The organism is Butyricicoccus sp. AM32-19 (assembly GCF_003480365.1).
GTDB lineage: Bacteria > Bacillota > Clostridia > Oscillospirales > Butyricicoccaceae > Agathobaculum > Agathobaculum butyriciproducens.
Window position 1 is genome coordinate 1 of the sequence record NZ_QUIX01000017.1, and the last position, 57,671, is coordinate 57,671.

Sequence of the window (57,671 nt, forward strand, 5' to 3'; positions counted from 1 at the left end):
ACAACGCCAATTTTCAAAATGCCCATTGGAATTCTCTCCTTTTATATAAGGTGATTCTATTATAAACCACTTGCGGGTGTGCTTCAAGGGTGCAGCGTATTTTTCAGCGCACCGCCCAATTTTGGGGCTTCTGTTTGGTGAAAAATAGCAAAGCGGAGCGCAAAAAAATCGTGCAAAATATCCGTGCATTGTGCTAAAATAGAAAATGCACAGGAAAATGCAACACATTGCACGTTGGTGTCTAAAATGCGGTGAAACGCTTGTGCGCTTTACTGCACTATGATAAAATATGAACGTATTGTGGCAAAAATGTGTCTTTTAGGGATAAAAGAGGATACATGGATGCCTGAAAAGGAGAATATCTTATGAAGGTAACTGCACAGTGGATCGCAGAGCAGTGCGGCGTATCGCGTGGAACAGTGGACCGAGTTGTAAACGGCCGACCGAATGTAGCGCCGGAGGTGCGGGAGCGCGTGCAGAAAATAATCAGCGAATACGGCTACAAAACGCCGTCGCAGCGGCAGGCCGCCCGTGCGGGACACGGCGCGTTCCGCATCGGCGTGATTCTGCCGAGCTGGGATGCGTTTTTCATCCGCCGGATGCGCGAGGGCATTCGCGTGGCTGTACACAACCGCGGATTAAATGATATAAATGTGCTGGTGGAGGAGCTGAAAAACCGCTCGCACCGTGCGTATTTCGAGGCCATCGGACGCATGGAGGAGCGCGGCATTGACGGTCTCATTGTCACCGCGCCGGACACGGTAGCGATGAGTGAGGAGATCGACCGGCTGGTCGCAATCGGCATTCCGGTCGTTACCTGCGACTCGGATGTGCGGCAGAGCCGCCGCCTGTATCATATCGGACAGAACATGGTCAAATCCGGTCGGATTGCAGCCGGACTGCTTGCACCGTACGTTGAGGGACAGGATGTGCTCGTCGTTACCGGCAACCGTGAATTCACGGCGCACGGACTGCGTGTGCGCGGCTTCCTTGACCGTCTGCACGAGATTTTTGACGATAATGTAAACGTCAACGTCATCGAGAGCGTCGAGCAGTATGAGCTGACCTACGACGGCGTACTGCAGCAGGTGCGGCAGAACCCGCGTCTGCGCGGTATTTATATGGCAAATGAGTCCGTGCGCGGCTGTATGGACGCGCTCGAGCGCGCAAAGCCCAATCGGCGGATTCATGTTGTCTGTCATGACCTGACGCCGCATGCGCGCCAGTATTTGGAGGACGGACGGCTGGATTTCATCGTCGATCAGGATTTTTCGGCGCAGACGACGCGCGCAATCGAAGTGCTGGCGCATACACTGCGTACCGGAGAGTCGCCGCGGCAGAGCATCGAATACATTCACACTAGCATTATCACACGGGAATTGTTGTGAGAAAGGAGCCTATATGAAAGCAAACTGGAAGCGCACACTGCTGTCTCTGGTGTTGTGCGCCGGATTTGTATGGCCTGCAGGCGCGGTAAGCACCGGGCAACCGGCGGCATCGCAGACCGGGATGAGCACCACGCAGAGCAAACCGGCGGCTTATACCGTCAAGAAAATGGGTTTGCTGGGCGTCAAGCGCACCGTAGAGAGCGACAATAACACGGTGAAAATGCTGAACAAAACGGCAGCTTCGCTGGACAGCAGTTCGTATATGTCGGGTTCGGCGTCCGGTGCGACCGGCGAGAGCGAGATGGAAATCTACGCTGCGCTGATTGAGAATATGAAAAAGGCCATGGATGGACTGGATAAGACCAGTGATCTTTATAAGACCTATGCGGCACAGTTAAAGGTATTAGAGGATTACCAGACCAGCCTGAACCAGAACGCCGTCAGCGGCATGCAGCAGGCAATGGCCATGCTGTCCCAGCTGGATGACGCGGCGTACACGCTGCGCAAGCAGGCGAAGAACGTCTCCGGTCAGCTGGCGCTCGGTGCACAGACCATGCTGATTACCATTAAAAATCTGGGCTACACCAAGGAAAACCTGCAGGTGACGCTCACGCAGCTGGACCGAAATCTGGCTGTGCTGAAAACGCAGAGAAAACTCGGCATGATTGGGCAGCTGCAGCTTGACACGGTGCAGAATCAGCGCGACAAGCTGGCGCAGTCCATCGACACGCTGGAGACCACCCGCGAAAACCTCGGTTCGAGCGTTGCGCTCATGTGCGGTCTGGACGCGAACACCATCGTGATGCCGGCCGACTTTGAAACGCTGTACGAGGGCAATCTGGATAAGATGTCCTATAATAAGGATTTGGAGCTGGCACAGAAGAACAGCTTTCTCATCTGGCAGAAGCAGGACGCTGTGCGCAGCGCATACAATTCGTACGACAAGAACATCAGCGGTACCGCCGAGGCGGTCAAGTCCGCTGAGGACGCACTGGCGGCGGCCAGGGAGTCGGTAGTGGCTGCCTTCGACAGCACCTACAAGACCGTCAAGGACTGCCGGACGACTCTGGCAGCCAAGCGAACCGCGCAGTCGCAGGCGGAGCTTGACCTGAAAACCGCGACCGTGAAGTACAGGAAGGGCATCATTTCCAAGCTGGCGTATCAGCAGGCGCAGGATGCCGTAACGACCGCAAAGCTGAATGTGGAAAGCGCGTATCTGTCGCTGTATACCGCATATAACCAGTACGAATGGGCCAAGGAAGGCGTACTTATCACCACCGCAGCCGCATAAGAGAGGAGTATATATTATAATGAAACGAACCATTGCAGCCGGTCTTTCCGCCGCTCTGCTGTGCGGCATGGTCGTACCGGCGTTTGCTGCCGATACCAAGACCGCGACGAACACCACCGGCACCACCCAGACCCAGCCGACGGCGCCGGTCAAGCTGACGTTTGACAAGCTGGAGGAGACCGTCCGCCGGAACAACGTCACCATCAAGGCGAACAACAACACCGTGCTCAGCGCGGAAAAGACCGATGTAGGCGATCGGTACATCGAAAGCTATTTCCAGCTTTCTGAGCAGATTTCGTCCTACCAGAAGCAGATCAAGGAACTGCAGAAAACGCTGAAGGAACTGGGAACCGACGAGGCGAACGCCGGTCTGCGCAAGACGCTTGAGAGCCAGATTTCCATCCTGCAGCGCAATCTGGCAGCCGCCGAAGCATCGTACAAGAACCTCGACGACGACGAGGACGACGCCGAGGAGGATCAGGAGAAAACGGTTGATCACACCCGCCGTCAGATGCAGAATGCAGCCGATGAGATCTGCCTGAGTGCGGAAAACACGTACATTTCTCTGCGCGGCATGAAGTATACGCTCAACCAGACCAACCGCAGCATTCAGCAGCTTGACCGCAACATTGCGACTGTGCAGAAGCAGGTAAAGCTGGGCATGACCGGTGTAAACACGCTCAAGAGCCTGCAGGCACAGCGAGAGAGCGCCGTTGCCGGCAAGGCTTCGCTGACCACGCAGGTAGAGGCGCTGACCAACACGCTCGCTATCCAGTGCGGCTATACCACCGGTACACAGATCGAAACGAGCGATCTTCCGGTCGTAACCGCCGAGCAGGTCACCTCCATTGATTATAACAAGGATCTTGCCGAGGCGCTCAAGAACAGCTACGCGATCTACTCCAAGGAGTACGCAATGCAGACCGCATCCGATGATTACGAGAACAATAAGACCAACACGCTGTATGCTTATCAGGCAGCCAAGATCGACCGCGATGCACAGAAGGAGAGCACGACCGCTTCTTTCCGCAAGCTGTATACCGACCTGCAGGAGAAGCAGACCGCACTTGCTGCGGCGGATGCCGATCTCGCACAGGCGAAAAAGACGTTTACGGTAAGCCAGGTGCAGTACACGCGCGGCATGATCTCCAAGATGGCGTACACAGATGCGCTTGATACCTTCACCACCGCACAGGAGACCGAGGTTGCAGCGCGTATCGATCTGCTGACCGCCTACAACACCTATCAGTGGGCAAAACGCGGTGTAATTACGGCAACAACTTGATAAGCTGACCGTTTTTGCGAATATAGCAGATATGTATAATGAATTGGAGGACCCCGATGAGCAATAGCAAACGAATCCTTGCGGCGCTGCTGGCCGGTGCGATGGTACTGTGTGCAGGCTGCGGCAAGGAAGAGGAAACCGAGGAGGAAAGCTCAAACAGCACTGCGGTTGAGGTAACCGATGTTACCTCGGGCGCGATGAGCTCGGAGTATACGCTGAACGGCAAGATTGCCGCCGTCAATGAGGTGCAGGTGTTCCCACTGCTGGCAGGTCAGGTGCAGACGCTGAACGTCAGCGAAGGCGACACCGTATCCAAGGGTCAGACCCTGTTTACGGTGGATACCTCGACGGTTACTTCGACGATGAGCTCGCTGCAGCAATCCTACAGCGCTACCAAGACCGCGACCGACCGTGCGATCGAATCCGCGAAGATCGGTGTGGAGCAGGCGGAGCTTGCCGTCAGCAACACCGAGGCGCTGCTCGAAGCGGGTGCGGCTGCCGAGCAGGATCTGACCAAGGCAAAGCAGGCGCTGACGCAGGCGCAGGCCGGTGTCGCGCAGGCTGAGGCGCAGCAGTCCGCGTCTCTGGCGCAGATTCAGGCGTCCATGGATCAGATCAATAAGCAGGCAAGCCTTGGCACGGTAACTGCTCCGTGCTCGGGTACGGTTACGGCTGTAAACGTAGACCGCGGCGGCATGGCATCCTCGGCGCAGCCGAGCGTGGTTATTGCCGAGAACGGTGCGGTTGAGGTGCAGGTTTCTGTTGCTGAGGACGTATTCACCGGCATCAAGGTCGGCGATACCGCAAGCGTCACGGTTTCCGCTGTCTCCAAGGAGCCGATGAACGGTACGGTCAGCACGCTGCCGGCGGCTGCCAATGCACAGACCAATCTGTATGACGTTTCGGTTTCTCTGCCGTCCGGCACCAAGCCACCGATCGGCGCGTTTGCTACCGTCACCTTCTATACCGACCGCCGCGCAAGCACGATTTCTGTGCCGACCGAGTCCATCCTGACCGGCAACAACAACGAGCAGTATGTGTTCACCGTAAATGCGGACGGCACTGCCGCAACCCGCGTTACCGTCACCACCGGACTGGTTACCAAGGATTCGACCGAGATCGTTTCCGGCCTCAAGGCAGGTGACCGGGTTGTTACCAAGGGTCAGTCCTATCTGTCGGACGGTGCAGCCGTGCATGTCGTCACCTCGGACGCCGCAGACGGCGGGGAGGGCTAAGCGCGCATGAAATTCGCACAAACCTTTATCAAACACCATGTAATGACCATCCTGCTGTACATACTGGTCGTTGTGTTTGGTTTTTACAGCTTCCAGAACCTGCCGCTGGCGCTCATGCCGTCCATGGAGGTTCCGGCAGCGGTTGTTTACGCTACTTACCCGGGTGCCGGTCCGGAGGATATCGAGCAGCAGGTAACCAAAAAACTCGAGGGTGCGGTAGCGGGTCTGTCCGGTCTGGATACGCTCCAGTCCACCTCGTCCGAGAATATGGCTATGCTGGTCATCCGGTTTACGAATGATACCGATATGGATCAGGCAATGACCGACCTGCGCGATAAGGTTGCACAGGTAAAGAGCCAGCTGCCGGATGACGCATCCGACCCGACCGTTATGTCGATTGATATTGACTCCATGCCGGTCGTTTCGGTGGCGCTGCGCGGCAACGATCTGGCTTCTCTGCAGTCCATCGCCGAGGACGAGATTCAGCCGGCGCTCGAGCGTCTGGACGGCGTAGCGTCTGTTGATATTTCGGGCGGCTACGAGCAGGAGATCGCAGTCCACACGGACGCCTCCCGCCTGAAGGGCTACAACCTGACCATTTCGTCCATCGGTCAGCAGCTCGGCGCGGACAACATCGCCATTCCGGGCGGCGATCTGGATAACGGTTCGCAGACGCTGGCTGTCCGTACGGACGGTGAGTATTCGTCCATTGATGATGTTAAGAACGCTCTGATCTCGCTTCCGGCAGGCGGCACGGTCCGTCTGAGTCAGATCGCGGATGTTTCCATGCAGCCCAAGGATCAGGACGCCATCTCCAAGGTTGACGGTGAGGAATGTATCATCCTGTCGGTCAACAAGCAGTCCGGCTCCAATACGGCGCAGATTGCCGAGCTGGCCAAGGCCGAGTTTGACTCCCTGCTTAAGAGCAACGATTCCCTGCAGTGGAATATCGTTATGGATCAGTCCGACTATATCAACATGACGGTTGATAACGCTATTCAGAACATCTGGATGGGCGTGCTGTTCGCCGCGATCGTGCTGTTCCTTTTCCTGCGCGACTTCGGCGCGACCATGGCTGTTACCATCGCAATGCCGTGCTGTATCCTGTTTACGTTCCTGATTATGAACGTGCTGGGCATTACGCTGAACATGATGTCGCTCGGCGGTATCACGCTCGGCGTAGGTATGATCGTGGATAACTCCATCGTTGTTCTGGAGAACATATTCACCTATCGAGCGGACGGCTACGACCGTCTGGAGGCCTGCACCAAGGGCACCGGCGAGGTCATCGGTGCAGTTATCGCCTCCACGCTGACCACGGTCGCCGTATTCCTGCCGATCGCACTTTCCGGCGGCATGGCCGGCATGATGTTCAAGGAATTCTGTATCACCATCGTAGCGCTGCTGCTCAGCTCGCTGATCATTTCCATCACGCTCGTGCCGCTGCTGTGCTATTTCCTGCTCGGCGGCACCAAGCAGCAGAGCATCAAGCCGCAGGGATCGGGCGCAACGCCGATCACCGAAAAGCCGCTGTCGCGTGCATACCGCAGTTCGCTGAATTTCCTGATCACCCACCGCTGGGCAGGCATCGCGCTGACCGTTGTCATCTGTATTGTCAGCGTGCTCAGCGTCAGCCAGGCGGGCATGGAGCTCATCCCGGAGATGGATGAGGGTCAGGTGAGTGTTACGGTTTCCATGCCGAACGGTTCGACTATGGAGGACACTGCCGCCATCGAGGACCGCATTGCGGCCATCGCAGTTGATACCATCCCGGAGCTGGAGCAGATCTACTACTCGACCGGTTCTTCGACCTCGATCATGTCCTCGTCCTCGGGCGCAAGCGTTACCATTTCGCTGGTAGATCTCGATCAGCGTGACCGCTCGTCAGCGGATATCGCCAAGCAGCTGCGCCGTGACCTGCAGGATATTGCAGGCTGTGAACTGACGGTTTCGACCAGCAGCACCATGTCGATGTCCACGGATTCGGACATCAGCGTTGAGCTGACCGGCGATGACTACGACCAGCTGGCTGAGACGGCAGACGATCTGGCAAACCAGATCAGCGCCCTGTCGGATGCCATCAATGTTGAGTCCTCGGCAGGTGAGCAGACCCCGCGTGTTGCTGTTAAGATCAACCGCGAGAATGCGTCTCGCTTCGGTCTGAATGCGGCCACCATTGGCGGTCTGGTTCGTGGAGAGCTGACCGGCTCGACCGCAACCACGCTCCGCATGAACGGTGAGGAATACGACGTTACCGTTGCCGGCGACGAGGATGTAGCAACCAGTCTGGACGCACTGCGCTCCATGCAGATTCCGACCATGACCGGCGGCACCGTACCGCTGTCCATGGTGGCGGATGTCTACACCGAGCTCAGCCCGCAGTCCATCGTGCGCAAGAACCAGAAGGAGACCGTTACCATCACCGGTGAAAGCGAATCCGGTGACAGCAATGCCATTAAGGCAGCCGTTGACGACATTGTTGCCAAGTACGAGCTGCCGGACGGCGTAGAGGTCGGCGAAGGCGATACCGCTGCTTCGCAGATCGCGGAGACCACCGGTACGCTGATGCTGGCCCTTGCGGTGGCAATCCTGCTGGTATATTTCATTCTGGCAACGCAGTTCAACTCGTTCTCGCTGCCGATTGCAATCATGCTGATCCTGCCGATCGGTCTGCTCGGCTCGATGATCCTGCTGTGGCCGACCGGAAATCATGTTTCCATGGTCGCACTGCTCGGTGTTATCATTCTGGCCGGTACAGTCGTCAACTCGTCCATCGTGCTGATCGACTATACCCTGCAGCGCCGTCAGCGCGGTGAGGATAAGAATACGGCTATCCTGAACGCATGTCCGCGCCGTGTCCGTCCGGTGCTGATGACCGCTATGACCACTATCCTCGGCCTTGTGCCGATGGTATGCTCGAGCGGCGAAGGCTCCGAGATGATGAAGCCGATGGGTGTTGTTATGATGACCGGTATGGTTATCTCCACCATTGCAACGCTGTTCATCACTCCGGTTTACTATTCGCTGACCGACAGCGTCGCTGCCCGCCTTTCCGGCCTGTTTAAGAAAATCAAGCTGCCGAAGTTTAACTTCCATAAGAAAAATCCGCAGCAGTAAGCAAAAAGGGAACCGATTTCGGTTCCCTTTTTGAATTGAGAATGGATAATGGAGGATGGAGAATGAATGGCGGGCAAAATGGGTACCGCAGTTGTCCAATGTCTGTACAGTCTACCCCGTAGGGGAGCACAGTGTGCTCCCGCACCCATTTAACGATGACTTGGGCGAACACGGTTCGCCCCTGCGGGTATGCGTGTGCAAATGAATTTACAAACGACGTATTGATTCAACCGCCGCGATAATTTTCCATTCTTCATTCTCAATTTTCAATTCCGATATTCCCTTGCATATCGCACAAGTGAAGTCTATAATATTTGTATAAATTGCAGATAGGAGCGAACAATATGGCTTCGGATAAAACAAATGTAATGCGTGTGCTCGAGCAGCACAAGATCGCCTATAAGCCGCACGAATACCCGCACGGCAAGGACGCCGTAGACGGTGTTTCGGTTGCGGAACTGCTCGGTCAGAACCCCGATCAGGTCTTCAAGACGCTGGTTGCACGAGGCAAATCGGGCGGCTTTCATGTATTCGTTATTCCGGTCGCAAAGGAGCTTGACCTGAAAAAAGCAGCCAAGGCGGCAGGCGAAAAGTCGGTCGAGATGGTGCATGTCAAGGAGCTGTTGGGCCTTACCGGCTATGTACGCGGCGGCTGCTCGCCGGTGGGCATGAAGAAGGCGTTCCCGACCGTGTTTGACGAGAGCGTGAACAATGTCCCGACTGTGATGGTCTCTGCGGGCAAGATCGGCTTCCAGATCGAATGTGCACCGGCGGATCTCATCAAGCTGACACGCGCCGCGACCGCGCATATCACGACGGATTAAGTCTGCGGCTTCAGCAGCCCTGCCGCATCCGGAAACAGCGCGAACACGTTCTGCACGCCGCAGCCCGCCAGCTGTGCCAGCTTGGCTGCCAGCGTGGAATCATCGTCGTACAGGACAAAGTGTGCCTGTCCGTCTGCATTCATGTAGGTGAAGTATTTCGCGCACAGCTCGCGCGAAAAGAACGGCTGTGCGCCGGTCTGCGCGAGCAGCGCGGCTCTTGCTGCGGCACTGAGTGAAATGCCGTTCGGCGTGGGTGATGGCAGGGTGAAATCCTGCGAAACCGGCTGCAGAAACGCGGCAATCCGCGCAGCGCTGTAAATGCCCTGCAGGGAGGAAATGTACTCGGTCAGACTGCCGCCCGAAATCGCGGTGGAGACCGTGAGTATCGCGTGCGACAGCGTGCGTCCGCACTCGAGCGGCACATACAGTGGAATATCCGCATCGTACAGTGCTTCGTCGAATGCGGCCAGCAGGCGGCGGTTCAGCGGCGTGTCGTGCTCAAAATCCGCGAATACGCCGGGCGCTTCCGTGCGCCGCGCCTCGAAAACCAGATCGGCAGCAATGCGCTCGGCGCTGCAGAAGTTGATAGCCTGCGGCGGGTCGGTCACGCCGAGCAGGCAGTGCCGCTGCACCGCGGACACCTTGAGCCGCTGCAGCGCCCCGGACTGCGAAATGCCAAGACAAAGCTGCAAAACCGGCATGCCGAGCAAAGCGGCTTTCGTTGTGTCGCGTCCGGTACATACCAGAATAAGGTTTTTTGTGTAGACCATAATCGTCAACTCCTTGATGATAGAAATACGTTGGAACGGCCCGCGGTCCGTTCCTTCTGTCGGCAAAACTGTAGTTTTGCAACAGCTTCTTTTCTGGACTTTTTGAATAAATTCCATTACACTATATGTAGCATTACGCTAAATTAGAATACGGGTATTAACAGGAGTGTATGAATGAGCAAACTGATTCCCGATTATGTATTTGATTCGATTTACGATATTACGCCGGAGGTGCTGACTGCCCACGGCGTACGCGGCGTGCTGGTCGATCTGGACGGCACAATGGCATCCCACAAGGCCGCTCTGCCGCCCGATACGCTGCACACCTTCGTTGACCGGCTGAAAAACGCCGGTATTGCCGTACTGGTGTTCTCCAACAACCATCCCGAGCGGGTAGGAAAGTTCTGCGAGCCGCTTGGTGTGGGCTATATCAGCCATGCCGGAAAGCCGTTTTCGCGCGGCTTCCGCAAGGCGGCAAACCGGCTTGGCCTGTCCATGCGCGAGATTGCCGTCATCGGCGACCAGATTTTCACCGACGTGTTCGGCGGCAACCGCGCGGGCGCGCTGACCTGCTATGTCGAAACACTCGACCGCCGGTTCTTCTGGATCAATGTGCGCTATCAGCTTGAGCGCGGTTTTATCGCGCGCGGACGGCGCAGAATGGAGGCGAGAGCACATCATGGCTGAGCCGAAATTCGGTCCTGCGGGCAACTCGGAGTCGTTTGCCGCCGCAGGCTTCAAGAAAAGCGAGGATGCGCCTGCATGGCTCGAACAGATGGGACTGACCGCGTTTGAGTATCAGTGCGGACGCGGCGTGCGCTGCGGCGAGGAGACCGCCCTCAAAATTGGTGCGGCAGCCGAGCAGCACGGCATTCAGATGAGCATTCATGCGCCGTATTTCATCAATCTCTCGTCCGAGGAGAGCGAGCGCATGGAGAAAAACGTCGGCTATGTGCTGGAGACCGCGCGGCTGGCCGTGCCGCTTGGCGCAACGCGCATGGTCGTGCACTGCGGCGGTCAGGGCAAGCTGACCCGTGACCGCGCTATGCGCAACTCGCACGAAAACGTAAAAAATATTCTGCGTGCGCTGGAGGAGGCCCACCTGACCGGCTGCACGGTCTGTCTGGAAACCATGGGCAAAAAGAGCGTGCTCGGCACCGCCGAGGAGGTCTGCGAGCTGGTGGCTGCCGATGACCGCCTGCTGCCGTGCATCGACTTCGGTCATCTCAACTGCCGCACGGGCGGGCACATGAACACCCGTGAGGAAGTGAAAGCGCTGTTCGACCTGATGGAAAATACCATCGGTCATGAGCGTACCGCCAAGCTGCACGCCCACTTCTCTCATATCGAGTATAACGATAAGGGCGAGGTGCGCCATTTGACGTTCGCGGATACGGTATACGGTCCGGATTTCACGCCGGTCGCGGAGGAAACCGCCGCACGCGGCTACGCACCGACGTTTATCTGCGAATCCGCCGGAACGCAGGCGGAGGACGCACTCGCCATGAAGCAGTGCTTTATGGCTCAGGCAGAAAAGTAAAAAGTAGGACATTTGCCCTACGGAGACGCTTTGTAGAACTATGCAAAGGGGTATAAACGTATGAAGAAGGTATTATTGATCCACGGTCCTAACCTGAACCTAACCGGTCAGCGCGAACCGGGCATTTATGGTTCGAACACGCTGGCATCCATCAATGCGGAGGTTGTACAGAAGTGCGAACGTCTGGGGATGGAATGCGCGGTATTCCAGTCCAACTCCGAGGGTGCGCTGATCGACCGCATTCACGCGGCTCGTGAGGACTGCGATGCGATCATCATGAACGCCGGTGCGTACACGCACTACAGCTACGCCATCCGCGATGCGATTGCGGCTGTGCGCCTGCCCTGCGTGGAGGTACATATGTCCAACGTGCACGCGCGCGAGGAATTCCGCCACAAGTCGGTCATCGGACCGGTGTGCGCAGGCGTCATTGCAGGCTTCGGCAAGCACAGTTATCTGCTCGCCGTGGATGCGGTAAAATCCATCATCGGCTAATATTTAAGAGGCGATTACCATGAAAAGAAACGAACTGCGTGCCATGCTGCTTGAGCAGCCGTATGACGCGCTGGTGCTGACCAGCGAGATCAGCCGCCGCTACGCCACGGGCTTTCACTCGACGGCGGGCGCAGTGTATCTGTCAGCTAAGCAGGCGGTATTCTTCACGGATTTCCGTTATGTTGAAGCGGCACACGCGGCCATCAAGGATTTTGAGGTGCGCGAGATCAAGGCGGGGCAGAGTTATTCTGCGCTCATCAATGAGCTGCTCGACGAGGACGGCGCAAAAAAGGTCGCTCTCGAGGACAAAACGCTTACCTATGCGGAGTTCATGTCGTGGGGCACGGCACTGCACGCGACAGCTGTCCGTCTCGAGGACGGTGTGGAGCAGCTGCGCATGTGCAAGGAAGAGGACGAGGTTGAGAAGATCGTCGCGGCACAGCGCATCGCTGAGCAGGCGCTTGAGGAGGTGCTGAACGACATCAAGATCGGCGTGACCGAGAAGGAGATCGCGGCACGGCTGACCTACCTCATGCTGCACTATGGCGCGGAGAACATGTCGTTTGATCCGATCGTCGTTTCGGGTGCAAACAGCTCCAAGCCGCATGGTGTACCGGGTGAAAAGACCATCCAAGCGGGCGATTTCGTGACGATGGACTTCGGCTGCATTTACGACGGCTACTGCTCGGATATGACGCGCACGGTCGCGGTCGGTCATGTCACCGACGAGATGCAGACCGTGTACGACACGGTGCTGAACGCACAGCTTGCCGGCATTGCCGCCTGCAAGGCCGGTGTGACCGGGCGGGACGTCGATGCGGCAGGCCGTAAGATTATCGAGGCGGCAGGCTACGGTGATGCCTTCGGCCACGGCTTTGGTCATGGTGTAGGACTGGAGATCCACGAGGCTCCGGTTGCCTCTCCGCGCGGAGAAGCGCCGCTGCCGGCAGGCAGTATCGTCACCGCAGAGCCGGGCATTTATTTGCCGGGCAGGTTCGGCGTGCGTATTGAGGATATGCTGTACGTCATCGAGGACGGCTGCATTGATCTGACCGATGCACCCAAGCAGCTTATCGTTCTGTAAATTGTAAAAAAGGGAGAAAACGCTGTTTTCTCCCTTTTTTATATTCCGTGAATGTTGAAAATCGGTTGCCGCATCGCTTGACGGCGGCTTGATGAAAAAGAATCAATTTAACAATTTATCCATAAGCTATACACAAAAAATCCACACAAGTTCGGCACAATGGTTACACCGATAGGAGGAGATGTTCTCATGCGTATTTTGTTAATCAATGCAGAGCAGGACGAGCGCCTGTTCGCCACTTTCAAGCATGAACATATTCTGTATGATCAGCAGCCGGAGAGCGACACGCTTGATATTTCGGAGAATATATATGATGTAATCGTGTACAATGCCACTAAGCTGGATGAGAAGACCATCGACGCGGTGCACTCCCTGCGCGAAAGCGGTGATATGACACCGTTGCTCGTCATGGCAGGTCACACGACCGCGCGGGCGCGTATCCGTATTCTGAATGCGGGTGCGGACAATGTACTCATGCGTCCGTGCCAGAGCGATGAGATTCTGGCGCATGTCAATGCACTGGCACGTCGGCCAAGAATGATGCAGAGTGAAATCCTGACCGCCGGCGATCTGACGCTCGACCGCGGCCGTTGTGTGCTGTCGAGCAATGACGGCGAAGTCCGTCTGTCCGGCAAGGAGCTGCAGCTTGTAGAGATGTTCCTGCGGGAACCGGGACAGGTGCTGCCGCGTGAAATGCTGCACCAGAAGGTCTGGGGAGCAGGCAGGGACGCGACCTACAATAACATCGAGGTTTATTTGACACTTGTGCGCCGCAAGCTGCGTGCGGTCGGCTCGAAGGCCGAGCTGATCTCCGAGCGAGGCATCGGATATTATCTGCAGGAAGCAGAATAAGGGAAGGGGCGTACTTTCATGGTACGTCCTTTTATTTTTCTTTCCTTTTTGAACTTCTGCCGTTCCCTTACTTCCTGATCTGGTGCAGACCAGAGACCGGCGACAGCTCCGAAAAGGGGAACGACTGAGGTCAAAACGTCTTCGGATGGAGGATGGGATGTTTCTGCTGAGATATTTGGTACAGGCATTGAAATGTGGATCCGTAGCCAAGGTACATTTGAAGAATATAGAAAAATTCGACAGGGTTACGAGATCGACAACCGCAAAATCTTCGGTGAGTACGCCGAAGATGTGATTGGTGTCAAAGAACGTGCAGGTGTCAAGCACAACACGATATACGAGAAGTTACATAAAGAAAAAGAGATGATGGAAGCAAAAAATGCTTCAGCCATCTCTTTTTTAGGTTTGTAAAGAAGAAACGATTCATTTGGATAAATTACAGTGTTCAAAATCATCTGCCATACCGGTCATGGTATTGCGGCGTTGCCTTAAATGTATCAGAAAATAAGAAAAACCGGTCATTTCTTACGAAATAACCGGTTGATCTGGTACGCCAGAAGGGATTCGAACCCCCGACCTTTTGGTTCGTAGCCAAACACTCTATCCAGCTGAGCTACTGGCGCATACAAGATCTATTTTCTTTCGCTGTCGGCGTTTCGCTTTGTCGCTCTCGCTGACTGCCTTATTATAATATCACGGGTGCGACCTAATGTCAACAATTATTTTCAGATTTTTTGAAAGTTTTTTCGGAAACCTGTTTTCGGCAAAACAAAGCCGCCTGTGGGGGAACAGGCGGCTATATACAGCAGAGAAATTGGAGGTCTGCCATATACCTTATATGGCGTTTTATTCCTGCGGCGGAATGGTATCGAAGCCGATCTGCAGCTCTTCATCGGTGGGGATGTGGTTGCGCATGGTGCCGTTGTGATACGCCTCGTATGCTGCCATATCAAAGTAGCCGGTACCGGTCAGACCGAACAGGATGGTCTTAGCTTCGCCGGTCTCCTTGCACTTGAGCGCTTCGTCGATTGCGGCGCGGATGGCGTGGCTGGACTCCGGCGCCGGAAGAATGGTCTCCACCTTGGCGAACTGAACTGCCGCGTCGAATACGTCGGTCTGCTTGACGGAAACCGCCTCCATATAACCGTCGTGGTACAGCTTGGAGAGGATCGGGCTCATGCCGTGGTAACGCAGGCCGCCTGCGTGGTTGGGCGCGGGCATGAAGCCGTTGCCGAGCGTGTACATGCGGGCCAGCGGCGTAACGTGGCCGGTATCGCAGAAATCGTAAACATACTTGCCGCGGGTAAGCGACGGGCAGGACGCAGGCTCAACCGCAATGATGCGCGGGTCGGCCTTGCCGAGCAGTTTATCCTGCATGAACGGGGAGATCAGGCCGCCGAGGTTGGAGCCGCCGCCGGCACAGCCGATTACGATATCCGGATACTCGTCGAGCATCTCCATAGCCTGCTTGCTCTCCAGACCGATGATGGACTGGTGCAGCAGCACCTGATTGAGCACGGAGCCGAGTACATAGCGGTAGCCCTCGTGCGTAGTAGCTACTTCAACGGCCTCAGAAATCGCACAGCCGAGCGAGCCGCCGGTGGTCGGATCGTGTGCCAGAATAGCGCGGCCTGCCTCGGTCGTATTGGACGGAGACGGCGTTACATTTGCGTCAAAGGTTTGCATGATGGCCTTGCGGAACGGCTTCTGCTCGTAGGAAACCTTAACCATGAATACCTTCAAATCCAGTCCGAAATATGCGCATGCCTCGGAGAGTGCAGTACCCCACTGACCGGCACCGGTTTCGGTGGTAAGACCCTTGAGACCCTGCTCCTTGGCATAGTACGCCTGCGCGATCGCGGAATTCAGCTTGTGGCTGCCGGAGGTGTTGTTACCCTCAAACTTGTAGTAAATCTTAGCCGGGGTGTCCAGCGCTTTCTCCAGATTATATGCGCGGCACAGCGGAGACGGACGGTACAGCTTATACATATCGAGCACCGGCTCGGGAATATCAATGTAGCGGGTGTCGTTGTCCAACTCCTGGTGCGCCAGCTTTTGGCAGAAGATGGGGTACAGCGCTTCTTCCGGCAGCGGCTGATGCGTGCCCGGATGAATCAGCGGGTCCGGCTTTTCCTTCATGTCCGCCCGCAGGTTGTACCACTGCTTGGGCATCTGGTCTTCGGTCAAATAAAGTCTGTGGGGGATCTTAGCCATGGTGATTGCTCCTTTGCAAATTTCAGATAGAGTGGAGAGATGGTGAATATCTTCATTCACCACTCTCAACTCGGTTTTACAAAATAAAAAACTCCTGTCCCAGATTTCTCTTGGGACAGGAGCGAATACGCTCTTGCGGTACCACCCAGATTGACGCAAACTGCGTCCACTCTGCTCACACATCAAACAATGCGCGCTCCCCTGATAACGGGCGGAGTCCCCGTCGCAGTTACTTGGCCGAAGCCGTTCGCCTTGCCCTGCTGAAGTCCATTCACACGGTCCTTGCCTGCCGCAATCACACCGCCTGCGGCTCTCTTGGAGGTTTGGTCTCCCTGCTACTCGTCTTCGTCATTGGTTTGTGTTGGTTTACTTGGTATGGTCACAGTATATTCGCAAAACAGAGGATTGTCAAGCGTAATTTGCGAAAAACAATATATTATTTCTGATATAAATTATTATCATGAGAATGAAGGCCGCAGTATCGTCTTTTTCTGCACACTGTGCTATAATGGGTAGCAGAATGAAAAAGCAGAAAGGACATGAGTGCAAATGCGGGTGATCGAGGGCGAAAACGAACTGCGGCTGACCTGTTCGCGGAGTGCGAGCGGCGGCATTGCGCTTTTGCGGTGCGAAACGCAGGACGATATTGTGCGTCTGCCGGATGAGATAGACGGTGTGCCTGTTACCGAGGTCGGCGCGTATGTACTCAGCGAGCGGGCCCCCGATCTGACAGGCAAGGACACGTTCGCTGTCCGTATCACCTGCGGCGGCACGGAGCCGAAGCACAATGCGGCGGCTATCCGCACGGTTACGCTCCCAAAGGACGCGAAAAGCGTCGGAAGCTACGCGTTTTACAACTGCCGCAGTCTCGAACGTATCGAACTGACCGGATCGGTGAGCGAGTTCGGCGGTGGTGCGCTGATGAACTGCATGAGCCTGCGCGAAGTCATCCTGCACGCCGCACCGCCCGCGCCGACCTGCCTGCCCAGGCTGCTCGGCGAGTACGCCGGAGAACTCGATGTGCGGTTTGATGAGCACGCGCGGCTGCTGTTCCCCGAGTACGTCGAGGAACTGGAGGATCTCAGTCCGGCGCATATTTTTCAGCGGCGCATTCACGGTGCAGGATACAGCTACCGCCAGTGCTTTGACGGCGGTGTGCTGAATTTTCGGCAGTATGATGCTGCCCTGAGCGAACTGCTCGAGCGGCACGATTTTTCGGTCGCGGCACGCGTAGCCGTGCGGCGGCTTGCCGTACCGTTTGTGCTCTCGGATGCCGCAAAAGCGGAATATCTCGCGGTTTTACGCACACACGGCGGCAATCTGGCGCAGTCCTGCGCCAAGGCAGGCGAGACCGCTGCCTTGACCTTCCTGCTGTCGCTCGGTGTGCTCTCTGCCGCCGATGTGGATGCCGCGTGCACGTCTGCCCGCGAAGCAGAGCAGACGGCAGCGCTGTCCGTTCTGCTGTCAGCCGCCGGCAAAACGCAGTCCAAGGGACGCGCCAAATCGTTTGAATTATGATATAAATATATAGAAGTTATCAATAAATCCGTAGCGCACCCCGCCCTACGATGCAAGATGAACCTGTGAGGTGATGTTTTCTATGTCGCAGTCCTCCCGCTGGACTTCTATCGGGCGCGAAATCCTGTTTTCCGCCCGCACCGAACTGTACATGAACCTGCCGTTCCTCGATTCCGCGCTGGCGGCGCTGCCTGCGGCAGACGGTTACGATACACCCACGCTCGCTACCGACACGCGCGTGCTGTTTTTCAGCGGTGCCTGGCTGGCGCAGCAGTACGAGCGCTCCCGCGCGAACGTCAACCGCGCCTATCTGCACACGCTGTTCCACTGTCTGCTGCGCCATCCCGGCAAGACACGCGGACGCGATGCCGACTTGTGGGATCTTTCGTGCGATATTGCGGTCGAAAGCATGCTGGATTCACTGGATTACCGCTGCCTGCAGGCGGAAAAGGTGTCAGTTCGGCGGCAGAATATCTACCGCGAACTGCAGGACGAGCTGCCGGTCCTGACGGCTGAGGCGGTCTATCGCCACTTTCGCCGCACGCGGCTGAATTCGTACGACTGTGCCACGCTCACGCGCGTGTTTGCGACAGACGAGCACACGCTGTGGTACAAGGAGGACGACGATCAGCAGGAGCGCCGCTGGCAGCAGCAGGCCGAGCGCACGCAGACCGCGATGGAGACGGTTTTCGCGAACAAGGCGGAAGGCGGTCAGGCTGTGCGGGAGCAGCTTGCCGTTTCCACCCGCAAAACGACTGATTTCCGCGCGTTCCTGCGCCGGTTTGCCGCTCTGCGGGAGGAGGTCTCGGTGGATGCGGATTCGTTCGACTACGGCTACTACGCCTACGGGTTGCGTCATTTCGGAAATATGCCGCTTATCGAGCCGTTAGAAACGCGGGAGGTGCGGAAAATCGAGGATTTCGTCATCGCTATCGATACCTCGATGTCCACCTCCGGTGAACTCGTGCGCGCGTTCCTCAGCCGCACCTATGAGCTTTTGCAGGAGAACACCAGCTTTTTCCGGCATTTCAACCTGCGTATTCTGCAGTGCGACGATCAGCTGCGCTCGGACAAAAAGGTGACAAATGCGCGGGAACTCGCGGAATATATGGAGCATTTTGAACTGATCGGTCAGTCTGCGACCGATTTTCGTCCGGTTTTCGAGCACGTTGACCGCTTAAACGCCGAAGGCGCGTTCCGCCATCTGCGCGGCCTGCTGTACTTCACGGACGGACTCGGCATTTACCCGAAAAAACGTCCGAAGTACGATGCGGCATTCGTCATGCTCGAAGGCGAAGCCTATCCGGATAAGGTGCCGTCATGGGGGATTCGGGCGGTAATCAGCGAGGATGCGTTAGCCGTAGAATGAAAGTAGAATGAAAAAGGACGCTTTACGCGTCCTTTGAGGCTGTCGCGAAACTACAGTTTCGCCGACAAGCAGGAACGGACCGTGGGCCGTTCCAAAGTCGTCCGAAAGTTCCTATACAGAAACTTTCTCCCTCCAGAAGTTTAAAAAGGGTGATACATGCTCCCCTTTTTTGAGCATTTGCAGAGCAAATGCTATTTCATGCGCGCTGCCGCGCGAAATGCTGAAAAATGCTGACTATATGACTTTTCGACAGACTGAGGACGCTTTACGCGTCCTTTTTTGCAGATCGGTTATTTTTCACCCATTCGGCAATCGTCTGCTTGACCTTCTTTATCTGCAGCGGCTTTGCCAGATGGGCATTCATGCCTGCGGCGAGGCACTTCTGTGCATCCTCGTAAAAGGCATTTGCGGTCATGGCGATGATGGGCAGCGTTTTCGCGTCCGGGCGGTTGAGCGAGCGAATGGTCTTCGCAGCGTCAATGCCGTTCATCACAGGCATCATTATATCCATGAGAACCGCGTCGAAGGTGTCCGGCGGATTGTTCTGCACGATTTCCACAGCCTGTTTGCCGTCCGTGACGACGGTTACGGTTGCTCCCTCGTCGGTCAGCAGGATCTGTGCGATTTCGGCGTTGAGGGCATTGTCCTCGACGAGCAGCAGCCTGCAGCCTGCAATGCTGATATCCGGCGCGGCATGTGCGTCCGGTGTCTGCTCGGGAGACGGTGCAATTTCAAACGGCAGGGTGATCACGAAGGTGGAGCCGACGCCAAGCTGACTCGTGACCGCAATCGAGCCGCCCATCCGGTCGACAAGCTCCTTGGTGATGGTCATGCCGAGACCGGTGCCGTGATAATAGCTGCGCGCGTCCTGCTTTTCCTGCGTGAACGGTTCAAAAATATGGTCAACAAAGTCCGGACTCATGCCGATACCCGTATCCGAAATCGTCCAGCGGTAGATGCATTTGCCGTCCTGTTCACCGAGCGAGTCCGTACGGGTGGTGATTTTACCGCCGGGACGGTTGTATTTAATGCAGTTGCTGTAAATATTGAGGAAAATCTGCCGCAGATGCAGCGGACTGCCGTAAATATACGGGTACGGAATGATGCATTTGTCCTTTTCGTACTCCCACTCAATGCCGGCTTCTTCGGCGCGGCCGACGATAATGGTAATGATATCGCGGGTCAGCTCCACCAGACTGATGCGCTCATGCGTGAGGACTGTCGTGCCCTCCTCCAGCTTGCTCATCTGCAGCACATCGTTGATGAGCGACAGCAGGTGATTGGCGGAAATCTGCATTTTTTTGTGATTTTCCAGCAGCAGCGCCTTGTCATCAAAGTGGGTTTCGTCCACCTGCAGCAGACCGATAATGCCGTTGAGCGGTGTGCGGATATCGTGACTCATGCGCGAGAGAAATTCGGTTTTGGTGCGGTTCGCAATGCGCATTTCATCGAAGGCGGCCTGCAGACGGGCGTTCTCCTGCTCGTCGCGGGCGTGCATCTGCGAGGTATCCTGCAGCAGGATAATCGCCGTGACCATCGGTGTTTCGGCATTGATTTCCGGATCAAACACGGTGGTCTGTGTCATCAGCACGGTTTTCTGTACCCAGCGGATAGCGCCGTCATCCTCCTGCACGCAGTACTCCACCGTGATGTGTTTTTCACCGGCGGCAAAGCGCTTGAGCAGACGGGCACTGGTATCTGCCGTGCGGTAGCTGCCGAGTGTTGCCGGTGTGACGCGCTTGCGGTACTCGTCGCAGTAGTCGCGGTAGGCGCAGGGAAGCGGGTAGTCGAGGAACAGCGCCCGGTCCGAATCGCTCTTGCCGGCAGGTGAAATGTTGCGCTCGAGGGTGTCGCGCGTGAGGTTTACCGTGTAGATTGTGCCTGCCATATCGAGCAGCGCGTCCACATAGCTGTCGTTCTCAAGGATAGACTGCTTTAGCTGCTCGTAGTACAGCGTCAGCTGCTCCTTCGGGTCGATGGCTTGGTCGGCGTTCAGCCGAATGGTCTCGAATGCGAGGATGAAATGATGCAGCCTGCCGTTTTTGTCCCAGTCAATCGGAAGAACGGTCAAACGGCTGTAGCGGCTTTCCTCGGCCGCGTTGTACTGCAGTTCGAGGGTATCCTCTGCGCTGTGCAGGTCGCGCTGCAGCACGTCAAGCTGCAGCGCAGAACGGACGCGGCTGCGCTCGCTTTTAGCAGCCTGTTCCTCGGCAATCTGCTCAACGGCGCCGGTGTAGCTGCCGTCCGATGCCAGAAAAAAGTTTTCGCACGCGCGGATAGTGCGGTAGGTGTCCAGACGCGCATCGCAGTACAGGCAGTCGGAAAAGCTGCGGTGCAGGCGGTTGACCTGCTTCAACAGCTGAAAATCCAGCCGCTTTTCGGCGGCGGCTTCCTCGCGCTTGACGTGGTTTTTGTTGATGTACATGTTTTTGTCCGCAAAGTCAAACAGATCGCGCATATTGCTGTCCGGGTTGTCCGATGCAAGCGCAAAGCCGACTGCATAGCTGAGCGGCATATCCGGGTGGTGTTGGGACTCCTCCGCGAGCTGTTTACGGACATGGGAGAGCAATTTCTGCAGCGCATCGGCATCCAGTCCGTGCGTTACCGCGAGAAACTCATCGCCGCCTGTGCGGCCAACAAAATGCTCCTCGGGCATGGCCGCACGCAGCGCGACCGCAAACCGTCGGATGTATGCGTCACCGGTCTCATGGCCCATGCTGTTGTTGATGCGGCGCAGATTATTCAGGTCAAAGCTGCACACACCGGTTTCGGGTGCAGGCGGCGTCGGATCGTCGAGCAGCTCCTCGCACCTGTTCTTGTTGGGGAGACCGGTCGCGGCATCCAGATAGACCTTATGCTGCAGAGCGCGGTTCATCGCAGCCGTGCGCAGCGCCTGAAACAGCTGGTAGCCGATCAGCAGCATGAGCACAACGATATCCGCTGTGATGTACTTCTCCAGAGCGGAAAGCGAGGTTGCCTTGCGCTGTGAGTACGCCTCTGCCAGACCGGTCGCGTCGTCGCAGATGCCGAAAAAGGTTTCGCTGATGGGAATGATGTCCGTGTTATTTGAGCCGACTGCGCGCACGCGGCCGATCTCCTGCTTGAGTGCTTGAAAATAGTCATCCAGCTCCTGCATTTTGCTTTGGAAGGCGTCATCGTTCAGCCGCACGAGGCTGAGCTCGTCGCTGCCGAAGCGCAGTCCGTCGATAAACGCGTCAATATCTGCGATCATGCCGTCCTGCGGCTGACCGGAGATTTCCAGCTTGACGATACGCTGGGTCTTGCCGCGCACGAGTCCGGCGTAGTTGATGATACGCGCGGTGCCCTGAATACCGGAAACGAGGTTCATCATCCAGACAATCAATATAGCCAGCACGACTGCCAGCGCGCCAATGGCGGCGTTGACGATGCCGGTGCTTTTCTTTTTGGGGTTGCCAGCCATGTGCAATGACCTCCTTGCAGGCTGTCGAATTTTGTCGAACAAATTAGACGGGTGAGAATATATAAAATCATTATATCGTGAAAAGGGAACAGATGCAATGACAGAAGCGGAGAATCACGCGCTTCACAGAGATATCCACAGACTTGTGGATACATTGCCGATTTTGTGCTATAATGCAGAAAAAGCAATCGGAGGAACAGAGGATGAAGCTGCGTTATATGATTATCGGTGCCGGTGGCGTTGGCGGACCGGTAGGCGCGTATTTGAGCAAATCCGGTGCGGATACCACGCTTATTGCACGCGGAAAGCATCTTGCGGTCCTGCAGGAGCACGGCTTGACGCTTGTATCCGGAGAAAATGAGCGCGAGAGCATTCCAGTCAAGGCAATCGACATGGACGGCTTTCTTGCCGCGAGGGAGCAGGGCGCTCCCGCGCCGGATGTGATTTTCGTGTGTGTCAAGGGATACTCTCTTGCGGATACCGTGCCGTTCATCCGCAAGGCAGCAGGCAGGGACGCGGTAGTTATTCCGGTGCTCAACATCTACGGCACGGGCCGTGCCCTGCAGGCGGAGCTGCCTGAGCTGCTCGTCACGGACGGCTGCATCTACATTTCGGCCAACAGGATTGCGCCGGGCGTCATTCAGAAGCACGGTGCGATCTGCCGTATCGTGTACGGACTGCCGAGCCACAAGACCGATCATCCGGTGCTGCAGCAGGTCGAGACTGACCTCAAAAACGCCGGAATCGACCCGGTTTATTCTCCGTATGTCGAGCGCGACACGCTGCTCAAATTTGCGTATGTGTCGCCGAATGCGGCCTGCGGACAGTATTATCACGCGAAAGCTGCGGAAATGCAGCATCCGGGCGAGGTGCGCGACAGCTTTGTACGCCTGATGAAAGAGGTCGTTGCGCTGGCGGACAAGATGGGTATTCCACTGGAGAACAGGCCGGGGGAGCTGGTCGAGCGCAACCTGCGCATTCTGGACGCACTTGCACCGACTGCGTCTACCTCTATGCAGCGCGATATGGAAGCCGGCAAGCAGTCCGAGGTGGATGGTCTGATTTATCAGGTTGTGCGTCTGGCAGAGCAGTACGGCGTGGACGTGCCGGAGTACCGCAAAATCGCAGAGGCGGTAAAAAAACAGACGGAAAATAAGTGAAAACGGCAAAGACCCGGAATCTTCTGAAGAAAGATTCCGGGTCTTTGCGCTATGGGTGGTGATGCTGTTTCGACTGTCATTGTCAACAATGACAATTTTACTGAACACCGTCCGATGGACGGTGACATTCGCAATCCTTCTTGAGCGCCTGAAGCTGCTGCTCCATGGTCGGCACCTCGCACTTGCCGGTGCGGATGGCCTCGAGCACGACCTCGGGCGACGCAGGAACCTTATTGATGCGCACGCCGATGGCACGCGACACGGCATTGATAATCGCCGGTGTGACGGGCACGGTCGCAACCTCGGAAATGCCCTTGGCACCGAACGGACCCTGCGGTTCCGGGTCCTCGATTAAAATAATCTCGTAATCCGGCGTATCCTCGGCACGCGGCAGACCCAGCTGGCGGTACAGCGTCTTGACCGGATAGCCGTTCCTTGTCGGATAACCCTCGGTCAGTGCGTAGCCCTGTCCCATCGAGCAGGAGCCGTGCATCTGTCCCTCGATGATATGCGGATTGATGGCGCGGCCGACATCGTGTGCCGCGATGATTTTGAGCAGACGAACCTTGCCGGTCTCCTTGTCCACCTCGACGATAGCGGCCTGCGTGGCATACGCATATGCCGGAAAGTTGCGGTATTTTGCACCGCGCTTTTTCGCGCCCTCAAAATCGCCGATGGCGAAGCACGGGTCGGATGCATAATAGTATTCCGCGCGGCGTTCCTCGCCCGGCCGCCACGGACGGCTGTCTAAATCCTGCTTGAGCTTGACGCACGCCTCATATACCGCACGGCCGCCGCACAGCGTCTGACGCTCGGAAACCGACTCGCCGGTCGGGATGGTCAGCTCGGTGTCGCCGTTGGTGATGTAAATATCCGCGATATCCATGCCGAGCGTTTCCGCCGCGATCTGCGTCATGGCTGTACGGAAGCCCTGTCCCATATCCGTGCCGGAAACGATCATATGCAGGCGGCCGTCGCCCTGCAGAATCAGCTTGCACGCGCCGTCATCGGTGAAAATACCCTTGCCGATGCCGACATTCTTAAATCCCGAGGCCATGCCCCATCCAAGCACCTTGCTGCCCTTGGGATACTGGCCTTCGTACTCTTTGAGCGCTTTTTTCAGGCTTTTTTCGCATTGATTGATGGTATCCATCATACCCATGCTGTATTTGAGCACCTCACCGCCGACCGAGGTCGCACCCGGATAGACGGCATTGCGCCGGCGCAGTTCAAACGGGTCGATACCCAGCTTTTCCGCCATCATATCCATCGCGGTCTCAATCGAAATCGCCGCCTGATTGATGCCGTAGCCGCGAAACGCGCCGCCCTGCAGATTATTGTTGCGGATCGCCGAGCCTTCCACCTTGACATTGGGAATGATGTACGGGCCGCCGCTCATCAGCGCGCCGGTCATCAGCGTGCCGTAGCTTTCGCACTCGTACGGTCCGCCGTCTGAGAACATCCGGCAGTCCAGATACTGGAACTTGCCGTCCGGCGTAAAGCCGATCTCGTAATCCGTATGGTAGCCGTGGCGTTTGGTGGTGAGGATCAAATCCTCCTTGCGCGTCAGCGTAATCTTGACCGGCTTGCCGCAGGCATGAGCGGCAACAACCGCCGGTGCTTCGAGAAATGAGTCGCATTTTTTACCGAAGCCGCCGCCGAGCGGCGTGACGATAACGCGGATATCCTCCTCCGGCTTGTCCAGAATCTTTGCCAGCATACTGCGGATTTCAAACGGCGCCTGTGTGCAGGCATAGAGGATCGTTTTGCCGTCCTGCACCATGCCGATGGCCGAAACAGGCTCCATGCAGGCGTGCTCCTGCGGCTCAATATCCTTGGAGACGTTGAGCTTGACGATGTCCGTCCGCTGCTTTGCCTGCTCCACATCGCCGCTGACGCGGCCGGTGTGCACGATGAAGCTGTTTTTGCGGTAGCCGTCCGCCATGGTGTAGATACCGGGCAGCTCCTCATAGTCGATTTTAACCAGCTTGGCGGCCGCTCTCGCGTGCGCCGCCGTATCCGCGACAACCAGCGCGAGATGGTCACCGAGAAACCGCACCTCATCCGTGCAAAAGACCGGCTGCTCCGGCGTCCATGTGCCGACCTTATTCATGCCGGGCACGTCAGCCGCCGTCACGATGCGCACCACGCCTTCCGCCTGTTCGGCGGCGGAGTAGTCCACCGCGTTGATCTTTGCGTGCGGCGCCGGCGCCCAGACAAATGCACCGTGCAGCAGGGTATCCGCGCCGATGTCCTCCGCGGTGAGGTCGTCGCAGAATTTCAGTTTGCCGCCGGTCTTGTCCATGCCGTCCACATCCCAGACCGACTTACCGACCGCGGAACCGGTGATTTCGGGCACGACCTGATTTTCACCAACCACAATAACCGTGCTTTCATAGCTACGGAAGCTGTCAATATCCGGCTCTTCCCCGCGCAGCCGCGCCGCTGCCAGCTTGACCGCCTCGATAATCTTGACATAGCCGGTGCAGCGGCAGTAGTTGTTTTTCAGTCCGTCGCAGATTTCCGGCTCGGTCGGAGCCGGATGGTGCAGCAGCAGCGCCTTTGTCGCCATTACCATTCCCGGTGTGCAGAAGCCGCACTGCACGGCGCCGACATCAAGAAACGAGTGCTGAATTACCTGCAGCATGGTGTCGTTCGGTGCGTTTTCGATGGTCTCGACGGCTTTGCCGTCCAATCGGTGCATGAGCGTCACGCACGAGCGTGTCAGCCTGCCGTCCACCAGTACGCTGCACGCGCCGCAGTGACCGGTGCTGCAGGCTTCTTTTGTGCCCTTCATGCACTTTACATTGCGGAGATATTCGAGCAGGGTGCGGTTTTCACCGTCCTGTACTTCAATTTGTGTGCCATTGAGCGTAAATCGTATCATGGGATTTCGCCCTCCTGCCGTTACTTGATTTTTGCTTTGATGCGCATGAAGCGTCTGTGACCGGAGTCAAGCGCCTCGTAAAAGTCCTCGCTGTCCTTCGGGTCATCCTTTGTCAGCTTGGAGACCACATACATCAGCACGAACGCGGTCGCCAGACCAATCGTGCCGTACCACACATAGCCGAGATCCCAGACGAAGAAGGTCAGGCAGATGATGATCGCACCGACCGAAATCGAGGTGATAGCGGCTTTTCGGGTTGCCCACTTGCAATAAATGCCGAATACCAGTGCCGGGAACAGCGATTCGACCAGGGAGTCTGCGAAAATCATCAGATTGTAGACGTATTCCCAGTGCATGAGCGATACGGCGACTGTTACGGTACCGAACAGCAGAATCACCACGCGGATAACCGAGGTCTCGGAGGCCTTGAACCTGCAGTGGCCGATGCCGACGAGCAGATCCTTGTAGATGATAGAGGACATGACCATCAGCAGCGCATTTGCGGTGGACAGACCGACCGCCAGTACGCCGATGAGGAACACGATCATCAAAATCTGCGCGAGCAGACCGTGCGTGCCCGCGATGATGTTGCACATATACGGGATAACCAGTTCGGTCTCCGAGCTGGTCAGATTCGGCATGGCAGCCAGTGCTACCAGACCGATGAGCATTGTGCCGCCCCAGACAATGATCTGCAGGAACGGTGCAAGGAAAGCCATCTGACGCTGGTCCTTCAGACCCGCGCTGTAATAGCCCGAGCGCACAAAGACCTGCGGCAGCAGCAGCGTGTAGCCGAACGCGCACGCAAGCGGATAGCTGACGCGCGACGGATAGGTGCAGATACCGATCGGACCAGGGTAGGAGAACCAGTCCGGCGTCTGAACACGGACGGTCTGGAACGCCTCGATGATCGAGCCGTTGAATACGATCTTGAGCGTTACGAAAATAATTGCCCACAACGCCAGAATGAAGAACCAACCCTGTACAGCATCCGCCAGTGCGGTGGATTTTACACCGCCGAGCATGACGAATACCGTCATGATAATGCCGCAAATGAGCGTAAACGTCTGCGAGGATACCGCGCCGCCGGTGGCCACCTCAGCCGCGCGTCCGCCGGCTACCAGTACCGCCGAGATAAACGGCACGGCGCAGATGATGTAAACCATGTCGATGATAACGGTCAGCGCCTTGGACTTGTAGCGGCAGAAGAAGAAATCTGCCGGAGTGGTGAAGTGCTTCTGCTGGTTGACCAGCCATACCTTGGTCATTGTAAAGTAGCAGATGATCGGGAACATGGAGTAGATGCACATCTCCGAGAAGAAGTAGCCCAGTCCGTAGCGGTAATATGCGCCCGGGCCTGCGAAAAATACCCAGACGCTCATGCAGGAGGCAATATAGGTCATGACCATGACTGGCCACTTGAACCGGCCGCCCTGCAGATCGACCTTGCCTGCGTCACGTTTTTCCTTCCATGTGGTGTAGCGCGCGATGGCGATTAAAAATAGAAAATATGCCGCAAAAACGATCCATACCGTTTTGCCTGAAAGTAAACCCTGTGTTGTCATTTTCTCTGTTATCCTTTATTTGTCCGATTCTTTTTGCGTTTCGGAAGCGGCAGGCGTCATATTCTCTGCTGTTTCGCCCTGTTCCTCGTCCTCAATCAGAGGATACTCCTTTTCGGTCAGCTTGCAGCCGATATACACGGACAGCACCGTGCCGACAAAGCTGATCAGACCGTGTATGATGCAGGCGGTCTCGCTGCCGTAGGGTGGGAATCCCGGGAAATTATAGAATACCCAGAAGAACAGCACAGACGCCAGCCAGATTTTCTCTGTTCTGCCGATTTTCATTTTGTGTCACCTTGTTTTCTTGTTTATATGTCATTTCAGGTATGCATTTAGTCCTGAGAGCGCCACTCGTCGAGTAGCGCATCCGAATCCACGACAAGTCCCAGATGCAGCGAGATCATGCGCAGCGCAGGCTCTTCGAGGTGCTCGGAGCCGCGGGTCAGGTCGCGCGGCACGACGACGCGGAAATCGCGGTTTGCGGCATCGAAGGCGGTGTTGATAACGCAGCAGTCGGTCATGCAGCCGGTGAGCACCACGCGGCGGATGCCGAGGTTGCGCAGCAGCAGTTCCAGATCGGTCGGATAGAACGCGCTCAGGCGCTTTTTGGTCGTCACCATGTAGTCCTCGTCGTGTACATCGATGGACATTCTGTTCCAGCGTGTGCCTTCGATGGCGTGCTCTGCGATGTTGGGAATCTCACCGACCGTAACCGGAAACACCATGCGCCACGCAGACGGAAACAGTTTTTCGTCTGCGCCGCCCTTACGCAGCGTTGAGCGGACATGGATGATCGGCAGACCGAGCGCGCGTGCTTCGTTCATGAAATGATTGAGCGGTTCGATGATCTCGCGTCCTCGCGGAGACGGACATGGACAGTCCGGGTCGGTTGACAGGTGTCTATCGTGCATGTCAATCGTAATGACAGCCGTATCGCGGCGATTAAGGAAAACCTGCTGTAATTGCTCCGGAACCTCCTTTTCGATGCTGTCAAAGTATGCTTTCATTTGATTTTTCTCCTTCCCGGCAAAACGCCGCAGCAATCTGTGCGGCGCTGTCAATAGCGGTATTGGAGTTATTATAGCACATGTGTCATGACATGTGCAAATGTTTTGGTCGGGGTGTGTGAAAGATTGTAAGGGTGGGGGACTGGGGCGAGGTTGGGCGGGAGGATGGTGGTGCGGCTATCGCCATCGTTCCGCGAAGGGAGCGACAGCATACCGCACATCATTGACCCCAACACCGAAATTTCAATCCGCGCTCCCGCGAAGGGAGCGACGACGAGGCACAGTGCATTTTCAATAGCCGTGACTGATTTCAATCCACGCTCCCGCGAAGGGAGCGACCTGTGTCACCGGTCTGACCCCTGCACCTGTTGCATTTCAATCCACGCTCCCGCGAAGGGAGCGACGCAACCGTAACCCCGAATTGCGATGTCAACGTCAAATTTCAATCCACGCTCCCGCGAAGGGAGCGACAAGGACACCAAGATGCCACTGGAGGGCGCGACTTTTATTTCAATCCACGCTCCCGCGAAGGGAGCGACAGCAAAAATCACCAAGACTATTCCCAATGATCTTCGCAAAATAAACAATTACAATAACAGTTTTACACAGATTTGTGCAAAACACAACTGCAAATTTGACATCCGATAAAAGTATTGGATATATCCTATCGGAAATTCCGGTGCGAAGCGCCGACGCTTTTCGGTTCGCTTACACTTCGCACCGCCTTACACCATGAGCACGCCCTCCGGCTCATAGCCGCGTTTCGTGCCGAAATGCTCAATCTTATTCTCATACTTGCTGCCGAGATAGTAAAATCGCAGACTGTCCAGTTCATCATCCATAATGGAGCACAGCTTCTGCTGCAGCATACGGCACTGAGCCGCGTCAATCAGGCATTCAAACACGGAATTCTGCACACGCTGTCCATAATTGACGCACTGCCTGGCAATCTGCCGCAGGCGTTTGCGCCCGGCGGCTGTTTCGGTGTTGACGTCATAAGTAATCACAACCAGCATATTCGGCACCTCATTTCCACAAAAACGGCGGATAATCGTCCAGATCGCCGCGCAAATAGCGCGTCAGCAGCAGTGCCTGCGCGTAGGGCACCATACCCCAAGACAGCTTTTCCTCAAGGTATGGGTGACGAATTTCCTCGCGCTTTTTCTCCTGCCAGCCCTGTAAAAAGGTTTTGCGGGCGTTCTCTGAGAGATAAACCGCACCGTTCTCCTGCACCTCAAAATCCTTCGCGGAAAACCTGCCGAGATTGACAGCCGAAAGCACAAAACGGTCTGCAAAGCACGGCCGAAGTTCTTCCATCAAATCGGCGGCAAGAGACTGCCGGCCCGGACGGTCGGTGTGCAGAAAACCGACATAGCTGTCCAGTCCGACGGCTTCCAGCGCAGCGGCGCAGTCGTTCGCCAGCAGGGAATAGGCGAACGACAGCAGTGCGTTGCATGGGTCGAGCGGTGGACGGCGCGAGCGTCCGGTGAACGAAAACACGTCTTTGTGGTTGAGAATCAATCGGTCGAATACATCGAAATAGATGGCCGCACCTGCGCCCTCCAGTCCGCGCAGAGAGCCTGAATCAGTCTCTGCCTGCACCTGCGGCAGCAGCGCTTTCAGCTTGGCGGAGGCGGCTTTGAGCGTTTCCGTGTCCACGCGCATGGCGTGGTCGCGGCAGGTGCGCTCGATGCTCCACCGCGCGTTGTAAATCTTGCCGAACACCATCATGCGGGCAATACGGCAGGCTTGTGGTGGGTCATCCGCCGTACGGTATTGTGTGCGTTGAAGCAATACATTACCGTTGCTCACGCCGCAGGTTCGCGCCAGAAACCGCCCGCGCGGTGTGCAGAACGACAAGCTTACATCTCGCTTTGCACATGCGCCCATGAGTGCCGGAGACGCGCCTGCATAGCTGAAGCTGATAATTCCGGCGAGGGCATGGAGCGGGAAACGAGCCGTTATCTGCTTCTCGCGGTTGACGACAACATTTTCGCCATCGAGCGTTAAGTATGCGTCCTCTGAGGTGACAAACAGCGTGTTAAGCAGCTTTTTCATTCCTCCATCGCTCCTTTCAGGTAGCCGGAGACAGGTTTCGCCTTCATCAGCTCGGGCAAACACAATTCCTTGAGCGAGCAGACCGAGCAGCCTTTCTGCGGTTTTACCTTAGGCGTGCAGCCGCGCCGCAGATAGTCGTGCATTTCGGCAAGGCTGTCGCGTACACGCTGCCGCAGTTCGTCTGTAAATGCAACCGGCATCCGTCGGCGCGGCTCACCGTAGAACAGCGCACCGTCGGAAATCTGACAGCACAGCATTTCCTCGAGACACATCGCCTGAGCGCACAGCTGCAGCTCGTCCGCGTCGTGCGGCTTGGGCTTGCCGCGCTTGTATTCGATTGGAAACGGTGACCACAGTCCGTCTCGTCCCTGCAGGGTAACGCCGTTTTCCGAGCGATGAAATTCCATCACATCGCATTCACCGGACACACCGAGTACCGCAGAATGGATACGCATGGCACGAACAATCAGCAGGTCGCCGCGGCTTTCCGTGCCGCCGCCGTGCGCTTTTTCGTGCAGAATCGAGCCGTCCACCGTGCGGTAATTCTCCGCCCACTGGTGCTCCACATGGATGAGCGCCCACTGCCGACGGCAGAATGCGAAATGCTGCAAACCGGAGAGCTGGAGGAAATCCTCCTCGGCGTAGATTACCCCAGCACCTTGCAGGTCACGCCGTCCGGCAGGTTGGCTTCGTCAACCGTGATGGTGTAGTCTGTGTACGCACGCGGCACAATCACGCCTTCGTTGTGCTCGGCATGAACCAGATCAAACAGCTTGTGCGAGGGTGCGTTGCCAAGCTCGGAATCATGCTTGAACACAATCAGCTGGCGTACAGCCATCTTGCCGCGAGCAGCCGAATGGTCGTTCTCGAACATGTTGATGATTGCCGTCCACAGCAGTTCGAGGTCATCCTCGGAGAATCCGGTCGTCTTGCGGGCGAGGTTGGCGGAAACATAGCCTTCCGCACGGTACAGACCGTAAGGCACGATGTACTTGCGGCCCATTTCGGTGCCCTTTTTCTCCGCGTCAGCCTCGGTGGTGATGGCAACACGGGTGATCGTGACTTCCTGCGGAACAATAGGATCCACACTGCGGGCAAAGCCAAGCTGCACCGGACCGCGCACCTGTCCGCAGTTGAGTGCACCCTTGACAAAGGTGGTCATAACCGCACCGAATGTGCGAATATCGTAGAAATTCTGGCACATAAAGTCGCGCAGCTTGCTGTCTAGCTGGTCGTCCTTCTTCTTTGCATCCTTGAGCTTGTCCGGCGCTATACCGACATAAGCGCAGGCTTCTGCATCGCTGCGGTTGAGCGGTACACCGTCTTTGACGTAAATGCGGTAGCCGGATTCGCCTTCCTTGGCCATCTCTACATAGTTGCGGATTTTGCGCTTGAGGCATACATCGGTCACCAGACCATAGCCGGTTTCCGGGTCGATACGCGGCATGTTGCCCGCATCCGGATCGCCGTTCGGATTGCCGTTTTCCACGTCGAAAAAGATTACAAATTCATAGCGGTTTTTGATGGGTTCCATTTACTTGTCCTCCTTTTTAGTGTAACGCTTCTGCGTCTGATGGTAGTAACCGAGGTCAAATGAGCCTTGCTGCGGCAGGTTCAGCCGAGCGGGATACTCTTCGTGCAGAATATCCATGATCTGGCCGATTTGCTTATTAAAATAAATTTGCTGATCGATTCGCAGCTTACGCAGATGTTTCTGACAGAGCTTGTCAAGAATAGGGAAGATAGTCGCGGGGATAGACGAAGCGGAGTTGAAGTATTTATCCTTGATAGTGGTGTTGATGCCCGGATTTGCTGCCTGCTGTACGGCTTCGTATATCGAGAACAGCCGTCCGAGCGTATAGGGAATATTGGTGCTGGATTCATTCAGGCTCACAGTTAAAACCTCCTCGGGACAGTCCTTGTCCTTGTTTTTTAGGTAATATGCCTTGATAATTGCGGCACGCCGCCAGTTTATCTCAGAATCTGCGCGGATACGGAGCATAACACCGTTCAGCAGTGCAGCCGGATAGCGGTCATTGTTCCAGACGGCGCGGGCAGTCGCACCGGACATAACCGGACTCGGCTTTTTGTCGCGGGCACTCTGGTTGACGGTTTCGGCAAGCAGCTGCCACAGCGGCAGGAATCCGGTCGGCGCCTTCGCCGGACGCTTGATTTTCAGACGTTCATAGTGCGCGTTGACGTTCTTCATCAATTCACCAAACGTGTTTTTATAGAAGAATCGCACACTCAGACGCGCGGCATTCGGTGCCAGACCGAGAATGTAGAACGCACGTTCAGGATCAAGATTTAATTCCTGACACGGTTCGCTGTTTGCAAGGTGTTTGAGCGCAGCGGATAAGTCATTATCCGACCAGCTTTGCGTGTTATTGCCCATAAGGCAGCTGAAAAAATCAGTATACTGCGGTTCTGCAGTCTCCGCCCAGCAAACGACGGTGGTGTCACCGATGTACTGCGTATGCTCGCGGTCAGCCAGCAGGTGATTGAGAGCCGTCGTATAAGCAAATGCAGCGTGCTTACCAACAGGTGCGTTGTAGTTCTGCTCGTGACCGTAGGAACAGAAGGCGGGGGCGTTGAACGACACAAGTGCGGCGCCGCTGGACTGCGCATCACGCACACCCTTGATGGCAGGATGAACGGCGGCAATCTCATCCAGTTCGCCGGTGACAAGACATTGCTGTTTGGGTGCATCGGAGTCACCGTCGTAATGTGCCTGCCATGCAGCGCAGATGACCGGATCATCTGCCGGATACTGCCCATTCACATAAAATACCAGATTGGCACCGGCAATGAGTTTGTCGTAATCATCGACAAGAGCAGGGTGCTGTGCAGCTTCGGCAGGCTGCCATGTATCAAAGAAGGAGAGAATTGCGTGTGCGGCAGGAGAGTCCACATTGTCTAACAGCTTGCGGTGCAGCTCGGCGGCGGCGTGAAAGCATTGCAGACTGCGCTCCGGTTTGCCTTTTGCGTCTACGCCAAGCAGATATGCCGAATTATCCCACATAAAGTTGGACGTGACACCGGAAGAACGCTTGACTGCCGCCGGCAGACGAATATCCTCACGCGGACGGAGCACTTTCTTTTTGCCTGCCTCTGCTTCGTGCAGCAGCGGAATAACCTGGGCGAGTTCACCGTTTTCCCGCAGCTGGAGCGCATAACTGATTTTCGGTCTGCCCCAGCCGGGCGCATCAATTTCACCGCGGGCATTGAGGGCATCATAATATTGCGTCAGCGCCTGCAAAATCATTTGACCACCTCCGCACTGTGAATCGGGGGGACCTCTATGACACCGTCTACCAGCTTGGCGCGGAAGAACATCGGTGTGATATTGGCGGGATCGCTGTAATCCATGTCGAGCAGCATCCAGCCGAGATCGTGTTCACCGAGCAGTTCCTCCGGACAAGGCGGAAGTTGTTCACAAAGCTCAAACTTTACCGGAAATTCCCGTGTGCCGAAGTAGGGCATGCTGTAGCACTGTCCGCGGCGCAGACGGCGTTTCATAATGTCCTGAAACTTGCCGGGATTGTCAGTCGGCGCAGCCTTGTCGGTCATTTCAAAGTGCGCTTCAATGACATAGTGGACATCACGCAGTACCATTGCGGCACGCTGCTGAATGCTTTCCGACGCAGCGAGGTACAGCTCACCCTTGGGTTTTGCAATCCACGCCTTGACCGAACGCGCGTTAATGGTGTCCTTTACCTCGTTTCGGCGGATGTTGGTGAAGTGGATCGGCGCACAGACATGAATGCGGTCGATGATCCAGCGAAGACCGGGGTGCCAATAAATACTTTCCAGCAACCCGCGTGCCGCCGAGGGTGTCATGCAGTCATAGCTGACGCGTTCGGTCTTCATTTCGGGTCTGCTGAATAGAGCGTATGGACCGCTTACTTCAACTTGAATTGACATTGGTATATTTCCCTCCTTTACGAAGCATTGCCAAATATTTCCTGGTATCAACAGAGAGTGGAATATGTGACAGGGCTTCGGTGTGATTTGTTGGATAGATAGGGTAGCAAGCTCCCTTATCTACGATTACATTATATCGCTTTACACTGTTGATTACAACAGTAATATTTCCTAATATGAGATAATTAAATTTATGCAAATGAAATAATAAGGCAGGGTAAAGAAACTTGACAAAATAAATCAGAAACTGTTATAGTGTATTTGTCGTCATTAGACGTGGATTGAAATCTAATTTGAGATAATTAAGGAAGCACGGGAGAATGTTACCACATTCTCCCGTTTTCCTTTTTACGCGAAAAATTACCCGAAAAACGCCTGACCGCTGTCTGCCTTGAGCGACAGACCGGTTTTCTCATCATACAGTGACAGATCGCACAGAATAGCACTGCGGTCGTCCAGACCATTGGTTTCATCGGCGGTTTGAAGCGCACCGGCGTCGTACAGTGCCTGAAAATGCGCATCATACACCTGCACGGCGTACTGCCCAAGCTGCCGATACAGTTTTTTAGAGCACGCACCATCGCAAAGCCGCTCGATGAGTTCAGAGCCGTCCTTCCACGGAATATAAACTGTGCGTGTGTCGTTGTCGATCATGCGAAAATTCTCGGCAATTGTGCGGAACGGATACAGAGAGCCGCCGCGTCCACGCTCAAATGCGTCGATCACGCCGATTTTATCAATCGCGGAACCGTTCAGCTTGCGCAGTTCGTGGAAATAGTTTTCCATTGTCTGCGGAGAAGCGGGATCGGCATTGTTATCCAGCGCAATATTTGTCGCGCCGATGGCTTGTCCAAACAGCGGCGGAGCCTTCTCCGTGCGGCGGAAAATAGTAACAATGCTGTTCTCTGCGGCACGCTTGCCCTCGCGGTTGCAGCGTCCGGCGGCCTGCAGAATGGAATCCAGACCTGCCAGTTCGCGGTAAACGGCGGGGAAATCTATGTCAACACCGGCTTCAACAAGAGAAGTCGATACGACACGGCAGGGCAAACTGTCATTTAGTCGGCGTCGGATTTCCTCGAGCACCGTACGGCGGTGTGCCGGAACCATCAATGTGGACAGATGGAAACGGCCTTCCTCCGGCAATTTCGAGAAAATGGACTGCGCCGCTTTGCGGGAATTGACGATGCAGAGGACCTGCTCATGTGCGCACAGTAATTCGGCGAGTGCGTCATCCTCGAGGACACCGACCTGCCGGAATGTCACACGGCGGAATTTGTCAAAATAGAACGGAATCTCCGGGCAAATCTCGGAAACCGCATGCGACGGTGCGAATCGCTGAATCAAATCGCCGAGTACCGGCTGGGTAGCCGTACACAGCACGGCAGTTGCGCCGAACTTCTCTACCAGAGCGCCGATGGCTACAACGCACGGCATCAGGTGGCACAGCGGAAGCATTTGCGCTTCATCGAAAATAATCACGCTGTTCGCCAGATTGTGCAGCTTGCGGCACTGTGAGGAACGGTTAGCGTACATCGACTCGAAAAACTGAACGGCGGTTGTGATAACGAGCGGGCTGTCCCAGTTTTCGGCGGCCAGTGCCTTGGGATCGGGATTGCCGTTTTCCTCATCGTTCTCGAACTGTACACCGGAGTGATGCTCGAGTACGTTCTCATCGCCTAAAATACCGCGGAAAACATCGGCATTCTGCTCGATGATGGAGGTGTACGGTACAACATAAATCACACGTTTCATACCGTGCTCAACGGCATGATGCAGCGCAAATGCGAGAGAACTGGTCGTTTTGCCGCCGCCGGTCGGAACCGTAAGCGTGTAAATGCCCTTGGGATTGGCTGCGGCGGAAACGCACGCCCGCAAGATCTGCTGACGCAGCTTGTTCAGCTCGGAAGTCGGGTTGTCCCATTCATTTAGCCTGGCCTGTAAGCGGGTGAGCAGCGTTTCGAGTGAATCTCCGGTGCCGCGCGGCATATCGCCCTGCATGAACTGCTCGGTGTCCAGATAATCCGCATCCACCAGACAGGAGTACAGCATGCGCGTGCGGAATGACTCGGAAAGCGACGGCTTGGTGACCGGACGCTGCGGCAGGCGTACCGGCGGAATGGGGTAACCCGGGTCGAGCGGCGGAATAGCGGGAGTGCCCCACTTTTTTATTCTGCCGGTGAAGGTGGGCGTGCCTTCCGGGTCATTTGTGCTGCCTAAATCCGGCAAACCGCTGTGATGCCCCATGACACAAGCGGCTAAGAGCAGATTGTTTGACAACATGATGTTTCGTGCACCGGCGGTTGCATGATCGACCTTTGGACCATTATCCAGAAGACGATGTTGAAATGCGGCAGTTGCTTTGCCGTCATCGTGGTGAACACCGGCCTCGTGACCTTCAGCTTGTGCACCGAATGCTTCGGCAAACTGCCCGCAGAGCGTGCCGACACCGCGCTCGTGATCGGAGAGAAGCTGATATTCTGTACGTTCAACGCCGTTTTCATTGATCGGACGGGTGTGTGCATAGAATTTTTTATCCATAGCGATCACCTTCTATTGAATTGTTATATACAGTATATAACAGTTAAAGTCCGATAAAAAGTACAACACCCAATATGCCTGCTAAGAAGACCGCCTTGAATTACAGCAAACTGCTGAAAATATCAGTCAAATCCTATAGATTTCGTTGGCTTTATTTGTGCAAAACTGGCAAAACCTCCAGAAAATGAAATTCCTGCAATTCCGAGGTTGACACTGGGGATTGGCTGTGCTATTCTATAACCAACAAATCCAGTAGGGGATCGGAAAGGAGCGAGCAAAATGTTCATCGTAAACGCACGAATGTCGGGTCGAATGTGTATGAACATGCTGTATTATGCTCAGATGCTGCCTGACCGACAGAATACGAAATTACTTTGAATCGTCTTGCCTGACGCTGCGCGTTCTTGCGGATTCATTGTATTTTCTGAAGCGGGGAGCTGCGAGCTTCCCGCTTTTTTTGCGCATTTAAGAGGAATAAGGAGGAATTTTCTTGATAAAATTGTCACATATCTCGAAGGAGTTTGTGAGCGGCAAGCGAACCGTTCATGCGGTGCAGGATGTTTCGCTGACGATTGACAAGGGCGAAATTTTCGGTATGATCGGCTTTTCCGGTGCGGGTAAATCGACGTTGGTGCGCTGCATCAATCTGCTCGAGCGGCCGACCTCCGGCAAGGTGATCGTAGATGGTCAGGATATGCTGTCGCTCTCGGCAAAGGAGCTGCGGCAGGCCCGCAAGAAGATTGGCATGATCTTTCAGCACTTCAACCTGATGCCCTCGCGCACCGTAGCCGGCAACGTAGCGTATCCGCTGCGCGGCAGCGGCCTTTCCAAACAGCAGATCGAGGAAAAAGTACAGCGGTTGCTTGATCTGGTCGGCATCGGCGATAAGGCGGAGGCGTATCCCAAGCAGCTGTCCGGCGGTCAGAAACAGCGTGTAGCAATCGCTCGCGCACTGGCAAACGACCCGAATGTGCTGCTCTGCGATGAGGCTACCTCGGCACTCGATCCGCAGACCACCAAGGCGATTCTGCAGCTGCTCAAGCACCTGAACGAAACCCTCGGCATCACAGTCGTTATCATCACTCACGAAATGGCGGTCGTCAAGGAGATCTGCCACCGCGTAGCCGTTATGGAGCACGGCAAGGTGGTCGAGTCCGGCGAGGTGTTCAACATTTTCGCCAACCCGAGAGAGGACATCACCAAGAACTTCATCCACACGACCTCCAATCTCCGCAAGATCGAAGACCTCATCGCGGAGGATTCGCCGGTCGTCAAGCTCAATCCGGGCGAGCTTATCGTGCGCCTGAGCTACATTCAGCGCAATGTATCCGAGCCGCTCATCTCGACGGTATCGCGCAAATTCGACATTGTGCTCAACATCATCTTTTCCGATATCGCCATCGTGCAGAATGCACCGATCGGCGGCACGGTAGCCATTATCAGCGGCAGCCGCGATCAAATCACACAGGCAATCGCTTATCTCAGTGAGAAAAACGTAGGAGTGGAGGTCATCAAGGATGCAAGAGTTTCTGAATAACATCATTCCGAACGTGATGGCAAAGCTGCCGGACTTCTATGCAGCCATCGGCGACACGCTGCTCATGGTGGTCTGGTCGGGTGCGATCTCGTTCGTGCTCGGTCTGACACTGGGCGTGCTGATCACGGTCACCAAGCCGGGCGGCATTCTGGAAAACAAAATCGTCTATCAGATTCTGGACAAGCTGGTCAGCCTGTTCCGTTCCATCCCGTTCATCATCCTGCTGACGTGGGTAATGCCGGTCTCCCGTGCAATTATGGGTACGGCAATCTATGTTCGGGGTGCAATCGTTCCGCTGGTATTCGGTGCGGTGCCGTTCTTCACCCGTCAGGTGGAAAGCGCACTCGCAGAGCTTGATCCGGGTCTGATCGAAGCGGCGCTCTCGATGGGCTCCACACCGCTGGAGATCATCTTCCGCGTTTACCTGAAGGAAAGCGTTGCCGCCATCGCGCGCGGCACGACGATCACGGCCATCAGCCTGCTGAACCTGACCGCAATGGCGGGTGTCGTCGGCGCAGGCGGTCTGGGCGACTTCGCTATCCGTTACGGCCACGACCGCAATATGCTGGACGTTACCAACGTCACCGTGCTGGTCCTCGTCATCATCGTTTGCATTATGGAGTTCGCTGGCGGCAAGGTCGTCAAGAAGAACACGCACTAAGGAGTGTCTGACATGAGTATTTCCAATCGCAAAGTTGTTATCGTGGGCGCGGGCCATGTCGGCTCCCACGTTGGCTATGCCCTTATTTCCCAGAGCCTTGCGGACGAGATCGTCTACATCGACTCCGACCACGCAAAGGCAGTCGCACAGGCGCTCGACCTGACCGATGCGACCAACTATCTGCCGGTCCGCACCAAAGTCATCGCCGGTGATTACAGCGATGCAAAGGACGCGCAGATCATGATCATCTCGGCGGGCCCGCTGCCGACCGGCAATCAGACCCGTATGGATACGCTGGGTCAGACCATTGCCATTTTGAAGGATGTAACAAAATCCATCAAAGAATCCGGTTTTGACGGCATTATCGTCAATATCTCCAATCCGGCGGACGTTATCACGCATTACATCCAGCACACGCTGAACTGGGCGCCGGAGCGCATCTTCTCCACCAGCACTACGTTGGACTCCGCAAGACTGCGCCGCGCGATCGCGCAGGAGATCGGCATTGACCAAAAATCCATCACCGCTTACGCGCTCGGCGAGCACGGCGAAAGCCAGATGGTCGCATGGTCGGCTGTCACCATCGCGGGCAAGCCGCTTTCCCAGTGGCGCGAGGAGTATCCGGACACCTTCGGCAAACTCGACCTGGATGCGCTTGCTGACGCAGGCCGTGAAGGCGGCTGGACCATCCTGCGCGGCAAGCAGTGCACCGAGTTCGGCATCGGCGCTTCTGCCGCAGAGGTCGTTCGCGCCATCTTCTACAACGAGAACCGCGTTCTTTCGGTTTCTGTTCTGTTGGACGGCAAATACGGTCAGCACGATGTGTACGCCAGCGTGCCCGCTATCGTGGGTCGCGACGGCATCGCAGAGATCATCGAGCTGCACCTGACTCCCGAGGAGCAGGAGAAGTTCAACGCATCCTGCAAGACCATGAGCGAGAATTATCAGCTGTCGCTCACTCTCTAACATCAGTCAATTAAAAAATTCACATCATAAACGGAGGTAATCCCAATGAAGCTCAAAAGAATCATCGCACTGTCCTTGTCCGCAGCAACCCTCGCCCTGTCTCTGACCGCCTGCGGCGGCTCGAGCAGCGCAGCTTCCGATAATGCACAGGCATCCGACAGCAATTCCGGCGATGCTGTAACCGTAAAGCTCGGCGTAGTCGGCAGCATCTACGAGGATCTGTGGACCCCGGCCAAGGAAAAGCTGGCTGACGAGGGCATCGACCTTGAGTTCGTACAGTTCTCGGACTACGTTACCCCGAACAATGCACTCGCTAACGGCGAGATCGATCTGAATGCTTTCCAGCACCGTATTTACCTGCAGAGCGAGATCGACAACTACGGCTACGAGATCGAGAATATCGGCAATACCTTTATTATCCCGTTGAACCTGTACTCCGACAAGGTTAAGTCGGTTGATGAGCTTAAGGACGGCGACACCGTAGCCATTCCGGACGATGTAACCAACGGCGGCCGTGCCCTCAAGGTTCTGGAAGCAGCGGGCCTGATCAAGCTGAAGGACAGCGCAGAGTTCAACCCGACCATCGACGACATCGAGACCTACAACACCAAGATCACCATCGAGGAGCTGAAGGCTAACGTAATCCCGTCCACGCTGGCTGACGTTACCGCAGCTGTCGTAAACGGCAACTACGCACTGGATTTCGGCCTTAAGACTGAGGACGCCATCTACAAGGATGACCAGCTGGACATCGAGGAGTACTGGAACCTGATCGCAGCGCGTTCCGCTGACCTCGAGGATGCGGACAAGCTGGAGACCTACAAGAAGGTCGTAGCAGCGTTCCAGTCCGATGAGACCGAGAAGGTATTCAACGACCAGTTCGGCGGCTACTTCATCAAGGCAGGCTGGGATCAGGATCTGCTGGCAGACAAGTAATTCATAATCGTTCCCAATGCCGCCGGAAAGCACCGGCGGCATTTTCGGCAGGAGGAAACAGCAATGGAAGTAAGCAAACAGGCTTTGCAGAACATCATTTCGGATGAAGACCGTCTGCTTTTCGCAGAAAATATTCCGGCGGAATACCTGAGCGATGCGCTCGGCCGCCGCACAGGCACGGCAGACGCGCTTGTGTTCGCGCGCTCGACCGAGGAGGTCAGCGGCGTGCTCCGGTACGCCAACGAAAACGCCATCCCGGTCACGCCGCGCGGCGCGGGAACCAATCTGGTGGGCTCGACAATTCCGCTGTTCGGTGGTATCATTCTGGATGTATCCCGCATGAACCGCGTGCTCGAGCTGGACCGCGACACGATGACGGTCACCGTCGAGCCGGGCATGCTGCTCAAAGATCTGCAGGCCTATGTTGAGGAGCACGGTCTGTTTTACCCGCCCGACCCGGGCGAAAAGGCCTCGAGCATCGGCGGCAACATCAGCACCAACGCGGGCGGTATGCGTGCGGTCAAGTACGGCGTAACACGCGACTATGTGCGCGGGCTGGAGGTTGTCCTTGCGGACGGTACGGTGCTGAAAGTCGGCGGTAAGCAGGTGAAGGACGCGAGCGGACTGTCGCTCAAGCACCTGCTCATCGGCTCGGAGGGCACGCTGGCGGTTATCACCAAGTGCCTGCTGCGCCTTCTTCCCAAGCCGGAGACCACGGTGAGCGTGCTCGTTCCGTTTGCTGACCTCGGCACGGGCATCCGCAGCGTGCTGACCATCCTGCAGGCGAATGCCAACCCGACCGCAGTCGAGTTCATGGAGCGCAAGGTCGTAGCCCTCGGTGAGAGCTTTTCCGGCGTGCAATATCCGCGTCCGGATGCCGGTTCGTACATTCTGCTGACGTTTGACGGTCACGAGAGCGAGGTCAACGCGAATATCGAGCGCGTGCGCCGCCTTGCGCTTGACAACGGTGCCATCGACTATATCGTGCTCCGCAGTGCCGAGCAGGCGGCGGACATCTGGAAGGTGCGCGGTGCGCTCGTCATGGCGGTCGAGGCCGTGTCCGAGCAGGAGCCGGTGGACATCGTGGTGCCAATCAGCCACACGGCGGATTTCGTTCGCTACATCAACGAGCTGGAAGCATCCTCAGGCGTGCGTATGATCGCGTTCGGCCATGCGGGTGACGGCAACGTGCATCTGTGCGTGGTGCGTGACGGCCGCGACCAGCAGACATGGGAGCGCGAGCTGCACGAAAACATGGAGCAGGCCTACGCCAAGGCGTATTCCTACGGTGGCGTAGCATCGGGTGAGCACGGCATCGGCATTTCCAAGCGGCCGTATTTCCTGCGGGAAACTGCGGAGGAGAATCTTGCCGTGATGAACACGATCAAGAACGCTCTCGACCCGAAACATACACTGAACGACCAGAAATCTTACATTGTGGGAGGAAAATAACCATGCAGAGCTTATCTGAGCGCACCGCCGGCTTTACCGATTCGGTCATCCGCCGTATGACGCGCGTTTCCATGCAGTATGATGCGGTAAACCTGTCGCAGGGTTTCCCGGACTTTGAGCCGCCGAAGGAGCTGCTCGACCGTCTGGCGCAGGTGGCCTACGAGGATTACCACCAGTATTCCATTACCTGGGGTTCGCAGAACTTCCGTGAGGCGCTGGCCGCCAAGCAGACCTATTTCATGGGCCGAAGAATCGACCCGAACACCGAAATTGTCACGACCTGCGGCAGCACCGAGGCGATGATGGCTGCGATGATGACAGTCACCAATCCGGGCGATAAAGTCATCATTTTCTCCCCGTTTTACGAGAACTACGGCGCGGACACCATCCTGTCCGGCGCAGAGCCTATCTATGTGCCGCTCGTGCCGCCGGATTTCCACTTTGATGCGAACGTGCTTGAGGACGCGTTCCGTCAGCACCCGAAGGCCATCATCCTGTGCAACCCGTCCAATCCGTGCGGCAAGGTGTTCACCCGCGAGGAGCTGGAGATTATCGCGTCTCTCGCGGAGAAGTACGATACCTACGTTATCACCGACGAGGTGTATGAGCACATCGTATTCGCGCCGAACAAGCACACCTATTTTGCCACCCTGCCGGGCATGTGGGAGCGCACGCTGTCGTGCTCGTCGCTCTCCAAGACGTACTCGGTTACCGGCTGGCGACTGGGTTATATCATTGCCCCGCCGGAGATTATCGACCGTGCAAAAAAAGTACATGACTTCCTGACTGTCGGCGCAGCAGCACCGCTGCAGGAGGCCGTTGTTACCGGTCTGAAGTTCGGTCAGGACTACTACGACGACCTGCAGGCCAAGTACACGCACAAAAAGGATCTGTTCCTAAAGGGTCTGGACGATCTCAAAATCGCCCATACCGACCCGCAGGGCGCGTACTATGTTCTGCTTGATATTGCCGAGTTCGGCTACGAGAGCGATCTTGCGTTCTGCGAGGATCTGGCGCATTATGTCGGCGTAGGCGCGGTTCCCGGATCGAGCTTTTTCCGTGAGCCGGTCAACAACCTGATTCGCCTGCATTTTGCCAAGAAGGACGAGACGCTGCTCGATGCACTCAACCGTCTGGAAGGTCTGCGTGATAAGATCAAACCGAAACACCGATAAACAGGAGGAAAAGCCGTCATGGATGTAAAGAAAGCCGCAGCGGAAACGAAGGACTACATCGTATCCATCCGTCGGGAATTTCACCGGCACCCGGAGCTGAGCCTGCAGGAATTCCGCACGGCACAGCGCATTGAGGAGGAACTGGACAAGTTCGGCATTCCGCACACGCGCGTAGGCGTAACCGGCGTGCTCGGCACGCTGAAGGGCGCAAAGGACAACGGAAAAGTGCTGGTTCTGCGTGCGGATATCGACGCGCTGCCCATTGAGGAGACGCATGAGTGTGCATACCGTTCGGAGAATGCAGGCGTCATGCACGCCTGCGGTCATGATGCGCACGCGGCCTGCCTTCTGGGTGCCGCGAAAATCCTGTCGGAGAACAGAGATGCGTTCAGCGGAAAGGTCCGTTTTGTGTTTCAGCCGGGTGAGGAAATCGGAAAAGGCGCAAAGCCGTTTGTCGCAGCCGGTGTGCTGGAGGGTGCCGAGCGCGTGTTCGGTCTGCATACCGCGTATGATTTGGAGGCAGGCACGGTAGGACTCAAACCGGGCATCAACAACGCCGCAGTCGATCATTTCCGCATTCATGTGCACGGTAAGTCTACGCACGTTTCCACGCCGCATCTGGGCGTGGATGCGCTGTATATCGCCAGCCAGATTGTTGTGGCAGTGCAGGGACTGGTTACGCGCCGCACTTCACCGACCGAGCCGGTCATCATCGGCATCGGCAAGCTGAACGCGGGCACGACCTACAACGCCGTGGCAGCATTTGCTGAAATGGAGGGCACAACGCGCACCATTTCGCAGGAGAGCCGCGACCGCGTTCGCGCACAGGTCAGTGAGACCGCGCAGAGCATCGCTGCGCTGTACGGCGGCACGGCGGAAATCGAGTGGACGGACTTTGCCGCTGCGCTCGTCAATGACCCGCAGGTGTGCGAGGAAGCTGCTCAGGTCGTGGACGAGCTGCTCGGAGAAGGACACGTTGTCACCGACCGTGAGCTGTCGCTCAGCGGCGACAATTTTGCCGAGTTTGAGCTGTATAAGCCGGGCGCGTATGCGTATCTCGGCACCGGCAATCAGGATTTTCCGCACACGATGATCACCAACCATAACGGCGGCTTCGATGTGGACGAGAATGCACTTGTGACCGGTGCCGGTCTGTATGTCGGGTATACAGTCGCGCGGCTTGGATAAAGCAAAACGCTCAGCTATCAAACGATAGCTGAGCGTTTTGCTTTTGAAATTACAGTTTTGAACTTACATCCCGCACTCAAGTCCGTTATACCGTGTTACTACAAACGGATAGCTGAGTGTCTCCGGCTGGATGCCAAGCTGCCGCAGACCGGCGCACAAATCCTCGACAACCTGCATATCGTGATCACGCTGCGCAACGGACAGTTTCATTTTATCTCCATACGACGAGATCAGCAGCGCAAACGGCTGCACGGCGCACGGCAGGATTGCGCCGTAATCGAGTACATACGGACGGCAGCTTTCCGGCAGGGCGAACCGGCCGACGTTGGTAATGAGGAAACTGTCCTCGAGCACAAAATCAGTCGTGACCTTCTGTGCCGCCTGCATTTTCTCTGCGAGCGGCATATCTGCCTCATGCAGCGATTCACAGCGGTCTGCGGCGGCTTTTGCACGATAGAGCAGCTGTTCGCGCTGCATCTGATCCTTCAAAAACGCCTTCGTGCGCCGGAACACCTCGTCATTCGGCAGATCGCGGTATTCCGGAAAATACGGCAGATCGATGAAGCAAATAAAATACCGCGTGGTAAGCGTCGGCAGCAGCGGACGCAGATCGACCGGAATCTCCGCGATAACCGGCTTGTCCGTTCCGCCGAACTTATCATCAAACGCTTTCATCATCAGCGGAGCCAGTACAGACAGCGGACTGACGCCGATGGACTTTGCGTAATCGTGCAGCTGCGAAAACGGGAATGTCACCTCGGTGACGACCTCGGAGCCGTCAGCGCCCCACTGTACCTCGGGGGCATGAACAGCCTCCGGCTTTTTCCAGATGCCATCCGGCGAAAATTCACGGTCTGCCAGCTGCTCGTAGCCGTTTGCGCTCTCCTCGGGAGACCAGCGGGTATCCATGCCGCGCACAGAGCCGTCATTCTCAACCGGGAAACCGCAGTTTTTCAGGTACTGGAACAGTACACAGCGGATAAACTCCTCGAATCCGCGTCCATCCGAGATAGAGTGCTGATACTCCATATAGATGGTCTTGTCGTGGTAGCCGACGAGAAATAAGTATCCGTTCGTATCCTTGGAGCCGATGGTGTAGCGGGTGGATACGCCGTCGAACGGCAGCACTACGGCGGGCTGCACGTTTCGGCGATAGCGGAACGCAGTTTCGGTCGGCTCGGCGGTCAGCATCATGTGCGGAAAGCGCAGCAGTGCCTGCTCAACGGCTTCGCGCAGCTTGTCCGGGCGCACTTTATCGCGCATGCGGATGGTGTGGCGCGGCACACAGGCGACGGTTTCATGGGTGTTATACAGGAAGATTTTTGCATAGCTGTCCGTGCGGAGCAGCGGGTCATTCATGGTCATTATAGCATTCTCCTCAAAGCATAATCCGGCGCATCTTATATGGTAATTTCAGTATATCACCCTGCAACGACGTTGTAAATCAAAATGAGTCGAATTTGCACAGTATTATGCAAATATAGAATATGATGTACGATATAATGAGCCGCGAGCCTGAAAATACTTGCGATTCGGTTGGCAGAGTATATCACGCCGGAGAAGCTGACATATGAGCATGGAATTTCTGCCGCGGCTGTTCGATTCGTTCTCGCGTGAGCGTATTCCGTGTGAGAAGCAATAAACAAGCGACACCATTTGGCAGTTGGTGTCGCTTGTGTGCGTCTTCAGGCGCTGTCGGTATTGTCTGCCCTTACAGGGCGGTTGTTCATACCACATCCGTTGTGCGGTATGGATCGGATGGGATTACTGGTCGGTGTAGCGGCTGAGGATAACCGCTACCTGAGCACGGGTTGCGGTGCCGTTCGGCACGAGCGTGGTCGGGGTAACGCCGGTTACCAGACCGTTGCCGTTCGCCCAGCTCATTGCTTCAGCAGCCCACGACTCGACAGAAGCCGCGTCTGCGTAGCCATCGAGTGCTGCGCTGCCCTGCGGCGTATGACCGCGATAGGTATCGTAGCGGTACAGGATGGCCGCCAGCTGCTGACGGGTGATCAGCGTATCCGGCTGGAATCTGCCGTCCGTGAAGCCGTTGACGATGCCGTTTTCGGAGGCCCATGCGATGGCTTCCGCGTACCACTTGCCGTCCGCCACATCGGTGAACTGTGCGGTGGAAGCGGCCTTGCTGCCGCTCATGCGGTAGAGTACCTGAACCAGCATTGCGCGGGTCATGCCGTCATCCGGACCGAACTTAGTCGCGGTCAGGCCCTTGAACCAGCCGTTCTCGAGTGCGGTGTTGACCTCGTTGTAGAACCACTTGCGCAGGTTGACATCGGAGAAGTCGCTGCTGTACTCGTGAGTGATAACGAAGGTGGAGAAGTGGGTGGTCTTAAAGGTAGCCTTTCCGGTCGCTGCATCATAAATGACAGGCAGCTTTTCAAACGAGCCGTCCTCAGCAAGATAGTATGCAACCAGATGATCGGCGTTCTCGCCGCTCTTGAGGCTGTATGCCACAGAAATCGCAGCCGTGCCGTTCAGCGCGTGAACACGGGTTGCAGTGCCGTTTTTCGGCTGTACCTGCGCGGAAATGTTCAGGATGGTGCTGTTCTTCGGCAGGTATTTGCGCTGTGCGTCAGTCAGGGAGGACTTGTCAGCGGAAGCGAGCGAAATACTTGCCATACCGTCAGCCTGTGCGGCGCTGCCGAGTGCGGTCAGCGTCTCACGGTCGAGTGCAACCGTGCCGTTCGGCAGGGTAAGCACTGCACCGTTCTTTGCACCGGCGAGAGCAGCTACCACATCGCCGGTGAGCGATACCGCGCGTACGGTGGAGTCTGCGGACAGATCAAGCGTCAGCGAATCCTTGCCGGAAACCGCAGTCAGCTTGGAGCTGTCGGCAGAAACCGCTGCGGTGCCGTTCTTTACCGAAACCGTTGCGGGAATCTTGGTGCCGTCCGGTGCAGTGATGGAGGACGAGCCGTTGTCGGACGGAGCAGGTGCAGCACCGCCGCCGCCCGCTCCACCGCCGCCGCCTGCACCGCCGCCGCTGCTCGGCTTGGCGGCAAAGGCTGCGGTGACAGTAACGTCATTTGCCGGCATGGTGAAGGTGTAGGTCAGGGTGGACGCGGAAACCGTCTTGTCGAGTGCGGTCTCCGGTGCCAGCGTCAGGGTTTTCAACTGATAGCCGCCTGCGGGTGTTGCAGTGAGCGTTACCGTGTCGCCGGCCTTGGCGCGTGCCGCAGAAGCGGAAACGCTGCCGTTTTCGGCCTTATTGGCCGTGATTGCGTAGGTCTTGTGGAACAGATTGTCGGTGTTGACCGCCAGAGCTTCTGTTACGTTGCGGATAACCGCTTCAAAGCTGCTGTCCTTCTCGGTGACGGAAACAACGGCATTCGGAGCCGCCTTCTCGAGTTCAGACTTAATTTCTTCGGCGGTGCCGACACAGTTTGTGCTCGGCGTGAGCGTCAGCTTGACCGTGCCGTTCTTGCGAACCTGAGCGGATGTGCTGTTGACTGCACCGGTGTCGGTTGGCTGAATCGGTGTGGTGTAGGTGAAGTTGCCGGTGCCGTTCGTGCCGGTGATTGCTGCGTTGTACTGCTCAAGGTCGGTGAAGTGAACGCGGATGGTCTGGTTGGCATCGAGTGTGTGAATATAAATTGGATCGACAAGATTTACACCATCAACCTGTACAGCAGCATCGTTTTCTGCTGCGGTAATGTCACCCTGGGTAACCGTCCACTTTTCGACCATCTTTTGGGTGTTTGGTGCTGCAGTGAAGGTGATTTCACTGCTGTTCGGCTGCTTGGTCTGAGAGTCAATCGCGGTGTCGTCAATCTTGGCGGTCAGATGGCCGTTCTCACCAACGGTGCCGAAAGTAAGCTGATAGCTTGCCGTAACCTTAAAGTATACGGTTGCAGTAATATTCTTGTCCGCACGGATTTTGCCTTCCGGATTGGTTTTGGAGTTTCCGGCAGTCTTTTTGCCGTTTACTTCCCACTGTTCAACCTGATAGCCAGTCTTCGGCGCTGCATGGAAGGTGATTTCCTCATCCTTATAAATGGTTACGCCTTCTGCAGGCATAGCCTTGGTCTCAACTTCCTTGCCGTAGATATCATACAGCGTGTATTTTACGGTGCCGTTGCCGGCCGCAGCGGTAGCCTTGGCGGTGTAGGAATCGCTCTGGGCAAATTCAGCGCTGATGGACAGATCGCCGGCCAGTTCGCTGATGGTGTAGGTGCCGTTGGGCTTTGCCGTAGCGTCAGTACCGTTTACAACCCAATTCTTGAAATGCCAGCCGCGGTCTGCGCGTGCCTGCAGCTCAACCTTGCTGCCGCCGGGAATCTTGGACAGATCGTCCACAGCTTTGCCGTCTACGGTTGCAATGATCGTGCCATGCTCCATTTCCGGTGTTGTAATCGCAAATGCGGCACGGTCGGTCTTGAGCGAAACCTTGGTATTCTCAGTGATGGGGAAGGTATAGCTGCCGTCAGCGTTGAGCTTTCCTGCTTCAACAGCCTTGCCGTTCACCTGATAGGTCTCGCCCGTGGCGGCAGCATAGCCTGCCTTGGGCGCTACCGTAATCTTTGTATCGCCGGTAACGCTTTCGCCGCTCTTGAGAGGCTTGGTGAGCGTCTTGGAGGTATCGTTCGGATCAACCGTCTGATAGCTTGCGGTCAGTTCACCTTCCAGCGTCAGCGTGTAGCTGTCGCGCTCAAATACGGCAGCCAGATCAATATCCTGCACGCCAACCTCAACAGAGAGCGTGTTGGAGCCGTTATCGTGCGGGGTGCCGGACGGATAACTGTTTGCACCGCGTTTCGTGAGAATCCACTGCTTGAAGTGCCAGCCGGTGTTCGGCGTTGCGGTGAAGTTGAACTTTGCACCGCTGGCAATGTAAGCCGGGAAGTTCTTGAGGCTTTCGGAGCCATCTTCATCCGTGCATTTGAGTGTACCGCCCTGCTTATTCTGAACGGAAGCATTCAGTTTGGTATTGGTGGTCTTGAAGTAAACCAAAACAGATGCCGGTTTTGCAAGGGTCTTGATGGTAACCGAGCTCTTCTCCTTGCTGTCCTCGATTTCCTTGCCGTCATAGGTCCAGTAATCGACAGCATAACCTGCATCCGGCACAGCCGTCAGAGTAACATCGGTGTTGGCAGTGAAGCTGGAGATTGTACTGCCGTCATCCGCCTTGCCGGCGTTCAGACCTGCAGTAATGATCGACGCAGAACCGACAGAGTGCTTGTTTGCGCCTTCACCGAAGTCCTCAGCCTTGAGGGTCAGGATGTAAGTCAGGCCGTTTACCGTGTAAACACCGGGGATAAAGGTGAATTCATAGTTGTTGTACAACGTTTTGCTGGTTTTAGCGGTCGTGCACGGAGAAACCGTGTAGTTGCTGGGCGCAATGTTCGGCGCGAGCGGTACCGTATTGCCTGCGGTGTTGACTGCGGTATAGTCAAGGTGCAGAGCATCAATCTCATCAGCAGTCATGTTTTTCGTGTCTGCCGCGAGAGAAAGCTGTTTCGAGTCGGTAGGATTAACCTTATCCTGTGCAACGCCGTCCTTCGGAGTAACAACACGCAGCGTAACGGCACGCTGAACAACGGTAAACTTAGTTTCCGCAACCGGCTTGGTTTCGCCGTTTACATAAGCATACAGCGTATAAGTGCCGACATTCAGCGGATTGGTCAAATCCTGCTGTGTTTTCGAACCGGAAACTGCATACTTGAAGGTCGCGTTATTGACCTTCTGCAGACCATGCGTATCTTTACTCATGCGGGAGAGCGACGGCGTTACCGTATCGCCGTAGGTGAAGCGGGTGACGCTGTTGTTATTATTGCCGTTGGTGAGCGTCAGCTGATAGCCGGTCGCGTTCTCGCCAACGAGAACCATCTGGCCTTCCGCGTTGCTCATATCCTTGAATACATAGCTGCCCGGATAATACGGGGTAACCGTGTAAGCACCGTCTGCGGGCACGACAACGTCCTTGGTGGCCACGCCATTGGCGCCAATCTCTGCGGCAACCGTGGTAGAGAAGTCCGTGCCGCGAATCAGGAAGCTGAGCGTGCCGGTCGGGATGGTGGAGGTAGCAGACGCGGAACTCATTTTAGCATTGATGTGCAGCGTGCGGTCAAACTGAGCAGTGTTGTCTTTTTGTACATTCTCTGCCGTAACATTCAGCTCACACTTGGGCGTGCGCTTGCTGTACTGTGTGGTAATCTCAGGCGAGTAAGCGGAAATGCTGTACTCGGTCTTGGAGGTGTTATCGTAGTAAAGCACATTCAGACGGCAGCGGTAAGTTCCCTTGTCGGCAGAACCGGCGTTTTCGATGCTTAGCGTATCGGAAACGCTGCCGGCAATCTCGGTCCAGGAACCATTGTTCAGCTTCTGCCACTGATAGCTTACGCTGTTGTACTTGCCGCCGTCCGGATTTTTATTGTCTCCGTTATACTTAACCGTTGCGGTTGCCAGAGAATCCGGATAGATCGGCAGAACCGTCTGCTTCTCCTTGCCGTCAATCGTTACCGAAATATCGGGATAGCCTGCTGTGGTCTTGGTGCGGCAGGTCAGCGGTTCGCTGTAAATGCTGTTGCGCTGCTGCTCAGCCTTGTTGTTGTTGCGGGTCTGAATCTGATACTCATACTCGGTATAGGGAGACAGGTTCTTATCCGTGTAGCTGAAGGTGTAGGTGCCGTCATCGTGACGCTCACCATCGGTGAACGGCACAAATGCGAGTTCCTTGCGTCCGGAGCCGTCCGGGAAGTTGTAGTAGCGGTACAGCTGGAAACCGGAAACGATCTTGTCGTACGTCCACGTCAGGGTGACGGAATCATTGGTGGTTGCCGCAACATCCTGCTCAAAATCGTCCGGCAGCGGAGACGGAGCCTGCGGCTCGGTTACCGCGTAGGTAACAACCGGGAACGCCTGATTGCCGCTGCGGTAGTTGTAGCAGAAAATACGCCAGTTCATGCCGTAGCCGTATGGTTTTGCTTCGATCGGCATGTTCTGCAGCGAACCGGAGAACGAGCCGCCTGCGGTGTTGACCGATACCTTGCCGGCAGAGTGTTCCGAACCTGCCACAACGCCTGCGGTTACGCCGCCTGCGCCTGCACCGGCTTTGGTTTCGATAGAGGTGGTGTTGGTGTAGTTTTTGCTGTCCGAGGTGGAGAAGCTGATTTCCTGCGTGATGCCGGAGCCGCCGCCTGCCGCGGTGAAGTCAACCTTAGCCGGCTTGCCTTCATAAGCCTTGGAACCTGCATATTCCTTGGTCGGATAGCTGGACGGATCACCGATCGTATGCGTCAGCACGCTGCCCGAAATGGATGGCAGAACGCTGTAATCTTCGGCAATGTTTTCGTAGTCGGACAGGTCGATCAGACCGATCGAGGCTTCGTGCGGGATGGAAACGGTGGAGGTTACTTCCGTGTATTTGCCTGTTCCATCCGGGATGTAGGAGGTGTACTCGTAAATCTCCATCGGGATGGAATAGAACGCCACTCTGTCCTCGCCGGAGGTTGTCTCGTAGGTGATGGACTGCTCGAGCGAGGAGGTGTGCTCGGTCTCGTAGGTGAAACCGGAGGTAAAGGCGGCTTCCGCCTCAACGCTGCCGATCTTAACGCCGAATACCGAGAATTCCTGCTCAAAGGAGACGTATGCGCCGACCGAGATGGTAGAGGAGGAGCTGGTGCCGTTCTCGGTGCCCTTCATGCTCGAGTAGGTGGTGGAGGACTCGGCATAGTTGCCGGACAGGTCATCACGGTCGAGCAGATCGGAGAAGTACGGAGGCGAAGCCAGTACCGCCAGAACCTGCGGGTCGGAGTAGGTGTAATAGTGCTTGCCGGTGTAGGTCATGTAGCTGGTATCGTCGTCTGTGTTGGCGAGACAGAGCGTGTACGAGCTGTTGACATCGGTTTTTACCGGCTGAGAGCCGTCAAACAGGTTGACGGTCGAAAGGGTGGTTGTACCGGGAGTACGCTTGTTGTATGTGGAGTTTGTTTCCTTGTTTACAGTATCGTATGTACCGGTGAACGCCCAGTAGGAGGAGCGAATCTTGAACAGCTTGTGCAGCCAGTTTTTGTAGTAGTAGCGGAGCTCGTAATGCGGAACCTTACCGTCTACCGTGTACTTATCAGACTGCTTGTTCTCATCCTTGGACATAGTCTGCGTCAGGGTGAACAGCGTACCCGAACCTGCGGTGTTGTTGTTTGCATCCACCGCGGTGGTCACAGAGCCTGCGGATGCATCGTACTCAACGTAGTCCTCGCCTGGCATAGCAGACGTATTGTTGTCAAGCGCTTGCTTGATATTCAGACCGTTCTCATCGCAGGAGACAACAAGGCTATCAAAGTACAGCAGATCACTGGTTTTGCCGTTATCGGCTTTTTCACCTGCGGTCGGACGGGAGATGATAGCTGTATTGGCCGGACACAGCGGCAGAGAACGGAAGGTATCGTTGTGCTTTGCCATTGCACCGTAGATGTACTCGCCTTTATCGTTCTTTGCAAACAGATCAAAATTCTTAGAGACAGACGGCTTGAAGGTGACGCCGTTCCATGCGTACAAGCCTACATAGCGCGTGTTCTGCTTATTTGCCTTGAGGTCGGCATCCGACTGAGCCGCCAGAATCAGCGTTTTGCCGCCGCCGGTCATATCGCCGAAGGCGAAGGATGCGCGGACCAGATTGCTGCCCTCATAGGTCAGCGGGAATTCCTGCGAGCTCTGCAGCATGTGCGCGCTCGTGGAGCCGAACATTACAACGGCACGCGAGCCTGCGTTCTGCTGCGGACCGTAGTAGTAACCCCAGGTGCAGGCGAGATCGTCTACGCCGTCCTGGTTGACGTCACCGCTGACGAGAGAGATCATGTTGGAAACGACACTGCCCTCACGGAAGAAGTACGTCCACGCCTGTCTCCAGTTAGAGGGATGGGAGTAATCTTCAGTCTGCAGGTCGTAAATCTCAATGCGGGAATTGCCGACCTCCGGCACATAGACCGCAACCTCGTCCTTACCGTCGTTGTCCCAGTCGCCGGTAGCTACCTGCAGGTAGTTTTTCAGCTGATACGGGTTTTCTGCGAAGTTTTCGACCTTTTTGGCGGTCGTGCTGCCTTCATCGCTGGTGTCGGTCAGATTCGGGTTGCCGATTTCCTTGCTGGTGTCCAGCAGCGTGATCGGCTTGCCGTACTTGCCGGATTCAGCATCGCCGAATCGCAGGTACAGACCGCCTTTTGCGCTCAGGTCACCGGCGTAAACCATGACCGTCTGCGAGGACTTGGCGTCACTGCTCGAGGTGAAATGGCCTGCGGCCACGTCTGCCATGGCGTAATCGGTACCATCCTGCAAATCGGTAGTAGCATTGGTCATGCCGGTCAGATAGCCCTTGGTGGCATAGCCGCCATTGTCCTTGCTGCCCACCGGGAACTGTGCGTATGTGCCGGTAGAGGTGGTTTTACCCTTGGAGATTTCCTTGGAATTGGTTTTAGCCGTCAAAAACTGCTGAGCCTTGGTAGATGTGTTATCATCATTGCCGTACAGCGTGCTCTGCAGCTTGTTATCCTTATCGTTGGATGCGGAAGTGCTCTTTGCACAGCTTTCTGCGTCGGCCTTGGTTCCCATACTGATGGTATCCGACGGCAGAACATCACTTGTCAGACCAACGGTATACAGCTCGTACACCGGCGTAACCTTGATGGTATTGCGCCCGTATGGGTTGCTGGGGTCGTTGGCATTAAAGCCGTCGGGCGCTTTGCTCGAATCAATACCGAGCGCCGCAAGCGCGTCCGAGCTGCCGGTATCCGCCGCCGCTGCGCGGATATCAAGCGGGCCGCCTATGCCGGCGATAAGAGCCAGTGCCAGAGCAAGGCTTATGCCGCGTTTGAATTTCATGGTATATTCCTCCTTTTCCAATTCTGCGGTGCGGTGGAACGAGCCGCGCCTGCAGAAAAGAGACTGAAAATTGCCTGCGTTTATCATAGCAGCTTTGCAGCCTGCTGTGCGGTCGGGCACACGAAATGTCCGATTTTCGACACGAAATACACCGATAGGAAAAATAGAGTGAACTACGCGTAAATTCTGCAAAAAATGACACACAATCCACAGAAGTTATCAACAGGCTGTGGATAAAATGCGGTAAAAAAACACCCCGGTTTTGTCAGGTGACAAAACCGGGGTGAAAGGCGCCTGCGCTGCTTTTCCGCTTGTGCGCTGCGGCGGCTGCCATAGCCTGGCACCCTTGCATTCCGCTGAAACGGGTTGCGCCTGTATTTTACCGCGTTTGCAGTATCAAGGAAGGGGAAAAGATGACGAATGATTTTGGACAGGGGGGTTAAAGCAGCTCGCGCAGCCTGTCCGCAATGAGCCTGCCGAGCACGGCGTGCTCCTCTGCGGTCAGATGAATCTGGTCCGAGCACTTTGCCGCCGTGACAGCCGAGCTGTCCAAGAAGGCGCAGCCGTACTTTTCCGTCAGTGCGCGGAACCGTGCGGGCAGAGCACGGATGAGTGCGGCACTGCTTTCGTTTGCGCGTATGCTGCTCGAGCAGGCAGACATCATGCAGAAGCACTTCGGCGTGGGCAATAAGCGCGTGCCAAAGTTCTGCGTGTCATGTCAGTACTATTCGTTCGCGGTAAACGCATTCGTCGAGGTTGTCAAGGAGTGCGACGCGGACCGGTACGGTTTTATCCTGCGGGAAACACAGACCGGAAGTGTATCACGCTCGATGAACTGAAACCTTATCCGTATCTGATTTTTGAGCAGGGAGACCGCAATTCCTTTTATTTTTCCGAGGAACTGCTCAGCATGCTCGATATGCCGAAAACCATTCAGGTCCGCGACCGCGCAACACTGTTCAGTCTGGTGATCGGACTGAACGGCTTTACGGTCAGCTCGGGCATTATCGACCGCAAGCTGAACAGTCCGAGCATTATCGCGCGGCCGCTCAAGATGGAAGGCAGCATGCGCATCGGTCTCATCCGCAAGAAAAACGTGGTATTTAGCCGCTATGCGACCTCCTATGTGAAGGCACTGAAAAAGCAACTGTCTATAGATTGAAGCTGTGAAGGGTTGCGAATAAGACGTATTTTTCAAGAGATAAATTCCGTGGCAGGCTGTTGTCAGACAGAAAAAGCACCATTATGTTACCCAAAGAGATAGATACCCCTGAGCAACCGGAAAACCCCATCTCGACATATTCTGCCGCGATGATTCAGGTGTGTCGGTGGAGCACCGGAACGATTTGCGGTCGGTCGATATGCACGCAAAAGCCGCTAAACGGTATACGTTCAGCGGCAGCTTTTTTATCGGTTTCTTCTCCACGTTTCGGGTGCAAACAGCAGAAGCATGGGGAACAGCTCCAGACGACCGGCGAGCATATCGAAAGTCAGCACGATTTTACTCAGCGGGTGCAGCGCACTGAAGTTGGCTGCCGGACCGACCTGATTGAGTCCCGGACCGACGTTATTGATGCAGGTAACAACCGAGGTAAAGCTGGTTACCATATCCTCACAGTGCAGGCTGACAATGAGGATGGAAGTGACAATAACGATCAGATATGCCACAAGAAAGGCGTTGACCGAGCGCATGACCTCATGCTGGACGCGCTGTCCGTCCATTTTATGCACGCGCACCAGACGCGGATGAATCAGCGACATCATTTCCTTCTTTACGCCCTTGAACAGCAGCAGGATGCGCGAGCATTTCATGCCGCCGCCGGTAGAACCGGCACACGCGCCGATGAACATCAGCAGCACGATCAGCAGCTTGCTGAATGCGGGCCACTGGTTAAAGTCCACGGTTGAAAAACCGGTGGTCGTGATGATAGACGCAACCTGAAACAGGGAATGGTGGAAGCTCTCGCGCAGCGAACTGAAGCAGCCGCGCACATTGAAGGCAATCAGTGTGGTAAATACGGCAATCACGCCGAGATACACGCGAATCTCCTCGATTTTGAACAACTGCTTGAATTTACGGGTCAAAAGCAGAAAATACGCGTTGAAGTTGATGCCGAAAAGGATCATAAAGACCGAGATGACATTCTGCAGGTAGGCGCTGTCGTAGTGCGCGATGGAATCATTCCAGTTGCCGAAGCCGCCGGTGCCTGCCGTGCCGAGTGAAACGCAGATGGCATCGAACATCGGCATGCCGCCGAGCAGCAGCAGAATAATCTGCAGAACGGTCAGTCCAAAGTAAATCGCGTACAGGATAAGCGCGGTATCGCGCATGTGCGGCGATATTTTGGAGACCGAGGGT

General features: G+C 55.9%; 42 protein-coding genes, 1 tRNA gene and 1 CRISPR repeat array (1 of these 44 running past the window's edge). Of the genes, 24 read left to right on the forward strand and 19 right to left on the reverse strand.

The window, feature by feature from the left end; genetic code table 11:
- The first annotated feature begins 365 nt into the window (after nucleotides 1-365).
- From DW806_RS12300 to ybaK, 6 genes are all read left to right on the forward strand, one after another.
- The gene (locus DW806_RS12300; protein ID WP_118730127.1) at nucleotides 366-1,388 is read left to right on the forward strand and encodes a LacI family DNA-binding transcriptional regulator; all 1,023 of its coding nucleotides are present in this window, start codon (nucleotides 366-368) and stop codon (nucleotides 1,386-1,388) included.
- A 13-nt stretch (nucleotides 1,389-1,401) separates the two neighbouring features.
- Nucleotides 1,402-2,679 carry a TolC family protein gene (locus DW806_RS12305; RefSeq protein WP_158578368.1) on the forward strand — a complete coding sequence of 426 codons (1,278 nt, stop codon included), beginning with the start codon at nucleotides 1,402-1,404 and terminating at the stop codon, nucleotides 2,677-2,679.
- Between the two features lie 19 nt (nucleotides 2,680-2,698).
- Nucleotides 2,699-3,964, forward strand: coding sequence for a TolC family protein (locus DW806_RS12310; protein WP_158578369.1), 1,266 nt, complete (start codon nucleotides 2,699-2,701; stop codon nucleotides 3,962-3,964).
- Between the two features lie 56 nt (nucleotides 3,965-4,020).
- Complete coding sequence (locus DW806_RS12315; RefSeq protein ID WP_158578370.1) at nucleotides 4,021-5,199, forward strand: efflux RND transporter periplasmic adaptor subunit; 1,179 nt, start codon at nucleotides 4,021-4,023, stop codon at nucleotides 5,197-5,199.
- Between the two features lie 6 nt (nucleotides 5,200-5,205).
- Nucleotides 5,206-8,316 carry an efflux RND transporter permease subunit gene (locus DW806_RS12320; protein WP_118730131.1) on the forward strand — a complete coding sequence of 1,037 codons (3,111 nt, stop codon included), beginning with the start codon at nucleotides 5,206-5,208 and terminating at the stop codon, nucleotides 8,314-8,316.
- Between the two features lie 344 nt (nucleotides 8,317-8,660).
- The gene (ybaK, locus tag DW806_RS12325) at nucleotides 8,661-9,140 is read left to right on the forward strand and encodes a Cys-tRNA(Pro) deacylase (protein ID WP_110435866.1); all 480 of its coding nucleotides are present in this window, start codon (nucleotides 8,661-8,663) and stop codon (nucleotides 9,138-9,140) included.
- Here the strand turns inward: ybaK and DW806_RS12330 are convergent.
- Complete coding sequence (locus DW806_RS12330; protein WP_118730132.1) at nucleotides 9,137-9,910, reverse strand: hypothetical protein; 774 nt, start codon at nucleotides 9,908-9,910, stop codon at nucleotides 9,137-9,139. The two genes, ybaK and DW806_RS12330, sit on opposite strands and share 4 nt — an antisense overlap.
- A 174-nt stretch (nucleotides 9,911-10,084) precedes the next feature.
- On the opposite strand from DW806_RS12330, the gene DW806_RS12335 reads away from it, so the two are divergent.
- From DW806_RS12335 to DW806_RS12360, 6 genes are all read left to right on the forward strand, one after another.
- Nucleotides 10,085-10,597: a YqeG family HAD IIIA-type phosphatase gene (locus tag DW806_RS12335; RefSeq protein ID WP_118564686.1), complete on the forward strand. Its 513-nt coding sequence runs from the start codon at nucleotides 10,085-10,087 to the stop codon at nucleotides 10,595-10,597.
- Entirely contained in the window at nucleotides 10,590-11,450 is an 861-nt protein-coding gene (locus DW806_RS12340) for a TIM barrel protein (RefSeq protein WP_118730133.1), read from the forward strand. The genes DW806_RS12335 and DW806_RS12340 overlap by 8 nt, the downstream gene beginning before the upstream one ends.
- Before the next feature lie 60 nt (nucleotides 11,451-11,510).
- On the forward strand, nucleotides 11,511-11,945 hold the full coding sequence (gene aroQ, locus DW806_RS12345; protein ID WP_110435870.1) for a type II 3-dehydroquinate dehydratase: 435 nt from the start codon (nucleotides 11,511-11,513) through the stop codon (nucleotides 11,943-11,945).
- Between the two features lie 19 nt (nucleotides 11,946-11,964).
- The gene (locus DW806_RS12350) at nucleotides 11,965-13,029 is read left to right on the forward strand and encodes an aminopeptidase P family protein (RefSeq protein WP_118730134.1); all 1,065 of its coding nucleotides are present in this window, start codon (nucleotides 11,965-11,967) and stop codon (nucleotides 13,027-13,029) included.
- 189 nt (nucleotides 13,030-13,218) lie between these two features.
- Nucleotides 13,219-13,881, forward strand: coding sequence for a response regulator transcription factor (locus DW806_RS12355; protein WP_158578371.1), 663 nt, complete (start codon nucleotides 13,219-13,221; stop codon nucleotides 13,879-13,881).
- A 192-nt stretch (nucleotides 13,882-14,073) separates the two neighbouring features.
- On the forward strand, nucleotides 14,074-14,292 hold the full coding sequence (locus DW806_RS12360) for a hypothetical protein (RefSeq protein WP_118730136.1): 219 nt from the start codon (nucleotides 14,074-14,076) through the stop codon (nucleotides 14,290-14,292).
- A gap of 135 nt (nucleotides 14,293-14,427) precedes the next feature.
- On the opposite strand, the gene DW806_RS12365 is transcribed toward DW806_RS12360, so the two are convergent.
- Both DW806_RS12365 and DW806_RS12370 read right to left on the reverse strand, forming a co-directional pair.
- Nucleotides 14,428-14,504 (reverse strand) — tRNA-Arg (locus DW806_RS12365).
- Between the two features lie 223 nt (nucleotides 14,505-14,727).
- On the reverse strand, nucleotides 14,728-16,095 hold the full coding sequence (locus DW806_RS12370) for a TrpB-like pyridoxal phosphate-dependent enzyme (RefSeq protein WP_116705229.1): 1,368 nt from the start codon (nucleotides 16,093-16,095) through the stop codon (nucleotides 14,728-14,730).
- Between the two features lie 549 nt (nucleotides 16,096-16,644).
- Here DW806_RS12370 and DW806_RS12375 point away from each other — a divergent pair.
- Nucleotides 16,645-17,613 (forward strand): leucine-rich repeat protein, encoded by a 969-nt coding sequence (locus DW806_RS12375; RefSeq protein ID WP_118730137.1) that lies wholly within the window; start codon nucleotides 16,645-16,647, stop codon nucleotides 17,611-17,613.
- 82 nt (nucleotides 17,614-17,695) lie between these two features.
- Complete coding sequence (locus DW806_RS12380; protein ID WP_118730138.1) at nucleotides 17,696-18,982, forward strand: vWA domain-containing protein; 1,287 nt, start codon at nucleotides 17,696-17,698, stop codon at nucleotides 18,980-18,982.
- 265 nt (nucleotides 18,983-19,247) lie between these two features.
- On the opposite strand, the gene DW806_RS12385 is transcribed toward DW806_RS12380, so the two are convergent.
- Nucleotides 19,248-22,424 (reverse strand): ATP-binding protein, encoded by a 3,177-nt coding sequence (locus tag DW806_RS12385; protein ID WP_118730139.1) that lies wholly within the window; start codon nucleotides 22,422-22,424, stop codon nucleotides 19,248-19,250.
- Between the two features lie 203 nt (nucleotides 22,425-22,627).
- Between DW806_RS12385 and DW806_RS12390 the strand changes: the two genes are divergently transcribed.
- Entirely contained in the window at nucleotides 22,628-23,584 is a 957-nt protein-coding gene (locus DW806_RS12390) for a ketopantoate reductase family protein (protein ID WP_118730140.1), read from the forward strand.
- Between the two features lie 97 nt (nucleotides 23,585-23,681).
- On the opposite strand, the gene DW806_RS12395 is transcribed toward DW806_RS12390, so the two are convergent.
- The 11 genes from DW806_RS12395 to cas3 form a co-directional block, all read right to left on the reverse strand.
- The gene (locus tag DW806_RS12395; protein ID WP_118730141.1) at nucleotides 23,682-26,471 is read right to left on the reverse strand and encodes a molybdopterin-dependent oxidoreductase; all 2,790 of its coding nucleotides are present in this window, start codon (nucleotides 26,469-26,471) and stop codon (nucleotides 23,682-23,684) included.
- A gap of 20 nt (nucleotides 26,472-26,491) precedes the next feature.
- Nucleotides 26,492-28,036, reverse strand: coding sequence for a sodium:solute symporter family protein (locus tag DW806_RS12400; RefSeq protein WP_118730142.1), 1,545 nt, complete (start codon nucleotides 28,034-28,036; stop codon nucleotides 26,492-26,494).
- Nucleotides 28,037-28,051: 15 nt separating this feature from the next.
- Nucleotides 28,052-28,321 carry a hypothetical protein gene (locus tag DW806_RS12405; RefSeq protein WP_118480569.1) on the reverse strand — a complete coding sequence of 90 codons (270 nt, stop codon included), beginning with the start codon at nucleotides 28,319-28,321 and terminating at the stop codon, nucleotides 28,052-28,054.
- A 47-nt stretch (nucleotides 28,322-28,368) separates the two neighbouring features.
- Nucleotides 28,369-29,043, reverse strand: a complete 675-nt coding sequence (locus DW806_RS12410; RefSeq protein WP_118730143.1) for a cysteine hydrolase family protein — start codon at nucleotides 29,041-29,043, stop codon at nucleotides 28,369-28,371.
- A 240-nt stretch (nucleotides 29,044-29,283) separates the two neighbouring features.
- A CRISPR array of direct repeats spans nucleotides 29,284-29,582; the repeat unit is 32 nt; unit sequence ATTTCAATCCACGCTCCCGCGAAGGGAGCGAC.
- Nucleotides 29,583-29,768: 186 nt separating this feature from the next.
- On the reverse strand, nucleotides 29,769-30,059 hold the full coding sequence (cas2, locus tag DW806_RS12415) for a CRISPR-associated endonuclease Cas2 (RefSeq protein WP_118730144.1): 291 nt from the start codon (nucleotides 30,057-30,059) through the stop codon (nucleotides 29,769-29,771).
- Nucleotides 30,060-30,069: 10 nt separating this feature from the next.
- The gene (gene cas1c / locus DW806_RS12420) at nucleotides 30,070-31,101 is read right to left on the reverse strand and encodes a type I-C CRISPR-associated endonuclease Cas1c (RefSeq protein ID WP_118730145.1); all 1,032 of its coding nucleotides are present in this window, start codon (nucleotides 31,099-31,101) and stop codon (nucleotides 30,070-30,072) included.
- Nucleotides 31,098-31,712 (reverse strand): CRISPR-associated protein Cas4, encoded by a 615-nt coding sequence (cas4, locus tag DW806_RS12425; protein ID WP_243022744.1) that lies wholly within the window; start codon nucleotides 31,710-31,712, stop codon nucleotides 31,098-31,100. The genes cas1c and cas4 overlap by 4 nt, the downstream gene beginning before the upstream one ends.
- 35 nt (nucleotides 31,713-31,747) lie before the next feature.
- Nucleotides 31,748-32,635 (reverse strand): type I-C CRISPR-associated protein Cas7/Csd2, encoded by an 888-nt coding sequence (gene cas7c, locus DW806_RS12430; RefSeq protein WP_118730147.1) that lies wholly within the window; start codon nucleotides 32,633-32,635, stop codon nucleotides 31,748-31,750.
- Nucleotides 32,636-34,366 (reverse strand): type I-C CRISPR-associated protein Cas8c/Csd1, encoded by a 1,731-nt coding sequence (gene cas8c / locus DW806_RS12435; protein WP_118730148.1) that lies wholly within the window; start codon nucleotides 34,364-34,366, stop codon nucleotides 32,636-32,638.
- Nucleotides 34,363-35,025, reverse strand: coding sequence for a type I-C CRISPR-associated protein Cas5c (gene cas5c / locus DW806_RS12440; protein WP_118730149.1), 663 nt, complete (start codon nucleotides 35,023-35,025; stop codon nucleotides 34,363-34,365). Before cas5c ends, cas8c begins: the two co-directional genes overlap by 4 nt.
- Before the next feature lie 360 nt (nucleotides 35,026-35,385).
- Nucleotides 35,386-37,563, reverse strand: a complete 2,178-nt coding sequence (gene cas3 / locus DW806_RS12445) for a CRISPR-associated helicase Cas3' (protein WP_118730150.1) — start codon at nucleotides 37,561-37,563, stop codon at nucleotides 35,386-35,388.
- Between the two features lie 490 nt (nucleotides 37,564-38,053).
- Here cas3 and DW806_RS12450 point away from each other — a divergent pair, with 490 nt between their 5' ends.
- The 7 genes from DW806_RS12450 (at nucleotide 38,054) to DW806_RS12480 (ending at nucleotide 45,478) form a co-directional block, all read left to right on the forward strand.
- On the forward strand, nucleotides 38,054-39,100 hold the full coding sequence (locus DW806_RS12450; RefSeq protein ID WP_118730151.1) for a methionine ABC transporter ATP-binding protein: 1,047 nt from the start codon (nucleotides 38,054-38,056) through the stop codon (nucleotides 39,098-39,100).
- Nucleotides 39,081-39,761 (forward strand): methionine ABC transporter permease, encoded by a 681-nt coding sequence (locus DW806_RS12455; protein ID WP_118730152.1) that lies wholly within the window; start codon nucleotides 39,081-39,083, stop codon nucleotides 39,759-39,761. Before DW806_RS12450 ends, DW806_RS12455 begins: the two co-directional genes overlap by 20 nt.
- 12 nt (nucleotides 39,762-39,773) lie before the next feature.
- On the forward strand, nucleotides 39,774-40,727 hold the full coding sequence (locus tag DW806_RS12460) for an L-lactate dehydrogenase (RefSeq protein ID WP_116705219.1): 954 nt from the start codon (nucleotides 39,774-39,776) through the stop codon (nucleotides 40,725-40,727).
- Nucleotides 40,728-40,772: 45 nt separating this feature from the next.
- The gene (locus DW806_RS12465; protein WP_116705218.1) at nucleotides 40,773-41,663 is read left to right on the forward strand and encodes a MetQ/NlpA family ABC transporter substrate-binding protein; all 891 of its coding nucleotides are present in this window, start codon (nucleotides 40,773-40,775) and stop codon (nucleotides 41,661-41,663) included.
- 63 nt (nucleotides 41,664-41,726) lie between these two features.
- Complete coding sequence (locus DW806_RS12470) at nucleotides 41,727-43,115, forward strand: FAD-binding oxidoreductase (protein ID WP_118730153.1); 1,389 nt, start codon at nucleotides 41,727-41,729, stop codon at nucleotides 43,113-43,115.
- A gap of 2 nt (nucleotides 43,116-43,117) precedes the next feature.
- A complete protein-coding gene (locus DW806_RS12475) occupies nucleotides 43,118-44,290 on the forward strand; it encodes a pyridoxal phosphate-dependent aminotransferase (RefSeq protein WP_110435569.1) in 1,173 nt (390 codons plus the stop codon).
- An 18-nt stretch (nucleotides 44,291-44,308) separates the two neighbouring features.
- Complete coding sequence (locus DW806_RS12480) at nucleotides 44,309-45,478, forward strand: M20 metallopeptidase family protein (protein ID WP_118730154.1); 1,170 nt, start codon at nucleotides 44,309-44,311, stop codon at nucleotides 45,476-45,478.
- Nucleotides 45,479-45,541: 63 nt separating this feature from the next.
- On the opposite strand, the gene DW806_RS12485 is transcribed toward DW806_RS12480, so the two are convergent.
- From DW806_RS12485 to DW806_RS15480, 3 genes are all read right to left on the reverse strand, one after another.
- A complete protein-coding gene (locus tag DW806_RS12485; protein ID WP_110435567.1) occupies nucleotides 45,542-46,843 on the reverse strand; it encodes a hypothetical protein in 1,302 nt (433 codons plus the stop codon).
- A gap of 399 nt (nucleotides 46,844-47,242) precedes the next feature.
- Nucleotides 47,243-55,312: an InlB B-repeat-containing protein gene (locus tag DW806_RS12490; protein ID WP_118730155.1), complete on the reverse strand. Its 8,070-nt coding sequence runs from the start codon at nucleotides 55,310-55,312 to the stop codon at nucleotides 47,243-47,245.
- 439 nt (nucleotides 55,313-55,751) lie between these two features.
- Nucleotides 55,752-55,976, reverse strand: coding sequence for a hypothetical protein (locus tag DW806_RS15480; protein ID WP_194461873.1), 225 nt, complete (start codon nucleotides 55,974-55,976; stop codon nucleotides 55,752-55,754).
- On the opposite strand from DW806_RS15480, the gene DW806_RS15485 reads away from it, so the two are divergent.
- Together DW806_RS15485 and DW806_RS15490 are read left to right on the forward strand one after the other, a co-directional pair.
- Nucleotides 55,975-56,151 carry a hypothetical protein gene (locus DW806_RS15485; RefSeq protein ID WP_194461874.1) on the forward strand — a complete coding sequence of 59 codons (177 nt, stop codon included), beginning with the start codon at nucleotides 55,975-55,977 and terminating at the stop codon, nucleotides 56,149-56,151. The two genes, DW806_RS15480 and DW806_RS15485, sit on opposite strands and share 2 nt — an antisense overlap.
- A gap of 71 nt (nucleotides 56,152-56,222) precedes the next feature.
- On the forward strand, nucleotides 56,223-56,474 hold the full coding sequence (locus DW806_RS15490) for a hypothetical protein (RefSeq protein WP_194461875.1): 252 nt from the start codon (nucleotides 56,223-56,225) through the stop codon (nucleotides 56,472-56,474).
- A 245-nt stretch (nucleotides 56,475-56,719) separates the two neighbouring features.
- Here DW806_RS15490 and DW806_RS12500 read toward each other — a convergent pair whose 3' ends face one another.
- A protein-coding gene (locus DW806_RS12500; protein ID WP_118730156.1) for a TrkH family potassium uptake protein crosses the window boundary here: on the reverse strand, nucleotides 56,720-57,671 show its 3' portion. It continues 494 nt past the right edge of the window; 952 of the gene's 1,446 nt are visible here — the last part of the coding sequence; its start codon lies off the right edge, out of view — the gene reads right to left on this strand; the stop codon is at nucleotides 56,720-56,722.

What these genes read in the sequence shown, in the direction of transcription:
- DW806_RS15480 (WP_194461873.1), bottom strand. Translation starts at nt 55,976, where the DNA reads ATGATGTCTGCCTGCTCGAGCAGCATACGCGCAAACGAAAGCAGTGCC.
- DW806_RS12380 (WP_118730138.1), top strand. Translation starts at nt 17,696, where the DNA reads ATGTCGCAGTCCTCCCGCTGGACTTCTATCGGGCGCGAAATCCTGTTT.
- DW806_RS12370 (WP_116705229.1), bottom strand. Translation starts at nt 16,095, where the DNA reads ATGGCTAAGATCCCCCACAGACTTTATTTGACCGAAGACCAGATGCCC.
- DW806_RS15490 (WP_194461875.1), top strand. Translation starts at nt 56,223, where the DNA reads ATGCTCGATATGCCGAAAACCATTCAGGTCCGCGACCGCGCAACACTG.
- DW806_RS12405 (WP_118480569.1), bottom strand. Translation starts at nt 28,321, where the DNA reads ATGAAAATCGGCAGAACAGAGAAAATCTGGCTGGCGTCTGTGCTGTTC.
- aroQ (WP_110435870.1), top strand. Translation starts at nt 11,511, where the DNA reads ATGAAGAAGGTATTATTGATCCACGGTCCTAACCTGAACCTAACCGGT.
- cas2 (WP_118730144.1), bottom strand. Translation starts at nt 30,059, where the DNA reads ATGCTGGTTGTGATTACTTATGACGTCAACACCGAAACAGCCGCCGGG.
- DW806_RS12385 (WP_118730139.1), bottom strand. Translation starts at nt 22,424, where the DNA reads ATGGCTGGCAACCCCAAAAAGAAAAGCACCGGCATCGTCAACGCCGCC.
- DW806_RS12475 (WP_110435569.1), top strand. Translation starts at nt 43,118, where the DNA reads ATGCAGAGCTTATCTGAGCGCACCGCCGGCTTTACCGATTCGGTCATC.
- cas3 (WP_118730150.1), bottom strand. Translation starts at nt 37,563, where the DNA reads ATGGATAAAAAATTCTATGCACACACCCGTCCGATCAATGAAAACGGC.
- DW806_RS15485 (WP_194461874.1), top strand. Translation starts at nt 55,975, where the DNA reads ATGCAGAAGCACTTCGGCGTGGGCAATAAGCGCGTGCCAAAGTTCTGC.
- cas8c (WP_118730148.1), bottom strand. Translation starts at nt 34,366, where the DNA reads ATGATTTTGCAGGCGCTGACGCAATATTATGATGCCCTCAATGCCCGC.
- cas7c (WP_118730147.1), bottom strand. Translation starts at nt 32,635, where the DNA reads ATGGAACCCATCAAAAACCGCTATGAATTTGTAATCTTTTTCGACGTG.
- DW806_RS12360 (WP_118730136.1), top strand. Translation starts at nt 14,074, where the DNA reads ATGTGGATCCGTAGCCAAGGTACATTTGAAGAATATAGAAAAATTCGA.
- DW806_RS12485 (WP_110435567.1), bottom strand. Translation starts at nt 46,843, where the DNA reads ATGACCATGAATGACCCGCTGCTCCGCACGGACAGCTATGCAAAAATC.
- cas1c (WP_118730145.1), bottom strand. Translation starts at nt 31,101, where the DNA reads ATGAAAAAGCTGCTTAACACGCTGTTTGTCACCTCAGAGGACGCATAC.
- DW806_RS12455 (WP_118730152.1), top strand. Translation starts at nt 39,081, where the DNA reads ATGCAAGAGTTTCTGAATAACATCATTCCGAACGTGATGGCAAAGCTG.
- DW806_RS12350 (WP_118730134.1), top strand. Translation starts at nt 11,965, where the DNA reads ATGAAAAGAAACGAACTGCGTGCCATGCTGCTTGAGCAGCCGTATGAC.
- cas5c (WP_118730149.1), bottom strand. Translation starts at nt 35,025, where the DNA reads ATGTCAATTCAAGTTGAAGTAAGCGGTCCATACGCTCTATTCAGCAGA.
- ybaK (WP_110435866.1), top strand. Translation starts at nt 8,661, where the DNA reads ATGGCTTCGGATAAAACAAATGTAATGCGTGTGCTCGAGCAGCACAAG.
- DW806_RS12465 (WP_116705218.1), top strand. Translation starts at nt 40,773, where the DNA reads ATGAAGCTCAAAAGAATCATCGCACTGTCCTTGTCCGCAGCAACCCTC.
- DW806_RS12490 (WP_118730155.1), bottom strand. Translation starts at nt 55,312, where the DNA reads ATGAAATTCAAACGCGGCATAAGCCTTGCTCTGGCACTGGCTCTTATC.
- DW806_RS12300 (WP_118730127.1), top strand. Translation starts at nt 366, where the DNA reads ATGAAGGTAACTGCACAGTGGATCGCAGAGCAGTGCGGCGTATCGCGT.
- DW806_RS12310 (WP_158578369.1), top strand. Translation starts at nt 2,699, where the DNA reads ATGAAACGAACCATTGCAGCCGGTCTTTCCGCCGCTCTGCTGTGCGGC.
- DW806_RS12480 (WP_118730154.1), top strand. Translation starts at nt 44,309, where the DNA reads ATGGATGTAAAGAAAGCCGCAGCGGAAACGAAGGACTACATCGTATCC.
- DW806_RS12400 (WP_118730142.1), bottom strand. Translation starts at nt 28,036, where the DNA reads ATGACAACACAGGGTTTACTTTCAGGCAAAACGGTATGGATCGTTTTT.
- DW806_RS12390 (WP_118730140.1), top strand. Translation starts at nt 22,628, where the DNA reads ATGAAGCTGCGTTATATGATTATCGGTGCCGGTGGCGTTGGCGGACCG.
- DW806_RS12335 (WP_118564686.1), top strand. Translation starts at nt 10,085, where the DNA reads ATGAGCAAACTGATTCCCGATTATGTATTTGATTCGATTTACGATATT.
- DW806_RS12330 (WP_118730132.1), bottom strand. Translation starts at nt 9,910, where the DNA reads ATGGTCTACACAAAAAACCTTATTCTGGTATGTACCGGACGCGACACA.
- DW806_RS12320 (WP_118730131.1), top strand. Translation starts at nt 5,206, where the DNA reads ATGAAATTCGCACAAACCTTTATCAAACACCATGTAATGACCATCCTG.
- DW806_RS12315 (WP_158578370.1), top strand. Translation starts at nt 4,021, where the DNA reads ATGAGCAATAGCAAACGAATCCTTGCGGCGCTGCTGGCCGGTGCGATG.
- DW806_RS12460 (WP_116705219.1), top strand. Translation starts at nt 39,774, where the DNA reads ATGAGTATTTCCAATCGCAAAGTTGTTATCGTGGGCGCGGGCCATGTC.
- DW806_RS12340 (WP_118730133.1), top strand. Translation starts at nt 10,590, where the DNA reads ATGGCTGAGCCGAAATTCGGTCCTGCGGGCAACTCGGAGTCGTTTGCC.
- DW806_RS12355 (WP_158578371.1), top strand. Translation starts at nt 13,219, where the DNA reads ATGCGTATTTTGTTAATCAATGCAGAGCAGGACGAGCGCCTGTTCGCC.
- DW806_RS12395 (WP_118730141.1), bottom strand. Translation starts at nt 26,471, where the DNA reads ATGATACGATTTACGCTCAATGGCACACAAATTGAAGTACAGGACGGT.
- DW806_RS12410 (WP_118730143.1), bottom strand. Translation starts at nt 29,043, where the DNA reads ATGAAAGCATACTTTGACAGCATCGAAAAGGAGGTTCCGGAGCAATTA.
- DW806_RS12470 (WP_118730153.1), top strand. Translation starts at nt 41,727, where the DNA reads ATGGAAGTAAGCAAACAGGCTTTGCAGAACATCATTTCGGATGAAGAC.
- DW806_RS12305 (WP_158578368.1), top strand. Translation starts at nt 1,402, where the DNA reads ATGAAAGCAAACTGGAAGCGCACACTGCTGTCTCTGGTGTTGTGCGCC.
- DW806_RS12375 (WP_118730137.1), top strand. Translation starts at nt 16,645, where the DNA reads ATGCGGGTGATCGAGGGCGAAAACGAACTGCGGCTGACCTGTTCGCGG.